33 protein-coding genes, 1 tRNA gene and 2 pseudogenes are annotated in these 44,707 nt (G+C 66.9%); 18 read left to right on the forward strand and 18 right to left on the reverse strand.

Features of this window, described 5'->3' with window-relative positions:
- A partial coding sequence (locus AB0C34_RS29665) for a cytochrome P450 (RefSeq protein WP_357080146.1) occupies positions 1-742 on the forward strand: 742 nt, incomplete at its 5' end.
- Positions 743-894: 152 nt separating this feature from the next.
- Here the strand turns inward: AB0C34_RS29665 and AB0C34_RS29670 are convergent.
- The 4 genes from AB0C34_RS29670 to AB0C34_RS29685 form a co-directional block, all read right to left on the reverse strand.
- Positions 895-2,052 (reverse strand): acyl-CoA dehydrogenase, encoded by a 1,158-nt coding sequence (locus tag AB0C34_RS29670; protein ID WP_357080228.1) that lies wholly within the window; start codon positions 2,050-2,052, stop codon positions 895-897.
- Positions 2,053-2,213: 161 nt separating this feature from the next.
- Entirely contained in the window at positions 2,214-2,840 is a 627-nt protein-coding gene (locus AB0C34_RS29675) for a TetR family transcriptional regulator (protein WP_357080231.1), read from the reverse strand.
- 200 nt (positions 2,841-3,040) lie between these two features.
- A complete protein-coding gene (gene purE, locus AB0C34_RS29680; protein WP_357080149.1) occupies positions 3,041-3,556 on the reverse strand; it encodes a 5-(carboxyamino)imidazole ribonucleotide mutase in 516 nt (171 codons plus the stop codon).
- Positions 3,549-4,721 (reverse strand): 5-(carboxyamino)imidazole ribonucleotide synthase, encoded by a 1,173-nt coding sequence (locus tag AB0C34_RS29685; protein ID WP_357080234.1) that lies wholly within the window; start codon positions 4,719-4,721, stop codon positions 3,549-3,551. The genes purE and AB0C34_RS29685 overlap by 8 nt, the downstream gene beginning before the upstream one ends.
- 87 nt (positions 4,722-4,808) lie before the next feature.
- On the opposite strand from AB0C34_RS29685, the pseudogene AB0C34_RS29690 reads away from it, so the two are divergent.
- A pseudogene (locus tag AB0C34_RS29690) lies at positions 4,809-5,288 on the forward strand (GtrA family protein); the annotation flags it as partial.
- Between the two features lie 61 nt (positions 5,289-5,349).
- Here the strand turns inward: AB0C34_RS29690 and AB0C34_RS29695 are convergent.
- The 4 genes from AB0C34_RS29695 to AB0C34_RS29710 form a co-directional block, all read right to left on the reverse strand.
- Positions 5,350-6,657 (reverse strand): HAMP domain-containing sensor histidine kinase, encoded by a 1,308-nt coding sequence (locus tag AB0C34_RS29695; protein ID WP_357080152.1) that lies wholly within the window; start codon positions 6,655-6,657, stop codon positions 5,350-5,352.
- Position 6,658: 1 nt separating this feature from the next.
- Positions 6,659-7,336 (reverse strand): response regulator transcription factor, encoded by a 678-nt coding sequence (locus tag AB0C34_RS29700; RefSeq protein ID WP_357080155.1) that lies wholly within the window; start codon positions 7,334-7,336, stop codon positions 6,659-6,661.
- Between the two features lie 16 nt (positions 7,337-7,352).
- Positions 7,353-7,895, reverse strand: a complete 543-nt coding sequence (locus AB0C34_RS29705) for a PH domain-containing protein (protein ID WP_357080158.1) — start codon at positions 7,893-7,895, stop codon at positions 7,353-7,355.
- A gap of 184 nt (positions 7,896-8,079) precedes the next feature.
- The gene (locus AB0C34_RS29710) at positions 8,080-8,880 is read right to left on the reverse strand and encodes a biotin--[acetyl-CoA-carboxylase] ligase (protein WP_357080161.1); all 801 of its coding nucleotides are present in this window, start codon (positions 8,878-8,880) and stop codon (positions 8,080-8,082) included.
- Between the two features lie 610 nt (positions 8,881-9,490).
- On the opposite strand from AB0C34_RS29710, the gene AB0C34_RS29715 reads away from it, so the two are divergent.
- The 3 genes from AB0C34_RS29715 to AB0C34_RS29725 all read left to right on the forward strand — a co-directional run bounded on the left by AB0C34_RS29715 (position 9,491) and on the right by AB0C34_RS29725 (position 12,261).
- Positions 9,491-11,131: an acyl-CoA carboxylase subunit beta gene (locus tag AB0C34_RS29715; RefSeq protein WP_357080164.1), complete on the forward strand. Its 1,641-nt coding sequence runs from the start codon at positions 9,491-9,493 to the stop codon at positions 11,129-11,131.
- Positions 11,132-11,293: 162 nt separating this feature from the next.
- Complete coding sequence (locus AB0C34_RS29720; protein WP_357080167.1) at positions 11,294-11,632, forward strand: acyl-CoA carboxylase subunit epsilon; 339 nt, start codon at positions 11,294-11,296, stop codon at positions 11,630-11,632.
- Entirely contained in the window at positions 11,629-12,261 is a 633-nt protein-coding gene (locus tag AB0C34_RS29725; RefSeq protein WP_357080169.1) for a Maf family nucleotide pyrophosphatase, read from the forward strand. Before AB0C34_RS29720 ends, AB0C34_RS29725 begins: the two co-directional genes overlap by 4 nt.
- Here the strand turns inward: AB0C34_RS29725 and AB0C34_RS29730 are convergent.
- On the reverse strand, positions 12,190-12,978 hold the full coding sequence (locus AB0C34_RS29730; protein WP_357080172.1) for a transcriptional regulator: 789 nt from the start codon (positions 12,976-12,978) through the stop codon (positions 12,190-12,192). The two genes, AB0C34_RS29725 and AB0C34_RS29730, sit on opposite strands and share 72 nt — an antisense overlap.
- A 251-nt stretch (positions 12,979-13,229) precedes the next feature.
- Here AB0C34_RS29730 and AB0C34_RS29735 point away from each other — a divergent pair.
- The 3 genes and pseudogenes from AB0C34_RS29735 to AB0C34_RS29745 form a co-directional block, all read left to right on the forward strand.
- A pseudogene (locus tag AB0C34_RS29735) lies at positions 13,230-13,382 on the forward strand (sulfurtransferase); the annotation flags it as partial.
- 399 nt (positions 13,383-13,781) lie between these two features.
- The gene (locus tag AB0C34_RS29740) at positions 13,782-15,587 is read left to right on the forward strand and encodes an acetyl/propionyl/methylcrotonyl-CoA carboxylase subunit alpha (protein WP_357080175.1); all 1,806 of its coding nucleotides are present in this window, start codon (positions 13,782-13,784) and stop codon (positions 15,585-15,587) included.
- A gap of 241 nt (positions 15,588-15,828) precedes the next feature.
- Complete coding sequence (locus tag AB0C34_RS29745; protein ID WP_357080178.1) at positions 15,829-16,767, forward strand: patatin family protein; 939 nt, start codon at positions 15,829-15,831, stop codon at positions 16,765-16,767.
- A 32-nt stretch (positions 16,768-16,799) separates the two neighbouring features.
- On the opposite strand, the gene AB0C34_RS29750 is transcribed toward AB0C34_RS29745, so the two are convergent.
- Positions 16,800-18,839, reverse strand: a complete 2,040-nt coding sequence (locus tag AB0C34_RS29750) for a protein kinase (protein WP_357080181.1) — start codon at positions 18,837-18,839, stop codon at positions 16,800-16,802.
- A 345-nt stretch (positions 18,840-19,184) separates the two neighbouring features.
- Between AB0C34_RS29750 and AB0C34_RS29755 the strand changes: the two genes are divergently transcribed.
- Positions 19,185-19,529, forward strand: a complete 345-nt coding sequence (locus tag AB0C34_RS29755; protein WP_357080184.1) for a hypothetical protein — start codon at positions 19,185-19,187, stop codon at positions 19,527-19,529.
- Between the two features lie 177 nt (positions 19,530-19,706).
- Here AB0C34_RS29755 and AB0C34_RS29760 read toward each other — a convergent pair whose 3' ends face one another.
- From AB0C34_RS29760 to AB0C34_RS29770, 3 genes are all read right to left on the reverse strand, one after another.
- Positions 19,707-20,924, reverse strand: a complete 1,218-nt coding sequence (locus AB0C34_RS29760; protein ID WP_357080187.1) for a YncE family protein — start codon at positions 20,922-20,924, stop codon at positions 19,707-19,709.
- A 125-nt stretch (positions 20,925-21,049) separates the two neighbouring features.
- Entirely contained in the window at positions 21,050-22,384 is a 1,335-nt protein-coding gene (lat, locus tag AB0C34_RS29765) for an L-lysine 6-transaminase (RefSeq protein ID WP_357080190.1), read from the reverse strand.
- A 59-nt stretch (positions 22,385-22,443) separates the two neighbouring features.
- The gene (locus AB0C34_RS29770; RefSeq protein WP_357080193.1) at positions 22,444-22,902 is read right to left on the reverse strand and encodes an Lrp/AsnC family transcriptional regulator; all 459 of its coding nucleotides are present in this window, start codon (positions 22,900-22,902) and stop codon (positions 22,444-22,446) included.
- Positions 22,903-23,014: 112 nt separating this feature from the next.
- On the opposite strand from AB0C34_RS29770, the gene AB0C34_RS29775 reads away from it, so the two are divergent.
- The 3 genes from AB0C34_RS29775 (at position 23,015) to AB0C34_RS29785 (ending at position 25,631) form a co-directional block, all read left to right on the forward strand.
- Positions 23,015-24,544 carry an aldehyde dehydrogenase family protein gene (locus AB0C34_RS29775; RefSeq protein ID WP_357080196.1) on the forward strand — a complete coding sequence of 510 codons (1,530 nt, stop codon included), beginning with the start codon at positions 23,015-23,017 and terminating at the stop codon, positions 24,542-24,544.
- Between the two features lie 75 nt (positions 24,545-24,619).
- Positions 24,620-24,693 (forward strand) — tRNA-Met (locus AB0C34_RS29780).
- A gap of 554 nt (positions 24,694-25,247) precedes the next feature.
- Positions 25,248-25,631, forward strand: coding sequence for a hypothetical protein (locus AB0C34_RS29785; RefSeq protein WP_357080199.1), 384 nt, complete (start codon positions 25,248-25,250; stop codon positions 25,629-25,631).
- 74 nt (positions 25,632-25,705) lie between these two features.
- Here the strand turns inward: AB0C34_RS29785 and AB0C34_RS29790 are convergent, their stop codons facing one another.
- Both AB0C34_RS29790 and AB0C34_RS29795 read right to left on the reverse strand, forming a co-directional pair.
- Positions 25,706-27,046 carry a cytochrome P450 gene (locus AB0C34_RS29790; RefSeq protein WP_357080202.1) on the reverse strand — a complete coding sequence of 447 codons (1,341 nt, stop codon included), beginning with the start codon at positions 27,044-27,046 and terminating at the stop codon, positions 25,706-25,708.
- 668 nt (positions 27,047-27,714) lie between these two features.
- Complete coding sequence (locus tag AB0C34_RS29795) at positions 27,715-31,188, reverse strand: indolepyruvate ferredoxin oxidoreductase family protein (RefSeq protein WP_357080204.1); 3,474 nt, start codon at positions 31,186-31,188, stop codon at positions 27,715-27,717.
- Positions 31,189-31,498: 310 nt separating this feature from the next.
- Between AB0C34_RS29795 and AB0C34_RS29800 the strand changes: the two genes are divergently transcribed.
- Positions 31,499-31,996 (forward strand): hypothetical protein, encoded by a 498-nt coding sequence (locus AB0C34_RS29800; RefSeq protein WP_357080207.1) that lies wholly within the window; start codon positions 31,499-31,501, stop codon positions 31,994-31,996.
- Between the two features lie 461 nt (positions 31,997-32,457).
- Positions 32,458-33,558, forward strand: a complete 1,101-nt coding sequence (locus tag AB0C34_RS29805) for a lipase family protein (protein WP_357080237.1) — start codon at positions 32,458-32,460, stop codon at positions 33,556-33,558.
- A gap of 42 nt (positions 33,559-33,600) precedes the next feature.
- Here the strand turns inward: AB0C34_RS29805 and AB0C34_RS29810 are convergent, their stop codons facing one another.
- On the reverse strand, positions 33,601-34,146 hold the full coding sequence (locus AB0C34_RS29810; protein WP_357080209.1) for a histidine phosphatase family protein: 546 nt from the start codon (positions 34,144-34,146) through the stop codon (positions 33,601-33,603).
- Positions 34,147-34,249: 103 nt separating this feature from the next.
- Here AB0C34_RS29810 and AB0C34_RS29815 point away from each other — a divergent pair, with 103 nt between their 5' ends.
- The 4 genes from AB0C34_RS29815 (at position 34,250) to AB0C34_RS29830 (ending at position 40,483) form a co-directional block, all read left to right on the forward strand.
- Positions 34,250-39,160: an ATP-dependent helicase gene (locus AB0C34_RS29815; RefSeq protein ID WP_357080211.1), complete on the forward strand. Its 4,911-nt coding sequence runs from the start codon at positions 34,250-34,252 to the stop codon at positions 39,158-39,160.
- On the forward strand, positions 39,157-39,366 hold the full coding sequence (locus AB0C34_RS29820; protein WP_357080214.1) for a hypothetical protein: 210 nt from the start codon (positions 39,157-39,159) through the stop codon (positions 39,364-39,366). The genes AB0C34_RS29815 and AB0C34_RS29820 overlap by 4 nt, the downstream gene beginning before the upstream one ends.
- Positions 39,359-40,141, forward strand: a complete 783-nt coding sequence (locus tag AB0C34_RS29825; protein ID WP_357080217.1) for a DNA-formamidopyrimidine glycosylase family protein — start codon at positions 39,359-39,361, stop codon at positions 40,139-40,141. The genes AB0C34_RS29820 and AB0C34_RS29825 overlap by 8 nt, the downstream gene beginning before the upstream one ends.
- A gap of 159 nt (positions 40,142-40,300) precedes the next feature.
- A complete protein-coding gene (locus tag AB0C34_RS29830) occupies positions 40,301-40,483 on the forward strand; it encodes a hypothetical protein (protein ID WP_357080220.1) in 183 nt (60 codons plus the stop codon).
- 189 nt (positions 40,484-40,672) lie between these two features.
- On the opposite strand, the gene AB0C34_RS29835 is transcribed toward AB0C34_RS29830, so the two are convergent.
- A complete protein-coding gene (locus tag AB0C34_RS29835) occupies positions 40,673-41,929 on the reverse strand; it encodes a cytochrome P450 (RefSeq protein WP_357080222.1) in 1,257 nt (418 codons plus the stop codon).
- A gap of 506 nt (positions 41,930-42,435) precedes the next feature.
- On the reverse strand, positions 42,436-44,169 hold the full coding sequence (locus AB0C34_RS29840; RefSeq protein ID WP_357080225.1) for a glycerol-3-phosphate dehydrogenase/oxidase: 1,734 nt from the start codon (positions 44,167-44,169) through the stop codon (positions 42,436-42,438).
- Positions 44,170-44,707: the final 538 nt, after the last annotated feature.

Raw genomic sequence — 44,707 nt, forward strand, 5'->3', positions numbered from 1 at the left:
CGGGTTGCCCGCCGCCATGCACGCGACCCTGCTGAAGTGGGGAGATACCGGTGCGCCGCTGCTCGAACGCGGCCTGCCCTGGGCGACCTTCCGCCACGCCATCGAAGACCTGGCCGAGGTCAAACAGTATTTCGACCAGCACCTCGACCAACTCGTCGACGACCCGGGCGATGACGTGCTCAGCCTGCTGGTCACCGGTGGCGAACTCACCCGCCGCGAGCAAGTGGCCAACGCGGCCCTGCTCCTGGACGCCGGATTCCTGACGACGGTGAACATGCTCGGCAACGGCATCGCCCTGCTGACCAGCCATCCCGAGCAGCTGGCACTGCTCACCGAACAGCCGGAACTGTGGGACGGCGCGGTCAACGAAATCCTGCGCTACGACGGCCCCGTCCGAATGACCGGCCGTTTCGCGAGCTGTGACATCGACATCGCCGACCAGCATGTCAAATCCGGTTCGCTGGTCTTGCTGTCGTTGGCGGGTGCCAACTACGACCCCGAGGTGTTTCCCGATCCCGAACGATTCGATGTGACCAGGACCAACGCCGCGGACCATCTCTCGTTCAGCGGCGGGATACACGGCTGCCTGGGAGCCAGGCTCGCCCTTCTGGAGGGCACCATCGCGCTGCGCGCCCTCTTCGAGCGATACCCGGATCTGCGCCTGGACGGCCCGCCGGTCCCACACCACCTGCGGAACCTGCACGCCTACCGCTCCATGCCCGCCATGCTGCCGGTGGGCTAGCCGCACAGCCTATTCCTCGACGTGGATCATGCCCGGACCGACTGAAGTCCCGCACGCACCGCCAGCGATCGCGGGTTGCTCGGGCTACAGCTTGAAGACGGCCCGACTTGCGTTTCCAGGCGCAGCCGACTATTCAACGATCTGCCGACACATCAGCTGAGCAGGGCGCGGGACATGACCAGGCGCTGGATCTGGTTGGTGCCCTCGTAGATCTGGGTGATCTTCGCATCGCGCATCATGCGCTCCACCGGGAAGTCGGTGGTATAGCCCGCGCCGCCGAACAGTTGGACGGCGTTGGTCGTCACCTCCATCGCTACGTCGGAGGCGAAGCACTTGGCGGCGGCGGAGATGAAGCCGAGATTCTTCTCGCCACGCTCGGCGCGAGCGGCCGAGGTGTAGACCATCAGGCGGGCGGCCTCGATCTTCATCGCCATGTCGGCGATCATGAACTGGGTGTTCTGGAAGTCGGCGATCGTTTTGCCGAATTGCTTGCGGTCCTTGGTATATGCGATGGCCGCGTCCAGTGCGCCTTGGGCCAGGCCGACGGCCTGCGCCCCGATGGTCGGGCGGGTGTGGTCGAGGGTCTGCAGCGCGGTCTTGAAACCGGTGCCCGGTTCGCCGACGATCCGGTCGCCCGGCACCCTGCAGTTCTCGAAGTACAACTCCGCTGTAGGCGAACCCTTGATGCCGAGCTTGTGCTCCAGCGGGCCGACCACGAAACCCTCGTCGTCCTTGTGCACCAGGAACGCCGAGATGCCGTTGGCGCCCTTGTCCGCGTCGGTCACGGCCATGACGGTGTACCAGGAGGACTTGCCGCCGTTGGTGATCCAGCATTTGGATCCGTTGATGATCCAGTCGTCACCCTCCCGCTTGGCCCGGGTACGCATGCCGGCCGCGTCGGAACCGGCCTCACGCTCTGAGAGGGCGTAGGAGGCCATCTCGCCGTCGACGATGTCCGGCAGGACCCGCTTCTTCAACTCCTCGGAACCATTCAGGATCAGTCCCATGGTGCCGAGTTTGTTGACCGCGGGGATCAGCGACGAGGAACCGCAGACGCGAGCGACCTCTTCGATCACGATGCAGGTAGCCACCGAGTCGGCGCCTTGGCCACCGTAGGTCTCCGGCACGTGCACCGCGTTGAAGCCCGCGGCATTGAGCGCGGTCAGCGCCTCCTGGGGAAAGCGGGCATCGCCATCGACGTCCTTGGCGTGCGGAGCGATCTCCTTCTCCGCGAGACCACGGATCGCAGCACGCAACTCATCGTGGAAGTCCTCGAGCTTGAACAGGTCGAAATCGGGGTTTCCCGCCATGCGGCTCACTCCTGGTCGTCGGTCGTGATCGCCGATCCGCGCCAGGCGGATCAAACCATCGGCACTCAGTGCCATACCTTCGTCAGTATACCCACAAAAAGGCGACCACATGCATGTATCCTCTGACACTCAGTGTCATGGATAGTGCGTCCAGGTCGGCGCTACAGCGTACCGAGTTTGCGGGCGAGCAGATCGGCGACCTGCCGGGGCGGGGCGTCACGCGGGAAGACCGCGACGACCAACTCGTCGGCGTGCACCGTCCGCCCGGTACCGCGCGCAATCGCGGCCAGCTCGACCCGCAGGTCCGCTACGCCGGCGTCCGACTCGCCGCGCACCATCCGGCGCAACAGGTAGTTGTGCGTCGTCGTGACAGCCGCGGCGAACTGCACCCGGGTCAGGTCCGGTACGTCGGGCAGCCGCTCACGCAAGTAGTCGGTGAACAACCGCTCATAGCGGAACACCGTGACGATCTCGCGCTCGCGTAGCGCGGGCACTTCGCGGACCACCTGGTAACGCCGCGCCGCGATCTCCCGCCACTGCGTGAATCGCTCGAACACCAGCACCACTGCCGCGCACACCGCCTCCCACGGATCCTCGCGCGAGGCCGTCAGAAACTCCTGCGCCCGCGCCAACTGCGACTCATGGTCGGCGAAGATCACGTCCTCCTTCGACCGGAATTGCCGGAAGAACGTCCGCCGCGAGATCCCAGCCGCCTCCGCGATCTCATCCACCGCGGTCGACTCGTACCCCTTCGCGGCAAACAGCCGCAACGCCTGATCCACGACCATGAGTCGAAAGTGCGCGGTGTCGTCGCCGCCCCGCACCCGAGCGATGTCACCAGTAGTCACGGACTCACCGTAGTCAGAAGACGCGAGCGCGGGTTCCCCCCAGTGAGGTTCCCGCGCGCGGTGTCATCAACGCGAACGAGCGACGAGACCTCTGGCCCCGACGATCACCCGCCTTTCGCCCGACCCGGATCGAATGTGATTCAGCCCAAGAGTCGTGCGCGCAACGCGTCGTCCTTTTCCGAGACCATCTGTTCGAGCCCGGCCTGGAACTCTTCCATGCGGGTGCGCAGCGCGGGGTCGGTGGCGGCGAGGATGCGCACGGCGAGCAGGCCAGCGTTACGTGCGCCGCCGATGGAGACGGCAGCCACCGGGACACCTGCGGGCATCTGGACGATGGACAGCAGCGAGTCCATGCCGTCGAGATATTTCAGTGGAACGGGCACACCGATCACCGGAAGGGCCGTCGCCGAGGCGACCATGCCGGGGAGGTGGGCCGCGCCACCCGCGCCCGCGATGATGACCTTCAGCCCACGGCCCGCGGCGTCACGTGCGTAGTCGAGCATGCGCTGGGGGGTCCGGTGCGCCGAGACGACACCCACCTCGAAGCGAATTCCGAACTCCGCCAATGCTTCCGCAGCGGCCTCCATGGTCGGCCAGTCCGAGTCGCTGCCCATGATCAGGCCGACCGCCGGCGTCACTGCCACTGCTTCACTCATGCGGATCCCATCCATCGGTCCAAACTGCGTGCGACATCCAGTGCGCCGCGCGCTCGGCCTTCTCCCTGACCTCGGCCACGTCGTCGCCGAGGATGTTGACGTGCCCGATCTTGCGTGCGGGGCGCTCGCCCTTGCCGTACAGGTGCACTTTGGCGTCGGGCATCCTGGCGAACAGGTGGTGCAGCCGCTCGTCCATCGACATGGCCGGCGCCTCGGGCGCGCCGAGGATATTGGCCATCACGGTGACCGGCGCCAACGGGCTGGTGTCGCCGAGTGGGTAGTCCAGCACAGCACGCAGATGCTGCTCGAACTGTCCGGTGCGCGCACCGTCCATCCCCCAGTGCCCGGAATTATGCGGGCGCATAGCCAATTCGTTCACCAGCAAGGCGCCGTCGTGGGTCTCGAACAACTCCACCGCCATCGCGCCGACGACGCCGAGCTCTTCGGCCAGGTTCAGCGCCATGGTCTCGGCGGCCACAGCCAACTTCTCGGGCAGCTCGGGCGCGGGCGCGATCACCACCGCGCACTGCCCATTGCGCTGCACGGTCTCCACCACCGGCCAGGTCGCCGCCTGCCCGAACGGCGAGCGCGCCACCATCGCCGACAGTTCCCGCTTGAGGTCGACCTTTGCCTCCGCGAGCAGCTGCACACCGTGCGCGAGTTGGTCGACGACGATCGCCTCGGCGGCCTCGGCGGAATCAGGCATCCACACGCCGCGCCCGTCGTAACCGCCGCGCACCGCCTTCAACACCACCCGCCACTCGTGTTCCGCGCCGAAACGCACCGCGTCGGCCGGCGAGGTCACCGGTGTGAACGCGGGCACGGGCAGCCCCAGTTCGGCGAGCTTGGTGCGCATGGCCAGCTTGTCCTGCGCGAAGACCAGAGCCTGCGGCGGCGGCTGCACGTTGACGCCCTCGGCGACCAGTGCCTCCAGGTGCTCGGTCGGCACATGCTCGTGGTCGAAGGTCAGGGCGTGCGAGCCGACCGCAGCCTTGCGCAGGGCGGGCAGGTCGGTGTGGCTGCCGAGCACCACCTCGGGACTCACCTGGGCGGCCGGGTCGTCGGAGGTCTCGGCGAGCACGCGGAGCCGCTGGCCGAGCGCGATCGCCGCCTGGTGGGTCATGCGCGCCAGCTGACCGCCACCGATCATGGTGACGGTGGGCATGGCCGACGGATCGAAAGAACGTGCGCTCACGTCGGACAATATTGTCATGGCCGGTGGCAATGCGCGGTACCGGTACACTCCGAAGTTGTGTCATTCGTCGACGACGTGGTCAGCGTCCTCCCCAAGCCGCTGCAAGACATCGCGTACCGGCATCGGGAGTTGATCAAGTTCGCGATCGTCGGCGCGACCACCTTCGTGATCGACAGCGGCATCTTCTACATGCTGAAGTGGACGGTGCTGGCGGAGAAACCGGTCACCGCCAAGATCATTTCCGGCGTCCTCGCCGTGATCGCGTCCTACATTCTGAATCGGGAATGGTCGTTCAAGAACCGAGGTGGCCGCGAACGCCACCACGAAGCGCTGCTGTTCTTCGGCGTCAGCGGCGTCGGGGTGGTGCTCGCCTTCACTCCGCTGTGGATCTCCAGCTACGTATTCGACCTGCGCCAGCCCAATGTGAGTTTCACCGTCGAGAACGTCGCCGACTTCATCAGCGCCTTCGTCATCGGCAATCTGCTACAGATGGCCTTCCGGTTCTGGGCCATGCGCCGCTGGGTCTTCCCCGATGAAATGAGTGAGATCGACGCGGAATTCGAGGATCTGGTGGAAGAGGAACTCGGCCGCGGCTGAGTCACCGCGGCTCGGGCGCCCCCACGTTCGACGGCCGGGACGCCGAGGCGCCCAGGAATACCGCGAACAGCGCGGGTCTGCGTCGCTGCAATTCCAGGCGCCCGCCGTCGGCTTCGACCAACGCCCGCGCCAGCGCCAATCCCACGCCGGTCGACCCGCCCGCGGAAAATCCCCGATCGAAAACGTGCGGCGCCAGCTCGTCGCGGATCCCATCGCCCTCGTCGGCGACCTCGACACAGACGAGCGGTTCCCGATCGCCCCCCGGCCGGACCGTGCGCACCGACACCGTGCAGGTCCCGCCGCCGTGCATGAGCGCGTTGTCCACCAGCACCGTGACCGCCTCGCGCAGCCGCGACCCGGTGATCGGCGCGCGCAGCGACTCGTCTCCGGTCAACGTGAGCATCCGGCCCGCCTCGCTGAACGGGTGCGTCCATTCGGCGACCACACCGCGCAGTTCGGCCATCACCGGCACCGGATCCCGGTCGGCCGCGTCCTCGTCACGAGAGGCGCGCACAAGATCGTCGATCGCGTCGGTGAGCCGGTCCACCTGGGCCATCGCCTCCTCCGCCTCGTGCACCACCTCGGGGTCGGAGTGCGTGGACAGTTCGTCGAGCCGGAGCCGGACGGCGGTGAGCCTACTGCGCAATTGATGCGAGACATCAGCGACCAATGCGTGCTCGCGCTGCAACCGTCCGGCGATCTCCACGGTCGCCGAGTCCAGCACATCCGAGACGCGGTCCAGTTCCGAGATGCCGTGCCTGCGCGGATCGGGGCGGAAATCGCCCATCGCCAGCCGGGCTGCACGTGCGGCGACATCGCGCAACGGATCGGCCACCCGACGGGCGGTGACCACCGCGACCGAGACTGCCGCGCCCAGCGACGCGAGCACCGCGAGCGCGACCACCGCGACCGCCTGTCGCTGCATGGCGTGCATGGGCGCCGACGGCACCTCCAAGCGCAGCGACCCCAACGTCCCCATCGACAGCGACTCCACCAGCGGGTCGGACACGCTGGCCACCCCGATATCGCGTCGCGAGGCGTTGTCCAGTGGTGACGGATAGACAATGGTGAGTTTGCCGTCCCGCGGGACCAGGGGCGCCACCGATCGGGTGTCCAGCTCACCGAGCACCGTGCCGTCGCCGCGCTCTTGCGCGATGATCTCCACCGCGATCCGGTCCAGCCGGTTCTGCAGGTCGTTGCGGGTGATGTCCTCGACCCACAACCACGCCGTGTAGATGAGCGGCAAGCCGAGCACCACCGTGGTGAGGGTCAGCACGGTGAGCATCGAACGCAGAATCCTCCGGCGCACGTCAGTCGGTATTCAGTCGGAATCCGACACCGCGGACGGTGACGATACGGCGCTCGGCCATCGGGCCTTCGTCGCCGATCTTGCGGCGCAGCCACGACATATGCATATCCAGGGTCTTGGATCCGCGTAACTCGGCATCCCCCCAGACCTCACGCAAGATCGTCTCGCGCGGCACCACTTGGCCCGCTCGGTCGATCAGTACCTTGAGCAACTCGTATTCCTTGTTGGCCAATCCGATTTCGACGCCATTGACCAGAACCCGCCGTGCCGCCGGCTCCAACCGAATACCGCCGACCTCGACTGTGTCGTCACCGATTCCGCTGCGGCGCAACAACGCCCGCACCCGGGCGAGCAATTCCGCCAGCCGAAACGGCTTGCCGACATAGTCATCGGCGCCCGCGTCCAGGCCGACCACGAAATCCACCTCGTCGGTGCGCGCGGTGAGCATCAACACGGCCAGATCCGCACCGCGAGCACGCACCTGACGGCACACCTCCAGCCCGTCCATGCCAGGCAGCCCGAGATCGAGGATGAGCAGATCGTGGTTGCCTTCCAGCGCCCGCTTCAGCACGGCGGGCCCGAAACGCTCGACGGTCACCGAATAGCCCTCACGCCCGAGCGCACGCGAGAGCGGCGCGGCGATGGCCTCGTCGTCTTCGGCCAGCAGTACAGCGGTCATCTGCCCAGGTTACGGCTTAACGGTAGCCACCACGGTCGTCCCGGGTACCGCGACCGGCGTGACCACGCTCGACATCGAACACCTGGTGGTAGAGCAGCGCGTGCACCTGCTGCACGGCCGGGATGTCGTCGTACTCGAGTGGTTCGGCCGACGACGACTCGATGATCAGCGTGCCGGTGCCGAGCATGCGGTCGAACAGCCCGTGCCGGAACTGCACGCTGGAGATCCGGCTCATCGGAATGTCGATACCAGTGTGCGTGAGCACGCCGAGGCGAACGAGCACCCTGCGATCGGTGATGATGAAATGCGTCGACTTCCAACTGACAATGGGTGCGACACAACGCCATCCAAGAACGACCAGGTACACCACGAGCACCGTGATCAGCAGCGCGGACCGCGCGCTGGCCTCGGTCTTGCGTGCGATGAGTCCCCCCGCGAAACCGGCGAGTGCGGTAGCGACGATGAGCGTCACAATCGGCCAGAACAGCATTTTCCAATGCGGATGACGATGGAGTATCAGCTGTTCGCCGGGCGCCAGCACATCCTCCGGATAACCCATGCCAGGCACCCTACCGCGTGCTCGAGCCCGAGCGGCCGACTCCGAAGCGCGGCGGGCGGCACGAATTCGAGCAGCGACGCCATCGGATGGTCGCCCTGGACACCTGTGTGCGACACACCAGATCGGTCAGTCCGGTGCGCGCCGGTGCCCTACGAAGTGAGCCGGCCGCGCGGTCTCGGCAGTGTCAGTATTCCGCCCGCAAATGGGTGACATCGCCCGCCGACACCGCCTGGTCGCCGATGAGGAGGCGGCCCGCGTCGTCGATGCCACCCGCGACACCGGTCAGCGTCCGGCCGCCGGGCAACTCGGCCCGTACCTCGGCGCCGATCGTGCTGCACCGATCGCGGTAGGCGGCGGCAAGGTCGGCGGTGGCCCAGTTCCGGTCGCGCCACGTGGTGAAGCGACCGGCGAACTCGGTCAGCAACGATTGCGCGAGCACGGTGCGATCGGCTTCTTTCGCGCCGGCCAGAATGAGCGACGTGGTATGCGGCGCGGGCAGTTCCGCCTCGGTCAGACTCACGTTGAGCCCGATGCCGACGACCACGGCAGGCCCTTGGTCACCCGCCGCGACCTCGGCGAGGATGCCCGCGACCTTACGGCCATCGATCAGCACGTCGTTGGGCCACTTGAGGTACGCGGCGACCCCGGCGGTCGCACGCAGCGCGTCGACGACCGCGACGCCGGTGAGCAGTGGCAGCCAGCCGAGCGAGGCGGGTTCGATCTCGGGCAACCGCAGCAGCATCGACATCGCGATCTGTGCCCGCGCCGGGCTGACCCAGGTCCGCGCGTGCCGCCCCCGCCCGTGCTGCTGCGCCTCCGCAAGGAGCACCGTACGGTCGGCATCCGGTTCGCCCGCGCGTGCTATCAGATCCGCGTTCGTGGACCCGGTCGTTTCAACCACGTCGATCTGCTGGAAGAACGACAACTCGGGCGACTCGATGACACTGCGCCGCAATTGCCCTGCATCCAACGGTTGCCTTTGCACATCGGGCAGGCTACCCGCCGCGCGCAATGCCACCGGACGAGGTCGTGCTCGCGGTATTGGACTCGCGGGCCGCGATCCCCGTCTGGTCCTACCGTCCGTGGTCGCACCGCCACCACCTCCCCCTCGGCAGACACCCACCGACTGTCGACGAGCGCAGTCATATCGCGGCGCTGCGACAACGACCACCCACCAACCCACTATCGTCGACTCATCGTGCGATCGGCCACGATCCGCGCGGCGAAACAGTCGGAGGCCAGGTCGAGTTCGGCAACGAGGGTTGTGTAGGTGCCGCACCGTCGAACGATCACCGCCATGGGCACCGACGGTCACGTGGCTTCGGCGTTCGGCATGCGCGTCCATGCCGTGACAGCGGCGTCGGGTTCGGCGACCGCTGCGCCGCGGATCCCCTCCGATGGGCTTTTCGAGGTTTGGAAATCGGTCCCCAGGCGAGCCTGACAGCACCCGCCCGCGATCCTCGTCGTGTGCCACCCGCACCCACCGAGCGACCCGGAAATTCGGGCCTGAAACCTGATCTAGCTGCGGTTTTTACTCACCGGTAGGCCGGCCTCGGCTAGCAAGGAAGCACTGGCACTCGTTACACTCCGGAGCCATGACGAGTGTCCAGCAGCAGCCCGCATCAGGTTCGGCGGGCTCCCCCGATATCCACACCACTGCCGGGAAGCTGGCTGACCTGCGGAATCGGCTGGAAGACGCCAAGCACCCGATGGGTGAGGCCGCGGTCGACAAGGTGCACGCGAAGGGCAAGATGACCGCCCGCGAGCGCATCCTCGCCCTGCTGGACGAAGGCTCGTTCGTCGAACTCGACGCGTTGGCCCGCCATCGGAGCGTGAACTTCGGCCTGGAGAACAACCGCCCGCTCGGCGACGGGGTGGTGACCGGCTACGGCACCATCGACGGCCGCGACGTCTGCCTCTTCAGCCAGGACGTCACCGTGTTCGGTGGCAGCCTCGGCGAGGTCTACGGCGAGAAGATCGTCAAAGTGATGGATCTGGCACTGAAGACCGGTCGTCCGCTGATCGGCATCAACGAAGGCGCGGGTGCACGCATCCAGGAGGGCGTCGTCTCGCTCGGCCTCTACGGCGAGATCTTTCACCGCAACATCCAGGCCTCCGGCGTGATCCCGCAGATCTCTCTGATCATGGGCGCAGCCGCCGGCGGTCACGTGTACTCTCCCGCGTTGACCGACTTCGTGGTGATGGTCGACGGCGCCAGCCAGATGTTCGTCACCGGCCCGGACGTCATCAAGACGGTCACCGGCGAAGACGTCACCATGGAGGATCTCGGCGGTGCGCACACGCACATGACCAAGTCGGGCGTCGCGCACTACGTCGCCTCCGGCGAGCAGGACGCGTTGGACTACGTGAAGGACCTGCTGTCCTACCTGCCGAGCAACAACCGCGCCGAGGCGCCGCGTTTCCCGGCCACCGACCCGGTCGACGGCGCGATCGAGGACTCGCTCACCGACGAGGACCTCGAGTTGGACACGATCATCCCGGATTCGCCGAACCAGCCCTACGACATGCACGAGGTGATCCGTCGTCTGCTCGACGACGACGAGTTCCTCGAAGTGCAGGCCGAGCGCGCGATGAACATCATCGTCGGCTTCGGCCGGATCGACGGCCGCAGCGTCGGCATCGTGGCCAACCAGCCCACGCAGTTCGCGGGCTGCCTGGACATCGACGCCTCGGAGAAGGCGGCGCGTTTCGTACGCACCTGCGACGCGTTCAACATCCCGATTCTCACCCTGGTCGACGTCCCCGGATTCCTGCCCGGCACCGACCAGGAATACAACGGCATCATCCGCCGTGGCGCGAAGCTGCTGTACGCCTACGGCGAGGCCACCGTGGGCAAAATCACGATCATCACCCGCAAGGCCTACGGCGGCGCTTACGACGTCATGGGTTCCAAGCACATGGGCGCCGACGTGAACCTCGCCTGGCCGACCGCTCAGATCGCTGTCATGGGGGCTTCCGGCGCCGTCGGATTCGTATACCGCAAGCAATTGCAGCAAGCCGCCAAAGACGGCGCGGACGTCGACGCGCTGCGGCTCGAGCTACAGAACGAATACGAGGACACGCTGGTGAACCCGTATGTGGCCGCCGAGCGTGGATACGTTGACGCGGTCATTCCGCCGTCGCACACGCGTGGTCAGATCGTGTCGGCGCTGCGGCTGCTCGAACGCAAGATGGTCAGTCTCCCGCCGAAGAAACACGGCAACATACCGCTGTAATCAAGCGATACCTCGGTAGGCCGCGCACACTGGTTGCGGAGACGTAATGAGTGGATCCGAGGATAATCGTTTCATTCGGAGACATCGGAATACGCCGTACCCGCCTGATCAGGACAACGCGATCGAGGCAACGCTATCGAGGCAAAGAGAGGATCTGGCACTGTGACGACCGTGGCAGAAGAAGATGTGTTGAGCGCCGTCGAACTGGATTTCACAGTCGACTCGATCGCGGAGGAGGTCGTAGCGACTTCCGACGCGAACGTGATCGCCGCCGCACCCGCCGAAGCCACGGCGGAACCGTTGTTCCGCGTTCTGAAGGGCGCGCCCACCGACGAGGAACTCGCCGCCTTGGTGTGCGTTCTGTCCGCCGCCGCGAACAACTCGGCAGCCGCGGGCCCGTCCGGTCCGCCGGACCTGTGGGGACGCCCGACCCTGATGCACCGCGGCAGTTCGCCCTTCGCTCCGTTCGCATTCCCTCAGCTGTCGCACCTGCGCGGGTGACCAGGCTGGTTCTCGCTTCCGCGTCCCCAGCCCGCCGAGAAGTACTCCGCGCGGCGGGTATCGATCCGATCGTCCGAGTATCGGATGTGGACGAAGACGCGGTGGCCGACGCTCTCCCGCAGGGCACCGCGCCCCAGGTGGTGGTTGTCGAACTGGCCCGCGCCAAAGCGGCCGCGGTAGCCGCCGTCATTCCCGAATTCGCCACCGATTGCGTTGTGGTGGCCTGCGACTCGATGCTGCTCGTCGATGGCGAGTTGCAGGGCAAACCACACACTCCCGAGGTCGCCCGGGCCCGCTGGGGCGTGATGGCGGGGCGCAGCGCCGATCTGGTGACCGGCCACTGTGTACTGCGACTGCGGGAAGGACAGGTCGCTGCCGAGGCAGTCGACCACAGCGCCACCACGGTGCATTTCGCCAAACCGGAACCCGACGAGTTGGACGCCTACATCGCGACCGGTGAGCCGTTGCAGGTGGCGGGTGCGTTCACCCTCGACGGGCTGGGCGGCTGGTTCGTCGACCGTATCGACGGAGATCCATCCAGCGTCATCGGCATCGGACTACCACTGCTGCGCCGACTGCTTGGCGATGTTGGCATCGGAGTTACGCAGTTGTGGGGCCACACGCCCTGACGGCGCGATCAGCGGCTCGGGAGGCATCTCGTCGTCGTCATACGCGGACACCGTAGCCCCGTCTTGGTCGACCGGGGGCGGCGCCGCGACGAGTTCCAGCCGCGCCACACACAGTTCCGGCTCGATGAACGGATACAACTGGACGTCGACCTCGCCGCGCGCCCCATTGCGGTCGAGCACCTCTTCGATCAGGCCGAGGTGCACACCGCACACCACCTCGGAGTGCGTGCGGGCGAGTTCGCGCAGCGGACAGGCCGGAAGCCGGATCAGGACCCGCTCGGCGGTCTCCGCGGCCGAGTCACGCTCCGGCGCGAAGCCCAGCTCCGACATCAGCGTCATCGTGACGTCTTTGGCGTCCTCCAGCGATTCGATCCGGTGGTCATCGACGTCGAGTTTGGCGCCCCAGGCCCGGCCCGCCGCTGTGGCGGCTTCCGAGCGACGCCGCGGGTCGGGCCCCAACTGATCGGCCAGTACCTGCGCCAAATCCTGGTAGCCAACCGATCGCTGTACCGCGCTGTATCCAATCCTCGGACGCCCGCGACCGCGGGGTGGCTGCTGGAATTGCCGGACCAGGGATTCCCTGGTGAGCACGTCGAGATGGAAGCGAACCGTCGTGACGTGCTGTCCGGTGATTCTGGCCAGTTCCTGGGCGTCGAGAGGTTCGCTGGCGCCACGTAGGATCGCAAGCAGTCGCCGCCGCGGCCAAGAATCGGACATAGCTCACCCCTCCTCCCGGGAGACTTTATCGGATGTAGGTGCCATTTATTCATCCCTCATCCGATTTGTGATCTGAAACGAGAGTCACTATCGCCTCACACACGGCGTCGCTGTGAGACCCGAACCATTGTCACCACCGCCTACCCATGTATGAAGAACCCACACCTGCCCGCTGCCCAGGATCCTCATCCCCTCATCCGGTTTCTACACATCCTCACCGACTAGTAACCACAGAGTGGCTATCGGCAAACATGGGCACGAAAGGACTCGCGATCATCGAGTCCGGTGAGGACATAGTGCTCTACGACATCGGGCACATCCCGGGCACCACGACAGTGGACTGACGAGGCGATCCGAACGATCCGGTCACGCGCGACTATATCGACGAAACCCGTTTTACCGAACAGGACGATGCGATGGTCTATAGCCACGCCGTGTACGGTCCAGCCACACTTGGTTCGTCCGCACCTACCCGCTCCGCTACGACACCGTCCGCAACCTCGACGGTTCCTGGACCGAATGAGGGCAACGCGGTACGGATGTCGATCGCCACCAGAGATGGACCCGGCGAGATCCCGCTGGGCGTGGCGACGGGCTCGGAGCAGGTAGGCGGGCCGCCGCCACCAGGTCAACGACGTGGGTTATGATCTGCGGCCTACTGTCGAGTAGGGCTGGCCGAGTTCGGCGTGCGTTGGCGGACTGCCTACACTCGCCCGAGATGTAAGTTGTCGACCACGGGAGCGGAGCCTGCGCAGCGACCCCATCCCCCGCGAAGCGACCAAAGATTGCACACAGGAGGCTCAGTGCCCAGCCATGCCAGCGCGCGGATCACGAAGGTACTCGTAGCCAACCGAGGCGAGATCGCGGTGCGGGTGATCCGGGCCGCCAAGGACGCGGGTATCAGCAGCGTCGCGGTGTACGCCGAGCCGGACGCCGATGCCCCGTTCGTGCAGCTCGCCGACGAGGCATTCGCCCTGGGCGGACAGACCTCGGCCGAGTCATACCTCGTGTTCGACAAGATCCTGGACGCCGCGGCCAAGTCCGGCGCCGACGCGATTCACCCCGGCTACGGCTTCCTGTCCGAGAACGCCGATTTCGCCCAGGCCGTCATCGACGCCGGGCTGATCTGGATCGGCCCGTCCCCGCAGTCGATTCGCGATCTGGGTGACAAAGTCACCGCGCGACACATCGCCGAGCGCGCGAAGGCGCCGATGGCCGCAGGCACCAAGGATCCGGTCAAGAACGCGGCCGAGGTCGTGGAGTTCGCCGAGAAGTACGGCGTTCCGGTAGCGATCAAGGCAGCGTTCGGCGGCGGTGGCCGCGGCATGAAGGTCGCGCACTCCATCGAGGAGATCCCCGAGCTGTTCGAGTCGGCCACCCGGGAGGCGATCGCCGCGTTCGGTCGCGGCGAGTGCTTCGTCGAGCAGTACCTGGACAAGGCTCGACATGTCGAGGCGCAGGTCATCGCCGACAAGCACGGCAACGTCGTCGTCGCGGGTACCCGCGACTGCTCGCTGCAACGGCGCTTCCAGAAGCTCGTCGAGGAGGCCCCCGCGCCGTTCCTCTCCGACGAGGTGCGCGCGAAGATCCACGCTTCGGCCAAGGCCATCTGCCGGGAAGCCGGCTACTACGGCGCGGGCACGGTCGAATACCTGGTGCAGGGCGACACGGTCTCCTTCCTCGAAGTGAACACCCGCTTGCAGGTCGAGCACCCGGTCACCGAGGAGACCGCGGGCCTCGACCTGGTGCGCCAGCAGTTCCGTATCGCCAACGGCGAAGAGCTGGAGATCAAGGACGACCCGAAGCCACGCGGCCACTCCTTCGAGTTCCGCATCAACGGCGAGGACGCGGGCCGCGGCTTCCTGCCGGCCCCCGGCCCGATCAGCGTGTACAAGGAACCGACCGGCCCCGGCGTGCGGGTCGACTCCGGCGTGGTGCAGGGCAGCGTGATCGGCGGACAGTTCGACTCGATGCTGGCCAAACTGATCGTCACCGGCGAGAACCGGACCCAGGCGCTGGAACGGGCACGGCGCGCCTTGGCCGAGTTCCAGGTCGAGGGTCTGGCCACCGTCATCCCGTTCCACCGGGCGATCGTCGAAGACCCAGCGTTCGTTGGAAACGGCGAGACGTTCGCCGTCTACACCAAGTGGATCGAAACCGACTGGAACAACACCGTCGAACCGTTCACCACCGCGGATGCCGCGGCTGACACAGACGAAGATCTGCCACGACAGCGGGTCGTCGTCGAGGTCGGCGGGCGCCGGGTGGAGGTGTCGCTGCCCGGCAACTTCACCGTCGGCGGCGGAGCAGGCGCGTCGGCGAGCAACGGCGCCGGTGTGATCCGCAAGAAGCCGAAGCCGCGCAAGCGTGGCGGCGCGGGCGGCGGCGCGGCCTCCGGCGACGCGGTCACCGCTCCGATGCAAGGCACCGTCGTCAAGGTCGCCGTCGAGGAAGGCCAGTCCGTCGAGGCGGGCGACCTGATCGTGGTGCTCGAGGCGATGAAGATGGAGAACCCGGTCAACGCGCACAAAGCGGGTGTGGTCACCGGTCTGTCCGTGGAAGCGGGCGTGGCGATCACCCAGGGCACGGTCCTCGCGGAAATCAAGTAGACACCAGGCGACAACCGTTTCGAGCGGGCGCTGGACAACGATGTCCGCGCCCGCTCTGCGCACCCGTCGGCTGTTCGATCGCACGAGTGGGTCGACACTCCGGGGATACCTGAGTTACCTCCTCCCGATCCGATGCCGCACACCACGATGTCCGATACGGCCACCTTCGCGGCCTCCGGACATACGTGAGCTATCTCCTGCGGAGCCCGATGTGCACGCCGCGGTGTCGTATCGTGGTCGAGTGTCCAGCTCGCCAGGCGTCTCCCCCGTCGCGGAGGTGATCCGCGGCCGCTACAGCTACGCCGGGCGTGCCGACGGGCATCGGCTCGTGCTCGTCGTGGAAGGTGGCGGCAGCCGCGGTGTCTACACGAGCGGCATGGTGGCCGCCCTGGAGGAACTCGGTCTCGCCGGTGTGTTCGACGCGGTCTACGGCACGTCCGCGGGCGCGATCAACGGCGCGTGGCTGCTGTCCGGGCGCGCCATACCCGGCATGCGCTCCTGGACCGATCCGGTGATCATGCGGCGAGCCATCGATCCGGCACGTCTGCTGCGCGGGCGTCCGGCATTCGACCTGCACTATCTGGTCCACCAGGTATACGACGGCATCGAGCCGATGGACTTCCCCGCGATCCTGGCCAACCCGACCACCCTTCATCCGATCGCCACCGACACCCGCACCGGCCAGGCCGTCGACCTACACCCGCACATCAGCGACAAGCGCACGCTCATGCGCGCGCTACGCGCCTCGGCGGGCCTGCCCATCCTGGCCGGGCCACCCGTCACCCTCGGCGGCTCCGCCTACTTCGACGGCGGACTGACCGAAACGGTGCCGATCCGCACCGCTGTCCGCGGCGGCGCCACCCATGCCTTGGTCTTGCGTTCGCGCCGCGTCGACGAGAAACGCCCGCCCGCCTCCCGGCTACACCAACTCGTCGGTGGCGGCTACCTGCGCGCCGTAGCCCCTGGCGCGTACCGGGCCTGGCTCGAACGCCCGTACCAGCAGGACATCGAGGACCGAGCGCTGGCCGAGCTCGGCGACTCGGTCCTACAAATTCACCCCCCGGTCGGTTCCCCGGACGTCGACAGCGCGGCCCGGGACACAACCTTGTTGGCCCGGGCGCTGCACATCGGACGCCAAGCGGTCCGTACCGCCCTCTCCAACACCGTCCGCGTCGCCTGAGCCGGCCGTCAGGGGCCGTGCGACGTCGCCGGTCAGTCGAAGCGCACCTGAACGCCGTGGGAGAAGACGAAGTCGTGAAGTTCGAGATGGGCGGGGCCGGCCTGCTCGGGTAGGTCGAAGACCAGTTGGGTGGTGGCGGACTGGCCAGGGCGCAACTCGAATGAATAGCCGAGGCGCTGTTGGGTGTTCTGCCACATGGTGGCGGTGGCGTTGTGATCGAACGGCGTGCCCTGAGTGTCGAACAGTCGCTGACCCATCGGCAGGAACCATTTCACCTCATCGGAGATGTTGCGCACGGCGACGGTGACGATCAGGAACGAACCCACCGCCGTTTGCAATCCGACCCGCGACACACCCGCGTCGACCTTCGTCACGACGAACTCGAACTTGCTGTCGCGAACCGGGGTGCCGACCGACGCCGGGACGGCTGGTTCGGCGGGCGACCCATCCCGAGGCGTCCCGGGATACTCCTGCGCCCGCACCGAGGGCGGCAGGGCGGGCGGACCCGAGTCGCCCGCCTTACTCCCAGCGGCGATCAGCGCGAAACACCCGGCCGCGAGCGCGAACGGCGCCAGGAAGACGACGACCAGTGCGCCGATCACTTTCGACGTCAGGCTCCGCCGCCGCGGCCGGCGCCGCACCGCGGGGACGAGTGGGCGCCGGCGCGAAACCGGTTGATAGGCACGATGATCGATTCGAGCGGGAAAGACCTTGCGCGCAGGTGCGCCGGCCCGCGAATACGGCACGGGCAACCGCGCGACAGTCCGATGCTTCGGTGGCAGCAGTCGCGCCTGGAAGGCGAGCAGCCGCGCCTGCCATCCGGCGGGGCCGGCGCCCGGTCGCCCACCCGGAGCAGGCACCGCCGTGGACGACGAACCGTTCGGATACCAGGGCAGCGCGCCCGGATACGGCTGTCCGGCACCGGGATATGCCGGACCGGCGGCCCAAGGTGACTGCGGTGCGCCGGCATACGCCGCCCCGCGATTCATCCGCCCACTGATATAAGTCCTCGGAGAATTCGAATCACTTTGTGCCACAGCAGGATACGACTGAAGCTCGTTCACGGACATGTCGAGCGCGGTCGCCACAAGAGTGGGCGTCGGACCGGGATCCGGGAGGACCTTGGTCGGTGTCGGCGCTGGCTGCGCCGGGGAAGCCGCGGTGTGCCCTTTCGGTTCCGGACGAGCCGTTTCGGAGAGATATCCGGTCTGTGGCATCGAGTCCGCCACCGGCACCGGCGCGGTCTGCCCACGCGGGGCGGGCACACCGAGCGCGGAGCGCGCCGCGGCGGCGAAATCGCCTGCGGTGGAGTACCGATCAGCCGGGTCCTTCGCCAGACCACGGACGATGACGGCGTCGAGTTCGACGGGAACATCGGCGCACACCGCGCTGATGCGAGGCGGAGGTGTCATCAAGTGGGCGTGCATCTGCTGTGCGGGATCGGTGTCACCGTAGGGCCGCGCACCGGTGAGGCATTCGTAGAGCACACAGGCAAGCGAGTAGACGTCCGCGCGTCCGTCCACTGTGCCGGCGAATCGCTCCGGGGCCATATATGCCAGGGTGCCGATCGCCATGCCGGTGGTGGTCACGGCCGTCTGTCCGAGCCCATGTGCGATGCCGAAGTCGATCAGGTAGGTGTAACCGGTGGGATGCACGACGATGTTCGATGGCTTGACGTCGCGGTGCACCAGCCCGGCCCGATGGGCCACATCCAGTGCGATCGCCGCGTGCCCCACGATGCCGACCGCGACCTCCGGCCGCATCGGCCCTTCGGCGGCCAATTTGCCCGCGAGATCGGCGCCCTCGACCAACTGCATATCGATGTAGAGCCGGCCGTCGATCTCGCCGAACCCGTGAATCCGCGGAACGTGTGGATCACGCAAAGTGGCGACCGCCTCGGCTTCACGCTCGAACCGCTTGCGGTAGTCCGCGGCCGCCGCGAGTTCGGGCGGCAGAAGTTTCAGCGCCACCCATCTCGTCGCCGCCGTGTCATACGCCAGCCAGACTTGACCCATTCCCCCCTTGCCGAGCAGCCGCTCCAGCCGATAACCGCCGAATCGCACCTCCCCCATCGCGAACCTCCAGTCGCCGTGAACATCTGGCGGATCCAGCCTCCGCTCGGACGAGCCGACAACGGAAATCAGCAGCTCACCATACGAATACCGAATAATCCGGCCTCTTTCGGAGCCTAACCGGATGCCGACTCGGACACCACTGTGTGCTCAACGACAATCCGGCCGCCGACTTGTGCGACCTCCCGTGCGGTGGCCCGGCTTGCCTTGTCTTTACTTCTGTCCGATCATTCGCAGCGGAGCGGCTCGCAATGGCCGCGGAGTGATCGCGCTCGCGGCGACATATCGATCGCCCGCAGCACCGGTCCCCGACGAGAAGGACCGTGACGAGGAGAACAAGGGCTGATGGAACCGATCGAGATCAACGCGGGCACCTGGTATCTCCGTGCTCTGCGTGCGGACGACCGAATCGATGACCGCCCCGCCCTGGCGCAGGGCGGTATCACCGACCCTGATTACGTGGCCCGGCGCAACGTCGGCTGGGCCGAGGAGACCCACTTCACCTGGGCGGTCTGCGAACCGACCACCGCCGAACTGGTCGCCGAGATCGGCGTGACGCCCGCGGGCGACGGCACCGCGAGCGTCACCGGGTGGGCGCGCCCCGGATACGCATCGGCGCTGGAGACCGGACTGACCGCCGTCCGGCGCTTCGTCGAGGGTGGATTGAGCCTGCGACCGGTCTCTTCCTGATCGAACTCCCGCTGATCGAACGCAGAGTGTCCGGGCGGCACCACGGGTTCGCCCGAGGTAGCCGGCCGACACATCAGCAGCCCGGTGCGGGGCTCTCGGGGATGTCATCCCGGCGCGAGCATCCGGTGCCGCGCAGGGGCGGTGCCGGATCGACGCGGTTGCAGCGAGGCGGCATAGTCAGCGCATCACACCGGTATGCCCGGTGGAGTAGCGCCCGGGCTGCGGCCAGATGGTGAGCCCGTGTGGTCCCTTGCCCACCGGGATGCGAGCCAACAAGTTCCAGTTGACGACATCGATGGCGTACACCTCGCTGTGGTGGCGGCCCGAGGCCCAGAAGATCCGGCCGTCCGCGGAGATATTGCCCATGTCGGGACTACCGCCGCCGGGTACGAACCACTTGTGCACCAGCCCGTTCGCCGCGAAATCCCACACCGAAATGCTGCCCTCGTGCCGGTTGGTGATCAGCATCTGCTGGGAGTCACGGGTCACGTAGAGCCCGTGCGTCCCCTTGCCGGTCGGCACGAACCCGGTGTTGTCGAAGGTATGGGCGTCGATGGTGTACACGCCGTCCGCGACCATGTCGGCGACGAAGAAGGTAGTCCCGTCCGGTGACAGTTTCACATCCTGCGGCTTGCCGGAGCGGCCGCCCGGCAGGTCGATCATCTTGACGACCCGGCGCTCGGCGACGTCGAACACAAGCATCCGGCCGATGAATTCGCAGGAGGCCAGCCCGAAGCGGCCGTCGGCGGTGAAGTCCATGTGATCGATACCGGCGCAGTCCGGCACCGGCAGACTGTGCATCTCCTGCCAGGTCTGCGGGTCGTAGAAGTCCAGCGATTTGTCCGCCTCCGCGACGACCAGCGCGAACCGGCCGTCCGGTGTGTAGTACATGTTGTACGGATCGCGCACCGGGAACGGCTGCCCGGGTTTGCCGGTGCGCGGATCGATCGGCAACAGGCTTCCACTGCCCAGCGGCAGGTCATTGGTGACGAACAGCGTCTGCAGGTCATAGGACGGCACGACATGCTGAGGCTCCAGGCCACCCGCCGGGAAGGTATCGATCACCTGGAAAATGTTCGGGTCGATCACCGAGACGGTGTTCGACAGGCTGTTGGGCACGTAGACGAGTTCGCGGTGGTCGGCCACGCTCGGGCTCAGCTCGCGGTTGGCGGCGTACACGTCAGTGGGCGAGAGCGGCGCGGGCATTCCCGGGAGTAGTTCGGCCGGGCCGGGCGGGAGCGCGGCGGCAGCCGGGGCGGGCATGGTGGCCGGGGCGGTCGGGATATTGGCGGTGCCCGCGTCGCTGGATGCACAGCCGGCCACAACTACCCCAGCGGCGAGGGCGACCCCGAAATGATGTGGTAGACGCCTTCGGTGCCCGCGCTGTCGGTTCACGCGCTGCACCGGTTCAGGGAGTGGTGAACAAAGGGACATGTGTGCGAAGCCTAAGCGGTGGATCCGGGATTCCGGCGTAGTCCGCGCCGGGACAACCGGAATCCCGGATCATTCGCTTACGCAGGTCAGACGATGGCGGTCAGCACTCGGTCCAGCGCGGCGACGGCTTCATCGAGTTCGGCGGCGGTGACCGTCAGCGGTGGGCGGAAGCGAATGCCCCGCTCGCCGGTGCCGAGGATCAGCACGTGCTCACGCTCGCGCAGCGCGGTCAGCACCTGGTCGCGCAGCTCGGCCGAGGACAGCGTGATCGCACACATCAGTCCCCGACCCCGGGGCTCGCTGACGTCGGTGTGCTCGGCGGCCAGCGTCTGCAACCGATCGAGCAGGTGCGCGCCGAGCGGACGCGACCGTTCGATCAGTTCGTCGCGCTCGAGCACCTCGAGGATGCGTCGGGTGCGCACCATGTCGGCGAGATTGCCGCCCCAGGTCGAGTTGAGCCGGGAGCCGACCGCGAACACGTTGTCGGGTATCTCGTCCACCCGCCCGCCCGCCATCACGCCGCACACCTGGGTCTTCTTGCCGAAGGCGACGATGTCCGGCGCGAGCTCGAGTTGCTGGTAGGCCCAGGTGGTTCCGGTCATTCCCACACCGGTCTGCACCTCGTCGAGGACGAAAAGCGCGTCGTTCTCGTGGCACAACTGCTGCATCGACTGCAGGAACTCCGGACGCAGATGCCGGTCGCCGCCTTCACCCTGAATCGGCTCCGCGATGAAACAGGCGATGTTGTACGGATTTTCCGCGAATGCCCGCCGCGCCTGGTCCAGCGCACGCGCCTCCGCGTCCTCGACGTCGAAGGCCTCGGTCCGGTACGGCGCCTCGATGCGTGGCCAGTCGAACTTGGGGAAGCGCGCGGTCTTGACCGGGTCGGTGTTGGTGAGCGACATGGTGTAGCCGGTGCGGCCATGGAACGCGCCGGTCAGGTGCAGCACCTTGGTGCCGAGTCCCGGTGCACGGCCGCGGCATTGGTTGTGCCTGCTCTTCCAGTCGAACGCGATCTTGAGTGCGTTCTCCACCGCGAGGCCGCCACCGTCGATGAAGAACAGGTGCGGCAGTCGCGGATCACCGAGCACTCGGACGAATGTCTCCACGAAGCGCGCCATCTCGACGGTGTAGATGTCGGAGTTGCTCGGCTTGTTCAGCGCCGCGACGATGAGTTCGTCGCGGAACGCGACGTCGTCGGCGAGGGCGGGATGATTCATGCCCAGCGCGTTGGACGCGAAGAAGCCGAACATATCGAGGTAGGAGCTGCCGTCACGTTCGTCGACGAGACGGCAGCCGCGGGATTGTCGTAGGTCCAGCACCAGATCGAAGCCATCGGCGAGGATGCTGGCCGACAAGATCTCGTGTACTCGGGCGGCGGGGGTGACCGCCGTGAGAGTGCGTTCCAGTTCGATGGTCACGCCACCGAGGGTACGCAAAAATTTACGGAATCTCTACGAAATGATGTATATATTCCACGTTATGGCTCCCTGTCATAGAATGTCTGCAAGATAATGGTGCTTCGAGTCCTGACGTTGGCGGTCGCTCTGATCTGCTGCAGCAGCTGCTCGAGGTGTCTCGGGGACGCCACCCGCACCAGCAGGACATAGCTCTCGTCACCCGCCACCGAGTGACACGCCTCGATACCGGGGATGTGCTGCAGGGCGGCGGGCGCATCATCGGGCTGTGACGGGTCGAGAGGAGTGATCGCGACGAATGCCGACAAGAGTTGACCGAGCGCTTCTGGATCGACGTGCGCGGTGTACCCGCGGATCACCCCGCGTGCCTCGAGCCGACGTACCCGCGATTGCACGGCGGACACCGACAGACTTGCCTTTTCGGCCAGGTTCGACAGGGTGGCCCGGCCATCTGCCATCAGTTCACGTATCAACAGGCGATCGATGTCGTCGAGTGCCGGTCTAGCTGGTGTATCCGCCATCAGCGAAGGCTAACCCAGGCGGCCCGACTCGCGCCCGAAACCTTGTCCCCAGTCTCCCGATATATGGGATAGACCCGCCGCGAAGCGGCCGAAAGGTACAGCGGAACAACACATGACTGAAGTACTCGGCACCACGCCCACCCCGGAACCGGCTGCTCGCGTGGCCGCATTATTGCGCGAACTCGACGTGCGACCGCCAGAGCCCGGCGAGCTATCCGCACGCACACCGATCACCGGAGGGCAGCTGTTGACCCTGCGCGCCACCACGCTCGACGAGGTCGATGCCGCGATCGGCCGGGCTGCCACCGCGTTCCGCGCGTGGCGCCGCGTGCCCGCCCCCGTCCGGGCCGCGGTGGTGCGCAGGCTGGCGGAACTGCTCACCGCGCACAAGAGCGACCTCGCCGAACTGGTGACGCTGGAGGCGGGCAAGATCCCCGCCGAGGCCGCCGGCGAGGTACAGGAGATGATCGACATCTGCGAGTTCGCCATCGGCCTGTCCCGGCAGCTGTACGGACGCACCATGCCGTCGGAGCGGCCGGGGCACCGGTTGATGGAGACCTGGCATCCGCTCGGCGTGGTCGGGGTGATCTCGGCGTTCAACTTCCCGGTCGCGGTGTGGGCTTGGAACACGGCGGTCGCGCTGGTCTGCGGTGACACCGTGGTGTGGAAGCCATCGGAGACGACGCCACTGACGGCGGTGGCCTGTCACACCCTGCTACGCCGCGCAGCCGTCGATGTCGGCGCGGACCCCGAAGTACATCAACTGATTCAGGGGGCGAGCGAGGTCGGGTCCCGACTGGTCGAGGACGAGCGGGTGGCGCTGGTGAGCGCGACCGGATCGGTGCGCATGGGCCGACTTGTCGCGCCCCGCGTGGCCAAACGGCTCGGGCGTAGCCTGCTGGAATTGGGCGGCAACAACGGCGCGATCGTCACGCCGTCGGCCGATCTGGAGCTCGCGGCGCGGGCGATCGTGTTCGCGGCCGCAGGCACCGCCGGGCAGCGGTGCACGACATTGCGGCGGCTGATCGTGCATCGCGACGTGGTCGGTCCACTGGTCGAACGACTCGAACACGCGTATCGGCAACTACCCGTGGGCAACCCGCTCGACGACGGGGTGCTGGTCGGCCCACTGATCGACCGCAGAGCCTACCTCGGGATGCGCGCCGCACTGGAGAAGGCGATCGCCGACGGCGGCGAACTGGTCTGCGGTGGCGAGCGAGTCGACGGATTCGGTGACGACGCCTACTACGTGCGGCCCGCTATCGTGCGCATGCCCGCCCAGACCGCCGTGGTCCAAGAAGAGACCTTCGCACCCATTCTGTACGTGCTCGGCTACGACGACTTCGACCGCGCGATCGCCTTGCACAACGAAGTGCCGCAGGGCCTTTCGTCCTCGATCTTCACCACCGACCAGCGCGAGGCCGAGCGCTTCCTGGCCGCCGACGGGTCCGACTGCGGTATCGCCAACGTCAATATCGGTACCTCCGGCGCCGAGATCGGCGGCGCGTTCGGTGGCGAAAAGCAGACCGGCGGCGGCCGCGAATCCGGATCGGACTCCTGGAAGACGTACATGCGTCGGGCCACCAACACGGTCAACTACTCCGACGAACTCCCCCTCGCACAGGGCATCGAGTTCGGCTGATCCACCCCCGTTACCCTGCCTCACCTGCACGATTCGGTCATCGGCGCACAGTTGTGTAGTGTTGTCCCTACCCGACGCGGGGTGGAGCAGCTCGGTAGCTCGCTGGGCTCATAACCCAGAGGTCGCAGGTTCAAATCCTGTCCCCGCTACTAGGGGAAACGGCCCGGACACAGTGTTCCGGGCCGTTTTTCATTTTCCCCAAGGAACGGAATCGGGAACCTCGGCCGAACTCAGGATTCCGGATCGACCGTGGGTCTGGGCCTGCCTCGCCCAGTCGAAACTCCGCGCGCCGCCAGGGCCCGATGCATCCCCGACAGCACAGGCGAGTAAGTCTCGAGCGTGAACGCCCCATCGGCGTGACCGACTCGCTCGCCGTCCGATACGGCCAGGATCGCGTGCCGGTCGACATTCGGAAAGATGGTGCTATGCACGAGGATTCAACGCAGACCCGGCGACATGCGGTCAGGCGGTCCGGCCGGAAACGGGCAAGTCGCGCACCGGAGCAGCGACTCGACACGGAATGTGTGCTGCACGACCCGTAGCGCACACGAAGTTTATGGAGTTCCATCCTCGAGTACGCCGCCCCACATGCGCACCCAGTCCTGCCCGATCTTCCGCGGCTCGCCACTCGATTCCGACGACCCTCGGGCAGCCGACGCATGCGCCGGAATTCGCCGCCGACCCGCACCGCGTCTACCGTGAAATGCGAAGCCAATATGACTCTTCGGCGCCGGCCGAGTTGGCGCCAGGCGTTCCGGCCACCCTGCTGATCAGCTACCACACCGGCACGGGGATCGAGTTCCTGCTGAATTCGATTGTCAACACCTTGCTGGTGATGCTCACCGACGATCGGTTCGGCGGCAGTGTCATGGGCGGGAACCTGTCCTCCCGTGAAGCCTTGGACGAGGTCTTGTTCGACGACCCGCCGCTGGCGAACTTCCTGATCACCTACCCTCAGCAGCCGATCCTCATCGACGGTGTCTGGTTGCCCGAGCATCAGCCGGTCGTGATCAGCAACGCCGCCTGCAACAACGACCCCGCGATCCGGACCGAGGAGCAGACGGGCAATCGCTCATCGAACCGCTGACTGGTCGGGTCGCGCAGCTAGCATTGGATACATCAGCGACGCAACCCGACAGGCAGCGAACCCTATCGCGGGGTTCAGGCGCGGCGCAGCTCCGCGGTCAGAAACAGATTGCGCGGAGTGTAGGTAGACGCGGCGATCTTTTCCATCGTGGTGCCCGGCTCCGCTCGCAGTCGCCATCGGGCCGCGATCGTGGCGAGGGCCAGAGTCCCCTCGACGATCGCGAAGACGTCACCGATGCACTTGCGTGGCCCGTTTCCGAACTGGATGATCGCATCTCGGGGAATCTGTGCTGCCCGCTCCGGCAGCCATCGGTCCGGATCGAACTTCTCCGGATCCGCGAACAGGCGCGGATCACGTTGCACGATATAGGGACTGACGATCACCGAAGCACCCTTCGGGATCGGATATCCTTTGAGTTCCAGGTCCTGGGTGGCGCGGCGGGTGATGATCCAGGCCGGCGGGAAGCAGCGCAGCGCCTCGCTGATCACCTGGGCGGTGTAAGCGAGTCGCCGGACGTCGGCGTATTCCGCAGGTCTGCCATCGAGTACGTCATCCACTTCGGCGTGTAGTCGCGCCTCCACCTCTGGATGCTCGGCGAGCACGCCGAACACCCATGCCAGGGTCGCCGCCGTGGTTTCCGATCCAGCGACGAGGATAGTCGTGATCTGGTCGTGAATCTCCGTATCCGACAACCCCTTTTCGGTCTCTTCATCCGTCTCTTCGAGCAGTATGCTCAGCAGATCGTGCCGGGGATTCTCGCTCTGCCGGTAATCGGCGATGACGGTGTCGATCATCGAGTGCAGTCGCGCCAAACCCGCGGCATATTCACGGTTCCGCGGCAGTGGTAGCTTGTTCAGCGCCGCGAGCGGGGTGGTCAGCTGCTGGTACATCAGGTCTAGTAGACGCGGGAGATTATGCTGCATCTCCGCCACCAGATCCTTGCCCGGCTCGGCGGAGATCAGCGTCTTGGCGGTGACCGCGAGCGTCATCGCGGTCATCTCGACTCGAACATCGAGCACCTTTCCGCTATGCCAAGCGTCGGTACGCGCCACAATCTGCTCCCGCATGGTCTGCGCGTACTCCGCAATCCGTTCGCGACGGAACGCCGGTTGCATCAGGCGGCGCTGCTGCTTGTGCACGTCGCCTTCGGAACTGAGCAAACCGTTGCCGATCAGCCCGCGGGCATTTTTGATCTGCGCGCCCTTGTCGAACTTTCGCGGCTGGACGACGAGCACTTCGCGCGCCAGTTCCGCTGAACTGACCACAAAGGCCCGTTCGGGGCCTAGCCTGATCTGCACGATCTCGCCGTACTGCGGCAACGAGGTGAAGAATCCCAGGGGATCATTACGTAGTCGCAGGGCGTGTCCCAGCAGCGGCAGGCCGCCGGGGGCCGCGGCGATTTCGAGAGTTGGCACAGAGACTCCTCCGCCGAAGTGTCATGAATCCAATGGAGGCACCTCGATTTTCGTCGATATTATTACGGTTAACTCTAGCCAGCTATGGGGAAGGCGTCTGCCGATATGGCTGTCGGCCCCACACGCCCGGCGGCGATGTGTAACTCAGAACTGAGCGGTCCAGGCCGGTCGCGCCCGGGCATGTCGCAGCACTCGGCGCCGGTGACCCCACACCCACGGCTTGGGCGGCCGACGATCCGGTGAATGGTGGATTGGCACCCGGATAATCTGAGCCCGTCCGCCACGGGGTCCTGTTTTTCGAGTCGCACGGGGACGGCTCCGCGTCCAGCACGATCGCCTCACTAACGGACACCGCGGACAAAACCCACCAACGCCTGAAGTGCCCGTCAGCCGAAGGGGTTTCCACGCAGCGGTCCGGCGGGGAACACCGCATTCTGGATGAGTCCCGCCATCTCGCTACGCGGACGCCAGGTGTGCGCCAATCGACCTGCTCGATGATCGTGAGCGGGTGTCGGACCGTGTCCAGCCCGACGCTGCGACCAAGACCGCACAGCGCCAACGCCTCTCGGCGACTGCTCCCGCATCGAACTGCGACACCCGGACCGCACACCGACCGAGAGGGACAGAGCGGGGGCCGGGGCCGAATTCGATCGCGATAGTAGCGTCCTCTACACCCGTGGAGGCTCGATGCCGAGCTCACGCAAGCGGTCACAATAACGCTCGACGTTGGCGAGCTTGATGCCTTCGTAGCCGCGCACCAAATCGGGCAGAGCCGCGGCCGCCACAGCGCGGTCGTAGCCCGCCGCATCGAGGGTGTCGGCCAGTGTGGTCACCATCCCGGTGTAGTGGCCGAGCAAGGCGCGTTCCACCCGGCGCACATGCGCGTAACCGAACGGATCGAACTTGGTGCCGCGCAGACGCTTCCCCTTGGCCAACAGGCGCAGTGCGATGTGGCCGCGCGGACCGATTCCGATCTTCTTCTCGCGACCCATGGCGCGCAGGGTCGGTGGGTGCAGCCGGTAGGTCAGGTTCGCGCCATCGGGAAGCTGTGCTGTGACGTCGTCGAGGAAATCCGGATCGGTGAGCCTGCGCGCCACCTCGTATTCGTCCTTGTACGCGGTGAACTTGTACAACCCGCGCGCTACCTGCTCGCTCAATTCGGTGCGATCGCCGACCCGCTCTTGCGCCGCCCAGATCCGTTGCACCGTCCGGACATAGGTGCGGGCGACCTCGACGCTCTGAAAGCCGATCAGCTCTACGGCGCGCAACTCGACCAGGCGTCGGGTCTCGCCCGTCGCGGTCAATTCCTCGAACAGGTCCGCCGGAACCGCGATCTCGGATCTCGGTCGCGGCCGCCGAGTGGTGGCGGCGGCGAAGTCGTCCGGCTGGGCGACTGCGGCGCGGCCCCACCGGAAGGCGGCGATATTCGCCTCGACCGCGACACCGTTGATCGCGATGGCCTCTTCGATCGCCGCGGCGGGAAGGCGCAATCCTCCGGCTTGGTATGCGGCGCCGACCAGCAGGAAATTGGCGGCGGCGGTGTTTCCGAACAGCATGTCGGCAGCGGCCAACGCATCGAACGAGCGTACCGAACGTGAAACCTGCGCCAACCGGGACAGCAGCAGGCTCTCCTCCGGATAGCCGACCGACTTGTCGTAGACCATGTCGCCGGTCGGCGTCTTGCTGGTCGAAGCGACCGAAACGGTGGACGTGTTGGACCCGTACGCGAGATTCTTGGTGTCGGTGGCGGCGAGCAGGTCGAAGGCCACGATGCAGTCGGCCGAGGCGGGTGTCAGCCGGTTGGCCGGTTCCAGTTCGCCGAGCACGAACCGCAGGTGGGAGACCACCGGGCCGGCCTTCTGACTCAAACCGATCTGATCCAGACTCGCCACCTCGTATCCGGCCCGCAGCGCCGCGGTCGCCAACACCTGATTGACCGTGACAATCCCGGTCCCGCCGATACCGGCGAGGAAGACGTTCTGCGTCGAGACCGGCGGCACGTGCGGAAGTTCGGGCAACCGCGGCGGCTCAGGCCGCCGAGTCCTGGCGCGCGTGGTCGCCTTCGCTGGATCGGGCAGCTCGACGGTGACGAACGACGGACAGTCACCGTTAAGACAGCTGTAGTCGGTGTTGCACGAGGTCTGGTCGATCCTGGTCTTCCTGCCGAATTCGGTGTCCACCGGCTGGACCGACAGACAGTTGCTCTTGACGCCGCAGTCGCCGCAGCCCTCGCACACCGCCTCGTTGATGATCACCCGGGTGCGGCGGACCGGCAGGGTGCCGCGCTTGCGCCGGCGCCGCGCGTCGGCGGCGCAGTGCTGGTCATAGATGAGCACCGTCACGCCGGGGATCTCGCGCAACATGCGCTGGGCTTCGTCGAGTCGATCCCGGTGCCACAGCAGGGTTCCCGCGGCGAGATCGCGCTTGCGGTAGCGCGCCGGTTCGTCGGCGCAGATGATGACCTGTCGAACCCCCTCGGTGGTCAGTTTGTGCGTCAGCATCGGTACCGTGAGCGCGCCTTCGGCGTTCTGGGCGCCGGTCATCGCGACAACATCGTTGTGCAGCAGTTTGAAGGTGATATTCACACCCGCGGCGACGCACGCCTGCACGGCGAGCTGGCCGGAGTGGAAATATGTGCCGTCACCGATGTTCTGGAACAGGTGCGCGACATCGGTGAACGGGGCTTGGCCGATCCACTGCGCGCCCTCGCCACCCATTTGGGTCAACCCGGTGACCTGGCTGTCGGCGCGTCCGGACATGGTCACCATGGTGTGACAGCCGATCCCACCGCCCGCGAGCGACCCTTCCGGTATCGCGGTGGAGCGGTTGTGCGGGCAGCCGCTACAAAAATAGGCGGCACGCGTGGTCGATAGGACCGACAGCGAGAGCGGCTGAGGTAATGGACGTTTCAGGTCCAGATAGCCGTCGAGCGCTCGACGCAGCGGCGCGGTGATACGCGCGGTGGTGAGTTCACCATCCTGGGGGAACAACGGGCGTCCGGTGGCGTCGCGCTTGCCGATGATCTCCGGCCCGCCCGGCGTGCCGTACAGGATGTCGCGGAGCTGCGTCTCGACGAACGCGGTCTTGTCCTCGACGACGATCAGGCGGGAGAGCCCGTCGGCGAACTCCCGGACCCGGTCGGGTGCGATCGGATACGGCATGCCGATGCGCAGGAGTCGCACTCCGGCGCGGCGCAGCCCGTCGTCATCCACCCCGAGGTCGATCAGCGCCTGGCGGACGGCATCGAAGGCGGGTCCGGTCGCCGCGATCCCGACCGACGCCCGGGCCGGGTTCACCTCGATCACGTCCAGCCCGTTGCGCGTGCTGTAAGCGCGCACCAGCTCCCAGCGTGGGCCGTAGAGGTCGGCCTCGGCGAGCACGCTGTCGGCCGGGGCCGCCATCGGACGCTGACGGTAACTGAACGGGCGGCCCTCCCAGTCGATCTCGGGCACGACGATGTCGATGTCGCCGACCGCCCCATCGACCGTCCAGGCGCCGTCCGCGACGTCGGCGACGATCTTCAATGCCACCAGACATCCCGAGGCACGCGACAGAGCGACACCGTGCAATCCCATCGTGATGATCTCGCGGGCGTTGCGCGGGAACAGCACCGGAATGTTCATGGCCGCCAGGGAGCGCTCGCTGACCGCGGGCACGGTGGAGGACTTGGACGCCGGATCGTCACCGACCAGCAGCAGCACACCACCGCGCGCGTTCGCGCCGTACATGTTGGCGTGTCGCAGAGAATCGGTTGCGCGGTCGAGCCCGGGCCCCTTGCCATACCAGACTCCGACGACGCCATCGTGAGTCGCGGCGCCCAGGGGCAGATCGGCCTGGCTGCCCCAGACCGAGGTGGCGGCGAGTTCCTCGTTCAACCCTGGAACGAATGTGATGTCGTGCTCGGCCAGGACATCGGGCATCCCGGCCAGCATCTTGTCCACACCCCCGAGTGGACTGCCCTGATACCCCGACACGAACGTGCCGACCCGACGCCCGGCGCGCAGGTCACGCACATGCTGTTCGACCAGCTGCCGAGCAATCGCCTGGACACCGGTGAGCAGCACGCTCCCCGCGCCGACCCGGTACCGGTCGGCAAGATCATAGGGAGCGGCGAACAGATCGCGGTCGGCAAGCTCGGTCATCCAGATCACCCATTCACTCGGTACCGATCGGGTACCCCACATCGTTGAGCACTTCTCCCCGATATCCTGTCCTTAAGTGACCAAACGCACAATAGAGACCCTATATGTTGAGCACTCTGCCCACTGTGACGCTATCGAGATGGCGCTACCTATGCAGCCTGCGAGGTCCGTGTGCCCGGCATCCCGACGCTTTGGCCGCCGCGACCGTCGGTGCTGCCGTCCCGAATCGGAACAGCGGCGACTACCGACCCCGACGCACCCACGTAGCTACCTCCGTCACGTCGAGCGCGACCTGTGTGAAGGTGGGGGGATGATGGGCATGCGCAGGCGGGTCGCGTCGGCGATAGTCGTGGTGGCCGCCGTCGGCGCGCCGACCGCGTGCGGCCGACAGCTGGCCCCCTCGGCGGGCCCGGTCGCCACGTCCCCGGCGGAGGCGCCCGCGAATTCGACGTCGGAAATGCGGGCAGACCCCGGCCCCCGGCACTATGTGGGCGGGACCATGGTCGTCATCCCGCACTCGGCGGATCTGGAACCCAGTGCCGCGGTCCCCTTCTCGACCTATGACACCGAGGACGGCAAGGACAGACTCGCTATCCACATCCCTGGACCGGTCGGCTGCTCGAGCATCGGTTTCACGGCGCAGATCGAGGAATCGGCAGAACTGGTGAGCGTCGAACTCATCCGAGGTCTGCACCGCGGGATGCCACCGTGCCAGAACGCGAACCCGGAGCAGAAACGAGAATACGGCGTAGTCGTAGTCGATCTGCGCAGCCCACTCGGCGCTCGGCGGGTGCTCAGCCGCACCTGAACGGACACTCCGCGAGAGTTCGGGCGCCCGAGTCGACGAATGCGTAGTGATCTTGATGCATGCGACACCCGAAGTCATTGTGAGATGTCCCAATTACCCTTTTCGAGTAGGCATCGGTCCCGCTTCGGCGCTATCTTTCGCAGCGGATGGAGCCCCCACCGTGGTTACCCGGCGGTCTCGGGGCCGAAGAAAGCGTGCCAATCCACCGAGATCGCTCACGCTCGTTCCGGCTGGCTCTTTTTTCCTCCATCCGCAGTGAACGAGGTGGTTCGCTGCAGCTTCCCGTGCAGTGCCGGTCCGTCCGAATCACCATCGCCGCGGCGTCTCCGCCATCGGCCGGTGCGTCGGTGGCGGCTGAACTTCGAAGGAAAAAGGTGTTCAGAGTTCCGTTCAGGTGCGCGATTCTGCTGTTGAGCCTCGTGTCGGTCGGCTCGCTCGGCCTCCCCGCGACCGCTCAGCCGATGTATCCCACGCCAGATCCTGATCCGTTCTACGCCGCACCCGCCGACCTCGCGGCACTCCAGCCGGGTGACGTCGTGCGGACCCGCAAGATCGACACCGGTTTCTATCTGGGTACCGAGGGCTGGCAGGTGGCGTTCCGTTCCACCAGTTCGCAGGGCAAACCCGTCCTCGGCATGACGACCGTGCTGCTCCCGGTCGGGGTCGAGAACCCGCCGCTGGTCTCCTACCAGGCCTTGATCAATTCCCTCGGCACCCAGTGCAATCCGTCACGATCGCTATTCAACGGCGAACTGCAGGACGCGGTCGGCGCGATGCTGCCCATCGGCCGCGGATGGGCGATCTCGGTGCCGGACTACCTCGGCCCCACCTCCGCCTACGGTGCGGCGCGCCTGAGCGGCATGATGACCCTCGACAGCGTCCGGGCCGTGCGCAAGGTCGCCGATCTCGGTCTGGCCGATTCCCCGGTGGCCATCGCGGGCTACTCCGGTGGCGGAATGGCCACCGCGTGGGCGGCCGCGCTGCAACCGACATACGCGCCGGATCTACAGCTCACCGCCGCTGTCGCCGGCGGGGTCCCCGCCGATCTCGAAGAGATGGCCCTGACGCTCGGCTTCGCGCCGCACCCCGGTTTCGGCCTGGCCTTCGCCGCGGCCATGGGGTTGGAACGCGAATACCCGGACCGGCTGCCGATCTCGGACCAGCTCAACGCAAATGGTCTGTGGTTCCGGGAATTCACGCACGACGCCTGCCGCCGCTTCCTGCTCTTCCACGGAATCTTCCGCAACGCCGAGCAGATGGCCGCGTCCAAGAATCTGATGAACAGCCCCGAGGCACACGCCGTCCTGCGCGAGAACAGCCTGCGCTATTTCGAAGGCGTTCCGACCGTTCCCACCTTGTTCTGGCAGGGCCGCTTCGATGAACTCACCTTCTTCGGCCCGGTCGCCGAGGTCGTCGACCGGTACTGCAGAGCGGGGGCGCCGCTGCAATTTCGCCCCTATGACATCGCCGAGCACATGACCACGGCCGTGGCCGGATTCGTCGACGCCTGGAACTACGTCGAAGCCAGGTTCCGCGGCGAACCCGCGCCGACAAGCTGTTAGCCGCGCACCGGAAAACGGCCCAGGAGCGGTTCTCCTGGGCCGTCACGCCGTGAAGTGCAACGTCCATTCACCGCGATAGTGCAGGCGGGTGACGCTGCCCGGCGGAATGTCGATCCGCCAGAACGATTTGGGCGGTGCGTCCAGCGTCACCAGCAGCGCCGCCCGGATCACCGCCGGGTGGGTGACCGCGATCGTGGACATCCCGGCCGCGGCGATCTCGGCCATCCACTGTCTGGTCCGCTCGATCACGTCCACCACGGACTCGCCGCCGTGCCCGCTGAACCCGGGGTCGGTCAGCCAGGCGTAGAGCTCGTCCTGGGGCACCGACATCAGCTGCCCGCCACGCCACGCGCCCGCATCGAGATCCCGCAGCCTGGTGTCCTCTTCGCCGGGTAGCCCCAACAGCGCGGCGGTCTCCACAGTCCTGCGCTCCGGTCCGGTGAGCACTCGCGCGGCGGTGAGCGGGCCACAGTCGGAGATGGCCCGGCGGCCTGCCTCGGTCAGCGATTCATCGACCGGAAAACGTGCCTTTCGCATCGCCTCGGTCATGCCATGGCTGACCAGGTCGAGTCTGAGCACCTTTTGCACGGATCGAAGCGTACGGCGAGACGCTGACGACCGTACTTCGATTGCTCCCGCTTCGCCGAGGCGAACCGTACGGCGTGTCGGTACCCCGGTGCACACTGATGCCATGGCCCAGTTCTCCCGCGCCACCCAAGAGTGGTTCGACGGCGCGTTCCCCGCGCCGACGGCAGCTCAACTCGGGGCCTGGGACGCGATCGCGGCGGGCGACCATACGCTGGTCGTCGCGCCGACCGGATCGGGAAAAACCCTCTCGGCATTCCTCTGGGCGATCGATCGCCTCGCGACGCGGGAACGGCCCGCCGAGCAGCCGCGGACCTCGGTGCTCTACATATCGCCACTGAAAGCGCTCGCGGTGGATGTGGAGCGCAATCTGCGGGCGCCGCTGGTCGGCGTGACACAGACCGCCAAACGTTTGGGGCTCGACCCGCCGCGGATCACCGTCGGCGTCCGCTCGGGCGATACCAGCGCCGCCGATCGGCGGTCCATCCAGCGCACTCCGCCGGACATCCTGATCACCACACCGGAATCGCTGTTCCTGATGCTCACCTCGGCGGCACGGGAGACCTTGCGCGACGTGGGCACGGTGATCGTGGACGAGGTGCACGCGATCGCCGGTTCCAAGCGCGGCGCGCATCTGGCGTTGTCGCTGGCCCGGCTCGATCTACTGACCGAACGACCCGCGCAGCGGATCGGCCTGTCCGCGACGGTGCGGCCTGCGGCGGAGGTCGGGCGGTTCCTGGTCGGGGACGCGCCGATCACCCTCGTCGCGCCACCCGCGCCCAAGACGTTCGACTTGTCGGTGCGGGTGCCGGTTCCGGACATGACCGAGCCGGGCGATTCCGACCAGCCCGGATCAATCTGGCCGCACGTGGACGCGGCGATCGTGGACCTCGTTCTGGACCATCGCTCCTCGATCGTGTTCGCGAATTCGCGCAGGCTGGCCGAGCGTCTCACGGCCCGGCTGAACGAGGCCTATGGCGCGCGGCTCGACGAGTCGGAGCCGCCTGTGCCCGATTCGGCGCCGGGGCTCGCCATGGTTGCGCCCGCTGCCGCCTCGGGGCCGGACGCGCGCGCCGGACTCCGGCCCCCCGCGCAGCTCGGTTCGCCCACCGAAGTGATCCACGGCGCAAGTCTCCTGCTGGCACGCGCGCACCACGGTTCGGTGAGCAAGGAGCAGCGCGCGCTGATCGAAGACGATCTGAAAAGCGGACGGCTGCGCTGTGTCGTCGCGACCAGCAGCCTGGAACTCGGCATCGACATGGGCGCAGTCGACCTGGTGGTGCAGGTGGAGGCGCCGCCCTCGGTAGCCAGCGGGTTGCAGCGGATCGGCCGGGCCGGGCATCGAGTCGGCGAGATCTCGCGCGGGGTGATCTTTCCCAAGCATCGCACCGATGTGATCCGCTGCGCGGTGGCCGCGCGGCGGATGACCTCGGGCCATATCGAAGCGATCCAGATCCCGGCGCACCCGCTGGACATTCTCGCGCAGCAGACGGTCGCGGCGTGCGCGCTCGATCCGATCGACGTCGACGCGTGGTTCGACACCGTGCGCCGCACGGGAAGTTATGCGTCGCTGCCGCGTTCGGCCTACGAATCGGTGCTGGATCTGCTGGCGGGGCGGTATCCCTCCGACGAGTTCGCCGAGTTGCGGCCCCGACTGGTCTGGGACCGCGACGCGGGGACGCTCACCGGGCGGCCCGGTGCGCAGCGCCTAGCCGTGACCTCGGGCGGAGCAATTCCCGACCGCGGCATGTTCGCGGTGTACATGGTCGGAGAAAAGGCCTCACGGGTCGGGGAACTCGACGAGGAGATGGTTTACGAGTCCCGGGTCGGCGACGTGTTCGCGCTCGGGGCGACGAGCTGGCGGATCGAAGAGATCACCTTCGATCGGGTGCTGGTCACGCCGGCGTTCGGACAGCCAGGCCGGTTGCCGTTCTGGCATGGCGACGGACTCGGGCGGCCCGCGGAACTCGGCGCGGCGCTCGGTGAGTTCGTGCGCACAGTCGGCCAGGAGCGCGTCGCCGCGTCGAACAGTGTGGCACATACCCGAAAAGTGGTGCGGCACAAGGCCGATGCTTCCTCGGCTGCTGCCCGCGCCGATCCGGCGCAGGACGGCCTCGCGCGAATCATGGCCTCGGCCGGTCTGGACGACAACGCGACCGCGAATCTGATCACGTTGCTCGATGAACAGCTCTCCGCGACCGGCCAGCTGCCCACCGATCGAACGCTGCTGGTCGAGCGGTTCCGCGACGAACTCGGCGACTGGCGGCTGGTCCTGCATTCGCCGTACGGCCTACCGGTGCACGCGCCATGGGCGCTGGCCATCGGAGCACGACTTCGCGAACGGTTCGGCGTGGATGCCGCGCCGAACGCCTCCGACGACGGCATCGTGGTGCGGCTGCCCGACACCACCGACGATCCGCCCGGTGCGGAATTGTTCGTCTTCGAGCCCGATGAGATCGACGACATCGTCACCGAACAGGTCAGCGGATCGGCACTGTTCGCCTCCCGGTTTCGCGAGTGCGCCGCGCGCGCACTCCTGCTACCCCGACGCGATCCGGGCAAGCGCGCCCCACTGTGGCAGCAACGCCAACGTTCGGCCCAACTGCTCGATGTGGCCCGCAAGTTTCCCGACTTCCCAATCCTGTTGGAGACGGTGCGCGAATGCCTCCGTGATGTCTATGATCTGCCGTCGCTGCGAGACCTGCTCAGCCGGGTGGCGCGCCGCCAGGTGCGGCTGATCGAGGTCGCGACGACGACGCCGTCGCCGTTCGCGAACGCCCTGCTGTTCGACTACATCGGGCAGTTCATGTACGACGGGGACAGCCCCCTGGCCGAGCGCCGCGCCGCCGCGCTCTCGCTCGACTCGGGGCTGCTCGCCGAACTGCTCGGCCGAGTCGAACTGCGTGAGCTGCTCGACGCGGCGGTCATCGACCAGACCGAACGAGAGTTGCAGCGGCTCATCCCGGAACGTCGCGCCAGGGACGCGGAGGGTTTGGCCGATCTGCTGCGGTTGCTCGGACCGCTCACCGCCGCCGAAGCAGCCGAGCGCTGCGATGCGGATCCGGCCGCCTGGTTCGGGAGCCTGGTGACTGCGCGTCGGGCACTGGATGTGACGTTCGCGGGCCGGGTCTGGTGGGTGGCGGTGGAGGATGCGGCACGGCTACGCGACGCACTGGGGGTGCCGCTGCCGATCGGCACTCCGGCGGCGTTCATCGAACCGGTGGCCGACCCGCTCGGCGACCTGGTCGGCCGCTACGCGCGCACGCACGGCCCGTTCGATACCGCGGCGGTCGCGGCCCGGTTCGGCCTCGGCACTGCTGTCGCGGCCACCGCGCTGCACCGGCTCGCCACCGAAAAGCGGGTGGTGGAAGGGGAATTCAGCCCTGCGGCCACCGGATCGGAATGGTGTGACGCGCAGGTGCTGCGCCGGCTGCGCCGCCGGTCACTCGCCGCGGCACGGCACGAGGTCGAACCGGTGTCGACCGCGGCGCTCGCCCGCTTCCTGGCATCCTGGCAGCATGTCGACACCAGTGAGTTGCGCGGCGTCGACGGTGTGGCGGCCGTGGTGGAACAGCTCGCCGGCGTACCGATTCCGGCGTCGGCGTGGGAATCGCTGGTCCTGCCCGCACGAGTGCGTGACTACTCCCCCGCCATGCTCGACGAGCTCATGGCGACCGGCGAGGTGATCTGGTCCGGCCACGGTGCGATCACCGCTAAGGACGGCTGGATCGCCTTGCATCTGACCGACCATGCCCCGTTCACCTTGGCGCCGCCGGACGAGATCGACTTTTCGGACACGCACCGGCGACTACTGGCGGCGCTCGGCGCCGCCCTGGTGCCGTGGACACCCCCACCCACCGGGGACCCGCACCGAGCGCCGGTCCAGCTCGATGAAATGCGATCCGGGGACGCTACCGACCGCCGGGCGCCCGGCACTCGTGACTCGGCGATTTCCGGGCGGTCTCCGAATGACGGCGCACCCGAGAGGAAACCGGACGGACGGCGATCACCGTCCGAATACGACGCCACGGCAACCCGACTGGACGCGCTCGCCGGCGACGCTCCGCACCTGGTGCCGGTGCCCCAGGGCGGCGGCGCGTTCTTCTTTCGGCAACTGTCGGATGCGACCGGACTGCTCGACGATACGGCGATCGCCGCGGCGCTGTGGGACCTGGTCTGGGCGGGCGTGGTTTCCGGGGACACATTCGCACCGGTGCGGGCACTGCTGTCCGGCACGACGCGGACCACCACCGCGCATCGGACACCGCGGCGCGCACCCCGTGGTCGGGCCTATCTACCCAGGCCGAGTATGCCGACCCGGTCCGGTCCGCCCGCTGTCGCAGGGCGATGGTCGCTGCTGCCGGAGCGGGTGTCGGACAACACGGTGCGCGCACACGCGACCGCGGATTTGCTCCTGGAACGCTATGGGGTGCTGACCAGAGGATCAGTGCAGAACGAGGGCGTCGCCGGCGGCTTCGCACTGATGTATCGCGTGCTCACCGAGTTCGAAGATCGCGGGCGCTGCCGCCGTGGCTATTTCGTCGACTCGCTCGGCGGCGCCCAGTTCTCCACCACCGATGTGGTGGACCGGTTGCGTTCCTTCGACGCCGAGCGCGCCCGCCCCGAGAGCAGGCCGCCGAGCGGCGCCGTGCTCGCGCTGGCCGCGTGTGATCCCGCGAACCCCTACGGCGCGGCGCTGGCCTGGCCGAAAGGCGACGTCGAGGGCGGGCACCGACCGGGACGAAAAGCCGGGGCCCTGGTCGTGCTGGTCGACGGTGACCTCGTCCTCTACCTGGAACGCGGGGGCAAGACTTTGTTGACCTTCACCGAGAATCCCGATGCGCGCCGCCGCGCCGCACAGGCACTGGCCGATCTGGTGCACCGCCGCCGGGTCGACGCACTGGTCATCGACCGCGTCAACGGCGACACCGTGCACGGCAACACTTTCGCCGGCTTCCTCCTCGAGGCGGGCTTCTCCGCAACCCCACGTGGGCTTCGCCTGCGGAGCCGACCATGAATTTGTTTACCAGGGCGCACGCGGAGGTCACCAGGGCAACCGCGGTGCGACAATGCGGCCGGCTGCCCGCCTCCCGGTGCACGGCCGACATCGCGGGCAGCGGGCCGACCGGCCGGGTGCCCGGCCCCGCCGCTCCGCCGCGTGCCGATCTCCCGGACCCGGGTGCCCAGGCAGAGCCGGCGCGATCGGAGCGGCGACATGCCTGAGGGCGACACCGTCTACCTGGCCGCACGGCGTCTGCGTGCGGCGTTGGCCGGAAAGACGCTGACGCGCAGCGACTTCCGAGTGCCGCGATACGCGACGGTCGACCTGCGCGACGAGGTGGTCGACAGCGTGGGCAGCTACGGCAAGCACCTGTTCATCCGGACCCCAACCGTGAGTGTGCACACCCACCTGAAGATGGAAGGCAGTTGGCGCGTCTTCCACTGCGGGCAGCGGTGGACCAAACCTCGGGTCGCCGCGCGGCTCGTGCTGAGTACCGACGAGGTGGAGGCCGTCGGCTTCTCGTTGGGCACCGTCGAAGTAGTGCGGGTGAGCGAGGAGCACCGGATCGTCGACCATCTCGGACCGGATCTGCTCGGTCCGAATTGGAACGCGGCGGACGCCGTGCGGCGGCTGGAGCGCTATCCGGATCAGTCGATCGGCGTCGCGCTGCTCGATCAGCGCAATCTGGCCGGCATCGGCAATATCTTCCGCAGCGAGATCTGTTTCCTGCGCCGGGTGCACCCGGCTACCAGGGTCGGTGCCGTCCCCGACCTGCTCGCCCTGGTCAACGAGGCGAATCGAGTTCTCACCGAAGCCGTCCGCACACCGCCGCGACGTCCCCTGGCCTATGGCCGCGCTCACCGCCCGTGTCAACGCTGCGGCACACCGCTGGTGGCCGACCTGCTCGGCGACACCGCCCCCGACTTCGATCGCGTCGTCCAGCGCGAACGCGGCATCTACTTCTGCCCGCGTTGTCAGCCCGTCCCGGCCGTCTGATCAATATATTGCCGCGACACCGCGCCTGCCGCGCGAGCGGTCACGGACGCCGATTCCCCGAGCCACTGTATTGCCGCCCAGTTGCTAACGATCTGTGCCCGCGTCACGACACCACTGGTGACGGTTCAGAACCGAGCCCCGAACACCAGGAGCAGGCACATGACGGCGGTATCGAGATCGGGCGGGCGGCTGCTCATCGCGATCGCCATGCGCCTCCTGACGGCCGTGACGGCAACGCTCGCCACCGTCGTGTTCAGCTACCTCCTGCTCCACCAGCATTCGCTGACGGGCAGGCCGCCTACCCCCGGGGGGCCGCTGTCGACCGTCTCGTCACATCCTTGACGCGCAACTGCCCCTGTTCTCCAGGTCGTCGAGTTGTCGAACCGTCAACGCTGGCCCAACGGCTGACGCCGCCGGTCCACAATAGAATGTGGTAGCTCCCGGCGAAGCGGGGGCGCCGACATAGTGCCCTCATACACGCTCACCGACCACAGGAAGTGCGCCAGAGCCGTTGATCTGACGCTCCCGCATTTAGACGAACTGCAGGGGAGGTGATTCCGGGAATACGACCGGTAGTGAGGCAAGAGCGCGGTGGAAGGGTCCCGGCCGCCACGTCAATTCCGCAGCCGAAATGGCGAGGCGCATCTCGGGCAGTGCGTCGAGCAGCTGATCGATGGCGTCCTGCACGACCAGGTATGCCACCGATCTGGCGGGGCAAGCATGGACCCCGACACTCCACGACAGGTGGGAGCTGTTGACGGTATGGCCATCGTCCGCGATTGCGGGATCGTTGTTGCAGGCAGCCATGCTGATGACGACCGGCTGGTGAGCGGGTAGCCATGCGCCCTCGATCAGGACCGGCTGTCTGGGAAAGGAAACACAGTAGTTCGCCATCGGCGGGTCCGTGAACAGCACCTCGTCCAGTGCGTCACGGGTCGAGAGGCTGCCGCCGATCAGGCCGCTCGCGAATCGGTCGTCGGTGAGCATGAGCCGAAGCGTGTTGATGATCAGGTTCTGCATCGGTTCGATGCCCGCGCCGTAGAAGACGAGAATCTGATGGATCATCTCCATGTCATCGAGGCCGGCCGGATGCCGCAGCAACCGAGTGGTGATGTCGTCGCCGGGCTCGGCACGTTTGAGTGCCATGAGATCGAACATCGCCTGCACGAGCATGGCGTTGGCTTGGTCCGCGTGTGCGCCGTCGAGTATCGAGGCGATGGCCTGTGCGGCTCGTTGGCCGATCTCGGGCGGGCAACCGAGCAGGACATTGACCACTTCGAAGGTGAGCGGGAACGCGTACTGACCGACCAAATCGGCGGTACCGGTTTCGCAGAACGAATTGATCAGTGGGATGGCGATCTGCTCGACCGTGCTGTGCAGTGCGAACCGGTCGACCCCGTCCAAAGCAGCGACCGTGACCTTCCGGTAGCGGAGGTGTTCGACGCCCGCGCAGCGAATCGCATTCGGACGCCACTGCAGCATCGGCAGGACCGGACAGTCGGCGGGTATGTTCTGCTGCCAGATGCGTGAATCGGCGGAGAAGTGGTCGGGATCATTCAGGATACGCAAGGCGCTGTGGTAGCCGACGACCAAGGTGGCGGGCACGCCGGGTGCTAGGTCCACCGGCACCAGCGAACCATATCGGGCGCGCATCTGTTGGTAGGCGCGGTGGGGATCGGCGGCGAATTCTTTGGTGTACACCGGGACCCGAGGGCCGTTGGTGTCGACGGGAAAGCGAGTTCCGGCAAGGCGGTCGCCGCTACGGTCGGGGTACTGCGGGGTGGTCACAGATGGGACTCCGGTTCGACAGAACGAGGACTCGATGAATGCACCCACGTACCGAACCTGCGCTTCGGCAGCCCGGAAACTCAAAACTCTTCCAGGACAGGAACTCTCAGGCCGCATAAGTGTCCAGACTTCAGCGACTCGCCTGTGCTCCTGGATGTGCAGTTCATCGGCCATAGATATTGAAAAGCGTACTTTAGGTGGTCCATTGTCACTGGCACATCACCCAATCGCGTCTGAATGGATCCGCTTTGCTTGCCGGTTTCAGGGTTGCGTGGTCACCGGCTGGACGTTGAGCGGCAGCAGGCGGCCGCACACTCGTCGAGCGAGACACGGCCGAGAAGGCTGTGCGGCCGCCTGTAGCGCAGTCGGACGCGGCGCCCCGTCGGTCTTTCACCGCGATGGGTTTCTGTAGCCCCCTCCGAGCGCAGACGTGCGTCTCCATGCATCCGGCTCTTCTATGGTCATGCGTTCGGCGCGGACCAGACCGGACTCGGCGCACAGTCGGCTCAGCCTTCCGACGGCACCGGTTCCAGGATTTCCGGTCGGGTTTCCGGCGCCGCCACCCGCAGGGCATCCGCGGCGGCGTCATCCGGCTGGGTCTGCGAGCGGATCTCCGCCTCCACCCGCGCTTGATAGGTCAGAACCTCGCGATCTATGTCGTCGTCGTCCCAACCCAGGATCGGTGCGACCAGTCTGGCCACCTGCTCGGCGCAGTTGACACCGCGGTGCGAGTACTCGATCGAGATCCTAGTTCGCCGGGCCAGAATGTCGTCCAGGTGCAATGCGCCCTCGGCCGCGGCCGCGTAGACCGCCTCCACCTGCAGATACGACGGCGCGTCGGTGATCGGTTGCCGCAGTTCGGGTTTACTTTCGGCGAGGGCCATGACCTCATCGATCAGTGAGCCGTACCGGTCGAGCAGATGCTTGATCCGGTAGGGGTGCACACCGTATGCCTCGGCCAGCTGGACCGTCTGATTGACCAGTGCGAAATAGCCCTCCGCGCCGAGCAACGGCACCTTCTCGGTGATCGAGGGCGAGACCCGGGCCGGAATATCCTGTGCCGCTTCGTCCATCGCGTCGTACGCCATCACGCGGTAGGTGGTGTATTTGCCGCCCGCGATACCGATCAGTCCGGGCGCGACCCTCGCGACGGCGTGCTCACGCGACAGTTTGGAGGTCTCGTCGCTCTCCCCTGCCAGCAACGGCCGCAGACCCGCATACACACCGTCGATGTCGTCCGGGGTGAGCGGGACGACCAGTACCTGGTTCACCCGGCCGAGCAGGTAGTCGATGTCTGCCTTGGTGGCCGCCGGATGGGCGAGGTCGAGGTTCCAGTCGGTGTCGGTGGTGCCGATGATCCAGTGCGTTCCCCACGGGATGACGAACAATACCGAGGTCGCGGTACGGAGGATGATCGCGGTGTCGCTGACGATCCGGTCGCGTGGTACCACGATGTGCACCCCCTTGGATGCGCGCACATGGAACCGCCCCCGCTGATGCGACAGTGCCTGGACCTCGTCGGTCCATACGCCGGTCGCGTTGATCACCACGTGTCCGCGGACCTCGCCGATCTGCCCGTCCTCGGTGTCGCGCACCTTGACGCCGATCACCCGGTCGGCCTCCCGCAGGAGCCCGACCACCTGAGTCGAGGTGCGGATCACCGCGCCATAGTGCGCGGCCGTGCGGGCCACGGTCATGGTGTGCCGCGCATCGTCGACGACCGCGTCGTCGTAGCTCACGCCGCCGATCAACGAGTCCCGCCGCAACCCCGGCGCCAACCGCAACGCGCCCGCGCGGGACAGATGACGTTGTCCGGGTACCGATTTGGCACCACCCATGGTGTCGTAGAGCAGCAGCCCAGCCGCCACATACGGACGCTCCCAGGCCCGGCGGGTCAGCGGATACAGGAAGCGCAGCGGCTTGACCAAGTGCGGCGCAAGGGTGGACAGCGCGAGTTCGCGTTCCCGCAGCGCCTCGCGCACCAGCCCGAACTCCAACTGTTCGAGGTACCGCAGTCCACCGTGGAACATCTTCGACGACCTGCTGGAGGTACCGGAGGCGAGGTCGCGCGCCTCGACCAGCGCGACCTGCAGACCGCGGGTCGCCGCGTCCAGCGCGATCCCCGCACCGACCACGCCCCCGCCGACCACGACCACATCGAAGTGCTCCTTGCCGAAGCGGTCCCAGGCCGTCCTGCGCTGCTCCGGGCCGAGGAACTGCGAATCCGGTTTCATGGTCATGCTCGACTCCTCCAGCCGCCACGGATGTGCTCGATCGAGCCGTTCAGCTCCAGGCTAGGCGACCCACCGTGGATCCCCGGACCGCAGCCGAGTTCGTGTCACTGTCAACTACTCATCGGTAACAAGACCTACCCTAGCCGACCCACGTTCCACCACATCGCGCCAGTGCAGCGCACCGACCGGCCCCACTTCCCTGGCGACACGTGTCCGAAATCGCCCTTCACCGCCAAAAGCGCAGCCAGTCGGAGACAGTCGGCGAAACCCACGCAACCGTCTCCAGACTTGACCAGCTCGACCACCGCTGTCGAGCGAATACGTTCCGGGGCGGTGTGCTCTCCGCCTGATCGAGGTGTATCTCACCTGGACATCCCGCATCCGACCCGACACGGCTGAACGGCACAGATGCGGCGGTCGGTGAGATCCCATGCTCTCAAGTACGTGTTGTCCAGGTGGCGATGAGGCGCCGCAGTCCATCGTGGTACACGTCGTGGTTGGTGACCGCGGCGACGATCGTGTCCAGATGCTCTGTCAGTATCGG

It is taken from the genome of Nocardia sp. NPDC049220, assembly GCF_040647855.1.
Lineage (GTDB): Bacteria > Actinomycetota > Actinomycetes > Mycobacteriales > Mycobacteriaceae > Nocardia.

What these genes read in the sequence shown, in the direction of transcription:
- AB0C34_RS29670 (WP_357080228.1), bottom strand. Translation starts at nt 2,052, where the DNA reads ATGGCGGGAAACCCCGATTTCGACCTGTTCAAGCTCGAGGACTTCCAC.
- AB0C34_RS29675 (WP_357080231.1), bottom strand. Translation starts at nt 2,840, where the DNA reads ATGGTCGTGGATCAGGCGTTGCGGCTGTTTGCCGCGAAGGGGTACGAG.
- purE (WP_357080149.1), bottom strand. Translation starts at nt 3,556, where the DNA reads ATGAGTGAAGCAGTGGCAGTGACGCCGGCGGTCGGCCTGATCATGGGC.
- AB0C34_RS29685 (WP_357080234.1), bottom strand. Translation starts at nt 4,721, where the DNA reads ATGCCCACCGTCACCATGATCGGTGGCGGTCAGCTGGCGCGCATGACC.
- AB0C34_RS29700 (WP_357080155.1), bottom strand. Translation starts at nt 7,336, where the DNA reads ATGACCGCTGTACTGCTGGCCGAAGACGACGAGGCCATCGCCGCGCCG.
- AB0C34_RS29705 (WP_357080158.1), bottom strand. Translation starts at nt 7,895, where the DNA reads ATGGGTTATCCGGAGGATGTGCTGGCGCCCGGCGAACAGCTGATACTC.
- AB0C34_RS29715 (WP_357080164.1), top strand. Translation starts at nt 9,491, where the DNA reads ATGACGAGTGTCCAGCAGCAGCCCGCATCAGGTTCGGCGGGCTCCCCC.
- AB0C34_RS29730 (WP_357080172.1), bottom strand. Translation starts at nt 12,978, where the DNA reads ATGTCCGATTCTTGGCCGCGGCGGCGACTGCTTGCGATCCTACGTGGC.
- AB0C34_RS29750 (WP_357080181.1), bottom strand. Translation starts at nt 18,839, where the DNA reads ATGGGGGAGGTGCGATTCGGCGGTTATCGGCTGGAGCGGCTGCTCGGC.
- AB0C34_RS29755 (WP_357080184.1), top strand. Translation starts at nt 19,185, where the DNA reads ATGGAACCGATCGAGATCAACGCGGGCACCTGGTATCTCCGTGCTCTG.
- AB0C34_RS29770 (WP_357080193.1), bottom strand. Translation starts at nt 22,902, where the DNA reads ATGGCGGATACACCAGCTAGACCGGCACTCGACGACATCGATCGCCTG.
- AB0C34_RS29775 (WP_357080196.1), top strand. Translation starts at nt 23,015, where the DNA reads ATGACTGAAGTACTCGGCACCACGCCCACCCCGGAACCGGCTGCTCGC.
- AB0C34_RS29785 (WP_357080199.1), top strand. Translation starts at nt 25,248, where the DNA reads ATGCGAAGCCAATATGACTCTTCGGCGCCGGCCGAGTTGGCGCCAGGC.
- AB0C34_RS29795 (WP_357080204.1), bottom strand. Translation starts at nt 31,188, where the DNA reads ATGACCGAGCTTGCCGACCGCGATCTGTTCGCCGCTCCCTATGATCTT.
- AB0C34_RS29800 (WP_357080207.1), top strand. Translation starts at nt 31,499, where the DNA reads ATGATGGGCATGCGCAGGCGGGTCGCGTCGGCGATAGTCGTGGTGGCC.
- AB0C34_RS29805 (WP_357080237.1), top strand. Translation starts at nt 32,458, where the DNA reads ATGTATCCCACGCCAGATCCTGATCCGTTCTACGCCGCACCCGCCGAC.
- AB0C34_RS29815 (WP_357080211.1), top strand. Translation starts at nt 34,250, where the DNA reads ATGGCCCAGTTCTCCCGCGCCACCCAAGAGTGGTTCGACGGCGCGTTC.
- AB0C34_RS29820 (WP_357080214.1), top strand. Translation starts at nt 39,157, where the DNA reads ATGAATTTGTTTACCAGGGCGCACGCGGAGGTCACCAGGGCAACCGCG.
- AB0C34_RS29825 (WP_357080217.1), top strand. Translation starts at nt 39,359, where the DNA reads ATGCCTGAGGGCGACACCGTCTACCTGGCCGCACGGCGTCTGCGTGCG.
- AB0C34_RS29830 (WP_357080220.1), top strand. Translation starts at nt 40,301, where the DNA reads ATGACGGCGGTATCGAGATCGGGCGGGCGGCTGCTCATCGCGATCGCC.
- AB0C34_RS29840 (WP_357080225.1), bottom strand. Translation starts at nt 44,169, where the DNA reads ATGACCATGAAACCGGATTCGCAGTTCCTCGGCCCGGAGCAGCGCAGG.